Annotated in this window: 52 protein-coding genes and 1 tRNA gene (1 of these 53 running past the window's edge); 31 read left to right on the top strand and 22 right to left on the bottom strand. The window is 71.9% G+C overall.

The genetic code is table 11. The features are described 5' to 3' along the window. The 5 genes from AB0C02_RS01655 to AB0C02_RS01635 form a co-directional block, all read left to right on the top strand. Window positions 1-1751 carry the 3' portion of a sodium-translocating pyrophosphatase gene (locus tag AB0C02_RS01655; RefSeq protein WP_357540005.1) on the top strand. Its footprint begins 637 nt before the window's first position, so the window shows 1751 of its 2388 coding nt (coding positions 638-2388); the start codon falls outside the window, past its left edge; the stop codon is at window positions 1749-1751. Between the two features lie 100 nt (window positions 1752-1851). Further along, the gene (locus AB0C02_RS01650) at window positions 1852-2391 is read left to right on the top strand and encodes a hypothetical protein (RefSeq protein ID WP_357540003.1); all 540 of its coding nucleotides are present in this window, start codon (window positions 1852-1854) and stop codon (window positions 2389-2391) included. Beyond that, window positions 2382-2987 carry a hypothetical protein gene (locus AB0C02_RS01645; protein ID WP_357540001.1) on the top strand — a complete coding sequence of 202 codons (606 nt, stop codon included), beginning with the start codon at window positions 2382-2384 and terminating at the stop codon, window positions 2985-2987. The genes AB0C02_RS01650 and AB0C02_RS01645 overlap by 10 nt, the downstream gene beginning before the upstream one ends. 340 nt (window positions 2988-3327) lie before the next feature. Further along, on the top strand, window positions 3328-6087 hold the full coding sequence (gene topA, locus AB0C02_RS01640; RefSeq protein ID WP_357539999.1) for a type I DNA topoisomerase: 2760 nt from the start codon (window positions 3328-3330) through the stop codon (window positions 6085-6087). A gap of 254 nt (window positions 6088-6341) precedes the next feature. Then, window positions 6342-6539, top strand: coding sequence for a hypothetical protein (locus AB0C02_RS01635; RefSeq protein ID WP_357539997.1), 198 nt, complete (start codon window positions 6342-6344; stop codon window positions 6537-6539). 77 nt (window positions 6540-6616) lie between these two features. Here the strand turns inward: AB0C02_RS01635 and AB0C02_RS01630 are convergent, their stop codons facing one another. Then, on the bottom strand, window positions 6617-7921 hold the full coding sequence (locus tag AB0C02_RS01630) for a D-arabinono-1,4-lactone oxidase (RefSeq protein ID WP_357539996.1): 1305 nt from the start codon (window positions 7919-7921) through the stop codon (window positions 6617-6619). A 225-nt stretch (window positions 7922-8146) separates the two neighbouring features. Here AB0C02_RS01630 and AB0C02_RS01625 point away from each other — a divergent pair, with 225 nt between their 5' ends. Further along, window positions 8147-8719 (top strand): TetR family transcriptional regulator, encoded by a 573-nt coding sequence (locus tag AB0C02_RS01625; RefSeq protein ID WP_357540972.1) that lies wholly within the window; start codon window positions 8147-8149, stop codon window positions 8717-8719. Between the two features lie 72 nt (window positions 8720-8791). Here AB0C02_RS01625 and AB0C02_RS01620 read toward each other — a convergent pair whose 3' ends face one another. Beyond that, window positions 8792-9994 (bottom strand): amino acid deaminase/aldolase, encoded by a 1203-nt coding sequence (locus AB0C02_RS01620; RefSeq protein ID WP_357539994.1) that lies wholly within the window; start codon window positions 9992-9994, stop codon window positions 8792-8794. Between the two features lie 149 nt (window positions 9995-10143). Between AB0C02_RS01620 and tmk the strand changes: the two genes are divergently transcribed. Then, a complete protein-coding gene (tmk, locus tag AB0C02_RS01615; protein WP_357539992.1) occupies window positions 10144-12363 on the top strand; it encodes a dTMP kinase in 2220 nt (739 codons plus the stop codon). Beyond that, window positions 12363-13613, top strand: a complete 1251-nt coding sequence (locus tag AB0C02_RS01610; protein WP_357539990.1) for a DNA polymerase III subunit delta' — start codon at window positions 12363-12365, stop codon at window positions 13611-13613. The genes tmk and AB0C02_RS01610 overlap by 1 nt, the downstream gene beginning before the upstream one ends. Window positions 13614-13637: 24 nt before the next feature. Here AB0C02_RS01610 and AB0C02_RS01605 read toward each other — a convergent pair whose 3' ends face one another. After that, a complete protein-coding gene (locus tag AB0C02_RS01605) occupies window positions 13638-14240 on the bottom strand; it encodes a PadR family transcriptional regulator (RefSeq protein ID WP_357539988.1) in 603 nt (200 codons plus the stop codon). Between the two features lie 135 nt (window positions 14241-14375). On the opposite strand from AB0C02_RS01605, the gene AB0C02_RS01600 reads away from it, so the two are divergent. From AB0C02_RS01600 to ricT, 5 genes are all read left to right on the top strand, one after another. Further along, a complete protein-coding gene (locus tag AB0C02_RS01600; RefSeq protein ID WP_357539986.1) occupies window positions 14376-15251 on the top strand; it encodes an alpha/beta hydrolase in 876 nt (291 codons plus the stop codon). Between the two features lie 138 nt (window positions 15252-15389). Then, window positions 15390-15719 carry a YbaB/EbfC family nucleoid-associated protein gene (locus AB0C02_RS01595; RefSeq protein ID WP_357539984.1) on the top strand — a complete coding sequence of 110 codons (330 nt, stop codon included), beginning with the start codon at window positions 15390-15392 and terminating at the stop codon, window positions 15717-15719. Between the two features lies 1 nt (window position 15720). Further along, entirely contained in the window at window positions 15721-16026 is a 306-nt protein-coding gene (locus AB0C02_RS01590; protein ID WP_357539982.1) for a hypothetical protein, read from the top strand. Continuing rightward, window positions 16026-16688 carry a hypothetical protein gene (locus AB0C02_RS01585; protein ID WP_357539980.1) on the top strand — a complete coding sequence of 221 codons (663 nt, stop codon included), beginning with the start codon at window positions 16026-16028 and terminating at the stop codon, window positions 16686-16688. Before AB0C02_RS01590 ends, AB0C02_RS01585 begins: the two co-directional genes overlap by 1 nt. A 276-nt stretch (window positions 16689-16964) precedes the next feature. Further along, window positions 16965-17804: a regulatory iron-sulfur-containing complex subunit RicT gene (gene ricT, locus AB0C02_RS01580; protein WP_357539978.1), complete on the top strand. Its 840-nt coding sequence runs from the start codon at window positions 16965-16967 to the stop codon at window positions 17802-17804. 117 nt (window positions 17805-17921) lie between these two features. Here ricT and AB0C02_RS01575 read toward each other — a convergent pair whose 3' ends face one another. Beyond that, a complete protein-coding gene (locus AB0C02_RS01575) occupies window positions 17922-19625 on the bottom strand; it encodes a metallophosphoesterase (protein WP_357540970.1) in 1704 nt (567 codons plus the stop codon). 166 nt (window positions 19626-19791) lie between these two features. On the opposite strand from AB0C02_RS01575, the gene AB0C02_RS01570 reads away from it, so the two are divergent. Further along, window positions 19792-19865: transfer RNA gene (locus AB0C02_RS01570), tRNA-Thr, on the top strand. Window positions 19866-20083: 218 nt separating this feature from the next. On the opposite strand, the gene AB0C02_RS01565 is transcribed toward AB0C02_RS01570, so the two are convergent. Further along, on the bottom strand, window positions 20084-20296 hold the full coding sequence (locus tag AB0C02_RS01565) for a TM2 domain-containing protein (RefSeq protein ID WP_357539976.1): 213 nt from the start codon (window positions 20294-20296) through the stop codon (window positions 20084-20086). A 276-nt stretch (window positions 20297-20572) separates the two neighbouring features. Between AB0C02_RS01565 and AB0C02_RS01560 the strand changes: the two genes are divergently transcribed. After that, complete coding sequence (locus AB0C02_RS01560) at window positions 20573-24451, top strand: S8 family serine peptidase (protein ID WP_357539974.1); 3879 nt, start codon at window positions 20573-20575, stop codon at window positions 24449-24451. A 132-nt stretch (window positions 24452-24583) separates the two neighbouring features. Next, a complete protein-coding gene (locus tag AB0C02_RS01555; protein ID WP_357539972.1) occupies window positions 24584-24838 on the top strand; it encodes a hypothetical protein in 255 nt (84 codons plus the stop codon). Here the strand turns inward: AB0C02_RS01555 and AB0C02_RS01550 are convergent. Continuing rightward, window positions 24829-25446 (bottom strand): pyridoxamine 5'-phosphate oxidase family protein, encoded by a 618-nt coding sequence (locus tag AB0C02_RS01550; RefSeq protein WP_357539970.1) that lies wholly within the window; start codon window positions 25444-25446, stop codon window positions 24829-24831. The genes AB0C02_RS01555 and AB0C02_RS01550 overlap by 10 nt on opposite strands. Window positions 25447-25609: 163 nt before the next feature. Between AB0C02_RS01550 and AB0C02_RS01545 the strand changes: the two genes are divergently transcribed. Genes AB0C02_RS01545 through AB0C02_RS01535 form a run of 3 tightly spaced genes read left to right on the top strand, consistent with a single transcriptional unit; the run spans window position 25610 to window position 27759 of the window. Beyond that, the gene (locus tag AB0C02_RS01545; RefSeq protein ID WP_357539969.1) at window positions 25610-26116 is read left to right on the top strand and encodes a DUF2231 domain-containing protein; all 507 of its coding nucleotides are present in this window, start codon (window positions 25610-25612) and stop codon (window positions 26114-26116) included. Continuing rightward, window positions 26113-26649, top strand: a complete 537-nt coding sequence (locus tag AB0C02_RS01540; protein WP_357539967.1) for an Hsp20/alpha crystallin family protein — start codon at window positions 26113-26115, stop codon at window positions 26647-26649. Before AB0C02_RS01545 ends, AB0C02_RS01540 begins: the two co-directional genes overlap by 4 nt. A gap of 6 nt (window positions 26650-26655) precedes the next feature. Next, the gene (locus tag AB0C02_RS01535; protein ID WP_357539965.1) at window positions 26656-27759 is read left to right on the top strand and encodes a glycosyltransferase family 9 protein; all 1104 of its coding nucleotides are present in this window, start codon (window positions 26656-26658) and stop codon (window positions 27757-27759) included. On the opposite strand, the gene AB0C02_RS01530 is transcribed toward AB0C02_RS01535, so the two are convergent. Both AB0C02_RS01530 and rfaE2 read right to left on the bottom strand, forming a co-directional pair. Further along, the gene (locus tag AB0C02_RS01530) at window positions 27752-28606 is read right to left on the bottom strand and encodes a glycosyltransferase family A protein (protein ID WP_357539963.1); all 855 of its coding nucleotides are present in this window, start codon (window positions 28604-28606) and stop codon (window positions 27752-27754) included. The genes AB0C02_RS01535 and AB0C02_RS01530 overlap by 8 nt on opposite strands. Next, a complete protein-coding gene (rfaE2, locus tag AB0C02_RS01525; RefSeq protein ID WP_357539961.1) occupies window positions 28603-30408 on the bottom strand; it encodes a D-glycero-beta-D-manno-heptose 1-phosphate adenylyltransferase in 1806 nt (601 codons plus the stop codon). The genes AB0C02_RS01530 and rfaE2 overlap by 4 nt, the downstream gene beginning before the upstream one ends. 123 nt (window positions 30409-30531) lie before the next feature. Between rfaE2 and AB0C02_RS01520 the strand changes: the two genes are divergently transcribed. Then, window positions 30532-32181, top strand: a complete 1650-nt coding sequence (locus AB0C02_RS01520; protein ID WP_357539959.1) for an MDR family MFS transporter — start codon at window positions 30532-30534, stop codon at window positions 32179-32181. 6 nt (window positions 32182-32187) lie between these two features. Here AB0C02_RS01520 and AB0C02_RS01515 read toward each other — a convergent pair whose 3' ends face one another. The 7 genes from AB0C02_RS01515 to AB0C02_RS01485 form a co-directional block, all read right to left on the bottom strand. Then, window positions 32188-32679, bottom strand: a complete 492-nt coding sequence (locus tag AB0C02_RS01515) for an NUDIX domain-containing protein (RefSeq protein WP_357539957.1) — start codon at window positions 32677-32679, stop codon at window positions 32188-32190. 214 nt (window positions 32680-32893) lie between these two features. Beyond that, window positions 32894-33907: an NADPH:quinone reductase gene (locus tag AB0C02_RS01510; RefSeq protein ID WP_357539955.1), complete on the bottom strand. Its 1014-nt coding sequence runs from the start codon at window positions 33905-33907 to the stop codon at window positions 32894-32896. 197 nt (window positions 33908-34104) lie between these two features. Further along, on the bottom strand, window positions 34105-34854 hold the full coding sequence (locus AB0C02_RS01505; RefSeq protein ID WP_357539953.1) for a MerR family transcriptional regulator: 750 nt from the start codon (window positions 34852-34854) through the stop codon (window positions 34105-34107). Window positions 34855-34936: 82 nt separating this feature from the next. Further along, window positions 34937-35590, bottom strand: a complete 654-nt coding sequence (locus AB0C02_RS01500; RefSeq protein ID WP_357539951.1) for an HAD family phosphatase — start codon at window positions 35588-35590, stop codon at window positions 34937-34939. 44 nt (window positions 35591-35634) lie between these two features. After that, window positions 35635-36492, bottom strand: coding sequence for a hypothetical protein (locus AB0C02_RS01495; protein ID WP_357540968.1), 858 nt, complete (start codon window positions 36490-36492; stop codon window positions 35635-35637). Between the two features lie 137 nt (window positions 36493-36629). Next, entirely contained in the window at window positions 36630-37247 is a 618-nt protein-coding gene (locus tag AB0C02_RS01490; protein WP_357539949.1) for an FKBP-type peptidyl-prolyl cis-trans isomerase, read from the bottom strand. A gap of 191 nt (window positions 37248-37438) precedes the next feature. After that, window positions 37439-38473 (bottom strand): Ku protein, encoded by a 1035-nt coding sequence (locus AB0C02_RS01485; RefSeq protein ID WP_357539947.1) that lies wholly within the window; start codon window positions 38471-38473, stop codon window positions 37439-37441. A gap of 86 nt (window positions 38474-38559) precedes the next feature. On the opposite strand from AB0C02_RS01485, the gene ligD (AB0C02_RS01480) reads away from it, so the two are divergent. The 3 genes from ligD (AB0C02_RS01480) (at window position 38560) to AB0C02_RS01470 (ending at window position 41281) form a co-directional block, all read left to right on the top strand. Then, window positions 38560-39501 (top strand): non-homologous end-joining DNA ligase, encoded by a 942-nt coding sequence (gene ligD / locus AB0C02_RS01480; protein ID WP_357539944.1) that lies wholly within the window; start codon window positions 38560-38562, stop codon window positions 39499-39501. Beyond that, window positions 39491-40402 (top strand): non-homologous end-joining DNA ligase, encoded by a 912-nt coding sequence (gene ligD / locus AB0C02_RS01475; protein ID WP_357539942.1) that lies wholly within the window; start codon window positions 39491-39493, stop codon window positions 40400-40402. The genes ligD (AB0C02_RS01480) and ligD (AB0C02_RS01475) overlap by 11 nt, the downstream gene beginning before the upstream one ends. A 126-nt stretch (window positions 40403-40528) precedes the next feature. Then, window positions 40529-41281 (top strand): TIGR03089 family protein, encoded by a 753-nt coding sequence (locus AB0C02_RS01470; RefSeq protein WP_357539940.1) that lies wholly within the window; start codon window positions 40529-40531, stop codon window positions 41279-41281. Between the two features lie 20 nt (window positions 41282-41301). On the opposite strand, the gene AB0C02_RS01465 is transcribed toward AB0C02_RS01470, so the two are convergent. Further along, window positions 41302-41742: a DUF1801 domain-containing protein gene (locus AB0C02_RS01465; RefSeq protein ID WP_357539938.1), complete on the bottom strand. Its 441-nt coding sequence runs from the start codon at window positions 41740-41742 to the stop codon at window positions 41302-41304. 239 nt (window positions 41743-41981) lie between these two features. Here AB0C02_RS01465 and AB0C02_RS01460 point away from each other — a divergent pair, with 239 nt between their 5' ends. Then, a complete protein-coding gene (locus AB0C02_RS01460) occupies window positions 41982-42839 on the top strand; it encodes a GNAT family N-acetyltransferase (protein ID WP_357539936.1) in 858 nt (285 codons plus the stop codon). Window positions 42840-42932: 93 nt separating this feature from the next. Here AB0C02_RS01460 and AB0C02_RS01455 read toward each other — a convergent pair whose 3' ends face one another. After that, window positions 42933-44402 carry a M28 family peptidase gene (locus tag AB0C02_RS01455; protein WP_357539934.1) on the bottom strand — a complete coding sequence of 490 codons (1470 nt, stop codon included), beginning with the start codon at window positions 44400-44402 and terminating at the stop codon, window positions 42933-42935. Between the two features lie 15 nt (window positions 44403-44417). Further along, window positions 44418-45584 (bottom strand): cytochrome P450, encoded by a 1167-nt coding sequence (locus tag AB0C02_RS01450; RefSeq protein ID WP_357539932.1) that lies wholly within the window; start codon window positions 45582-45584, stop codon window positions 44418-44420. 665 nt (window positions 45585-46249) lie between these two features. On the opposite strand from AB0C02_RS01450, the gene AB0C02_RS01445 reads away from it, so the two are divergent. Both AB0C02_RS01445 and AB0C02_RS01440 read left to right on the top strand, forming a co-directional pair. After that, a complete protein-coding gene (locus tag AB0C02_RS01445; protein WP_357539930.1) occupies window positions 46250-46459 on the top strand; it encodes a winged helix-turn-helix domain-containing protein in 210 nt (69 codons plus the stop codon). Window positions 46460-46686: 227 nt separating this feature from the next. After that, entirely contained in the window at window positions 46687-47421 is a 735-nt protein-coding gene (locus AB0C02_RS01440) for a hypothetical protein (RefSeq protein ID WP_357539928.1), read from the top strand. A 235-nt stretch (window positions 47422-47656) separates the two neighbouring features. On the opposite strand, the gene AB0C02_RS01435 is transcribed toward AB0C02_RS01440, so the two are convergent. Continuing rightward, window positions 47657-48142, bottom strand: a complete 486-nt coding sequence (locus AB0C02_RS01435; protein ID WP_357539926.1) for a carboxymuconolactone decarboxylase family protein — start codon at window positions 48140-48142, stop codon at window positions 47657-47659. Window positions 48143-48324: 182 nt separating this feature from the next. On the opposite strand from AB0C02_RS01435, the gene AB0C02_RS01430 reads away from it, so the two are divergent. Together AB0C02_RS01430 and AB0C02_RS01425 are read left to right on the top strand one after the other, a co-directional pair. Beyond that, window positions 48325-49215, top strand: a complete 891-nt coding sequence (locus tag AB0C02_RS01430) for an RNA polymerase sigma-70 factor (protein ID WP_357539924.1) — start codon at window positions 48325-48327, stop codon at window positions 49213-49215. 23 nt (window positions 49216-49238) lie between these two features. Next, window positions 49239-49637, top strand: coding sequence for a pyridoxamine 5'-phosphate oxidase family protein (locus AB0C02_RS01425; RefSeq protein WP_357539922.1), 399 nt, complete (start codon window positions 49239-49241; stop codon window positions 49635-49637). A 27-nt stretch (window positions 49638-49664) separates the two neighbouring features. Here the strand turns inward: AB0C02_RS01425 and AB0C02_RS01420 are convergent, their stop codons facing one another. Continuing rightward, complete coding sequence (locus tag AB0C02_RS01420) at window positions 49665-51344, bottom strand: DNA repair helicase XPB (protein ID WP_357539920.1); 1680 nt, start codon at window positions 51342-51344, stop codon at window positions 49665-49667. A gap of 174 nt (window positions 51345-51518) precedes the next feature. Here AB0C02_RS01420 and AB0C02_RS01415 point away from each other — a divergent pair, with 174 nt between their 5' ends. After that, window positions 51519-52334 (top strand): L,D-transpeptidase family protein, encoded by an 816-nt coding sequence (locus AB0C02_RS01415; RefSeq protein ID WP_357539918.1) that lies wholly within the window; start codon window positions 51519-51521, stop codon window positions 52332-52334. Window positions 52335-52380: 46 nt separating this feature from the next. On the opposite strand, the gene AB0C02_RS01410 is transcribed toward AB0C02_RS01415, so the two are convergent. Continuing rightward, window positions 52381-54849 carry a helicase-associated domain-containing protein gene (locus AB0C02_RS01410; protein ID WP_357539917.1) on the bottom strand — a complete coding sequence of 823 codons (2469 nt, stop codon included), beginning with the start codon at window positions 54847-54849 and terminating at the stop codon, window positions 52381-52383. A gap of 77 nt (window positions 54850-54926) precedes the next feature. Here AB0C02_RS01410 and AB0C02_RS01405 point away from each other — a divergent pair, with 77 nt between their 5' ends. Together AB0C02_RS01405 and AB0C02_RS01400 are read left to right on the top strand one after the other, a co-directional pair. Further along, window positions 54927-55550, top strand: a complete 624-nt coding sequence (locus AB0C02_RS01405; protein ID WP_357539915.1) for an HAD hydrolase-like protein — start codon at window positions 54927-54929, stop codon at window positions 55548-55550. 27 nt (window positions 55551-55577) lie between these two features. Continuing rightward, window positions 55578-55964 carry a cold shock domain-containing protein gene (locus tag AB0C02_RS01400; protein ID WP_357539913.1) on the top strand — a complete coding sequence of 129 codons (387 nt, stop codon included), beginning with the start codon at window positions 55578-55580 and terminating at the stop codon, window positions 55962-55964. Here AB0C02_RS01400 and AB0C02_RS01395 read toward each other — a convergent pair. Next, window positions 55925-56755 (bottom strand): 1,4-dihydroxy-6-naphthoate synthase, encoded by an 831-nt coding sequence (locus tag AB0C02_RS01395; RefSeq protein ID WP_357539911.1) that lies wholly within the window; start codon window positions 56753-56755, stop codon window positions 55925-55927. The genes AB0C02_RS01400 and AB0C02_RS01395 overlap by 40 nt on opposite strands. Between the last annotated feature and the right edge of the window lie 220 nt (window positions 56756-56975).

Below are 56975 nucleotides of genomic sequence, written 5' to 3'. Positions count from 1 at the left end.
TCGGCGCCGACCTGGTCGGCAAGGTCGAGCAGGGCATCCCGGAGGACGATCCGCGCAACGCGGCCACCATCGCCGACAACGTGGGCGACAACGTGGGTGACTGCGCCGGTATGGCCGCCGACCTCTTCGAGTCGTACGCGGTCACCCTGGTCGCCGCGTTGATCCTCGGCCGCGCCGCGTTCGGCAACGACGGTCTGGTCCTGCCGCTGATCATCTCCACCATCGGTGTGCTGGTGGCGATCGTCGGCGTCTTCATCACCCGGCTGCGCGCGTCCGACCGCAACGGGCTGACCGCGATCAACCGGGCCTTCTACCTGTCCGCCCTGGTCTCCGCGGTGCTGGTGGCGATCGCCGCGTACATCTACCTGAAGCCGACCTGGGCGGACCTGCTCGGCGACAACTGGCGCGAGCGGCTCACCGTCACCGACGGCGAGCCGCCGTTCGGTCCCCGTGGACTGGCCATCGGCGCGGTGGTGATCGGTATTGTGCTGGCCGCCGCGATCCAGGCGCTCACCGGCTACTTCACCGAGACCGACCGGCGCCCGGTGCAGGACATCGGCAAGAGCTCGCAGACCGGCCCGGCCACCGTCATTCTCGCCGGCATCGGCGTCGGCCTGGAGTCGGCGGTCTACTCGGCGCTGCTGATCGGCGCCGGCGTCTTCGGCGCGTTCCTGCTCGGCGGCAGCTCCATCACCCTGTCGCTGTTCGCGGTCGCGCTGGCCGGCACCGGCCTGCTCACCACCGTCGGCGTGATCGTCGCGATGGACACCTTCGGCCCGATCTCCGACAACGCCCAGGGCGTGGCCGAGATGTCCGGCGACATCGACGAGCACGGCGCGCGGACGCTCACCGAGCTGGACGCGGTCGGCAACACCACCAAGGCGATCACCAAGGGCATCGCGATCGCCACCGCCGTCCTGGCCGCGACCGCGCTGTTCGGCTCGTACACCGACACGCTGAAGACCGCGTTCGGCGACGCGAAGGTGGACAACGTCGAGGCGGCGATCACCGACCTGCTCAACGTGTCCAACCCGCGCAACCTCGTCGGTCTGATCGTCGGCGCGGCGGTGGTCTTCCTCTTCTCCGGCCTGGCCATCAACGCGGTCTCCCGCTCGGCCGGCGCCGTGGTGATGGAGGTACGCCGGCAGTTCCGCGAGCTGCCCGGCATCATGGACCGCACCCAGCGCCCCGAGTACGGCAAGGTCGTCGACATCTGCACCCGGGACGCCCAGCGTGAGCTGATGACCCCCGGCCTGCTGGCCATCATGGCGCCGATCGCGGTCGGGTTCGGACTCGGCCCGGGCGCGCTGGCGTCGTACCTGGCCGGCGCGATTGGGGCGGGCACGCTGATGGCGGTCTTCCTGGCCAACTCCGGTGGTGCCTGGGACAACGCCAAGAAGCTGGTGGAGGACGGCGCGTACGGCGGCAAGGGCTCCGAGTCGCACTCCGCGACCGTCATCGGTGACACCGTCGGCGACCCGTTCAAGGACACCGCCGGTCCGGCGATCAACCCGCTGATCAAGGTGATGAACCTGGTCTCGCTGCTGATCGCGCCGGCCGTGGTGGCCTGGAGCGTGGGCGAGGACAAGAACAACGCCCTGCGGATCGTGGTCGCCGTGGTGGCCGCGCTGGTGATCGTGGCAGCCGTGGCGTTCAGCAAGCGCAAGGGCGTCGCCATGGGCGACTCCGACCGCGGCGACGACACCGGCGCCGGCAGGCCGGAGGAGCGGGTGGAGGCGGTCGGCGCCTGAGCTGAGCTGGGCGACGGTTCCCGGTCGGTGTCCCTGCCGACCGGGAACCGGGCCATCCGGTGGTCCCGGCCCGAAACCGGAAGGTCGTACGCTGCAACGCATGCGTACCCGCCGGGCGGCCATCGCCGGAAAGCTCACGGTGGTCCTGGCCACGCTCAGCCTCGTCGTCGCCGGGTGCGGCGGCCCCAGCCCCCGGGCCTGGGCCGCGTCGGTCTGCCAGGCGCTCACCCCGTGGCGCGCGGAGATCAACAAGCTGACCAGCAGCACCCAGCAGCAGATGACCGCGCAGACCACCCCGGCGCAGGCCAAGGAGAACCTGGTCCGGCTCTTCGCCGGGGCCGAGGAGGCCAGCGAGACCGCGCGGCGCGAGGTCGAGCAGGCCGGCGTGCCGGAGACCGACCACGGCGAGGAGATCTCCGCCGGGTTCCGCGCCTCGCTGAGCAAGATGCGGGACGCGTACGGCCGGGCCCGGGAGGCCATCGACCGGCTGGAAACCGCGCAGGCCGACCCCTTCTACGACGGGGTGCGGGCCGCGGTGGACATCCTCAACAAGGACTACGACGCGAGCGCGCTGGACACCAGCAAGCTCAACTCGCCAGAGCTCAAAGAGGCCTTCGACGAGGTCCCGGAGTGTCGCTGACGCCGCCATCTTCGTACCCGGTTCGCCAGCCCTCGCTGTTCTCCACCGAGGCGGCGGATCCGTCGCTGGCGGACCTGGCCGGCCTGCTCGCCGGGCCGGGGGAGGTGGTCCGGATGGGTGGTACGGCCCGGCTCGCCGTGGTGGTGGGGGCCGCCTGGCGGGTGCACGTGCTGGTGGCCGAGCTGGGCGCGCGGGGCGTGGCGGCGAGCTGGGAGCCGACCGGGGACGGCCGGCATCTGGTCCGCACCGCGTACGCGACCACGCTGGCGCCGCTCGCCACCGCCTGGCTGCGCGGCACGGCGAAGCAGGCCCCGGCCGGCTTCCACCTCGACGGGCGCCGGTTGCGGCTCTGGCTGGCCGCCGCCGGGGTGGTCGACCCGGCCGGCGTCCAGCTCGGCCTCGGCCCCGCCGACGAGGAGGGCAGATCGCGGGTACGTGCCGCGCTCGCCGCGGTGGGGCTGCCGGCGGCGTTCGTGGAGCCGGACGCGGGCGGCCCCGCGTACCGGGTCACCGGGCGGCGGGTGGCCCGGCTGGCCGAGCTGGTGGGTGACCGCCCCAAGGCCGCACCGACGGCCGAGTGGCCGGGGGCGGGATGACGGCAACCCCGGCGGGTGTCCGATCTTGGACAACTTACCGACGGTTTGCCCAGGAACGGAGCGCTGTCTGCCCGCCTGGGCGTGCGTGATCGTCACAGTGACCCGCCCGACGCCCTACCCACGGTGTACGGTGACGCCGTCCGGCGGGTGCCGCCGCCAGCCGGACGACGGTCCGCCGAACCGGACCGTTTGCCGCCCACGGAACCCGAAGCGTGGAAGGCGCGTTACGTTGGACATCCGGACCGCCGGTGGTCCGGCTGGTGCAACACTGCCCGAAACGGGCAGTAGGTTGAGTCGGCCCGGGCATGGGCCGGACGCAGGAGTGAGGTCGGAGAGAACCGTGCCGAGCAACGCTGGAACCACCCGTCTGGTCATCGTCGAGTCACCGGCGAAGGCCAAGACGATCTCGGGCTATCTGGGCCCGGGGTACGTCGTGGAAGCCAGCTTCGGCCACGTCCGGGACCTGCCTCGCAACGCGGCCGACGTGCCGGCCAAATACAAGGGCGAGCCGTGGGCGCGGCTCGGCGTCGACGTCGACAACGGCTTCCACGCGCTCTACGTGGTCTCGCCGGACCGCAAGGCGCAGATCAGCAAGCTGACCAAGCTGGCCAAGGAGGTCGACGAGATCCTCCTGGCGACGGACGAGGACCGCGAGGGCGAGGCGATCGCCTGGCACCTGGTGGAGACGCTCAAGCCCAAGGTGCCGGTCAAGCGGATGGTCTTCCACGAGATCACCAAGCCGGCCATCCAGGCCGCGGTGGCCAACCCGCGGGAGATCGACCGGGACCTGGTCGATGCCCAGGAGGCCCGGCGCATCCTCGACCGGCTCTACGGCTACGAGGTCTCCCCGGTGCTGTGGAAGAAGGTCATGCCGAAGCTCTCGGCGGGCCGGGTGCAGTCCGTGGCGACCCGGATCGTGGTCGAGCGCGAGCGGCAGCGGATGGCCTTCCGCACCGCCGAATACTGGGACATTCTGGCGACCCTCGCGGTGGTGAATCCCGGCGACGGGCCGCGCGGCTTCAACGCCACGCTGATCGCGTTGAACGGCGACCGGATCGCCACCGGCAAGGACTTCGAGCCGACCACGGGTCGGGTTCGCGCCGGCGCGGGCGTGGTCCACCTCGATGAGGGCGGGGCCCGAGGCCTGGCCGCCCGGCTGGAGGGCCGCCCGTTCACGGTCACCCGGGTCGAGGAGAAGCCCTACCGCCGCCGCCCGTACGCGCCGTTCATCACCTCCACGCTCCAGCAGGAGGCGGCCCGCAAGCTGCGGCTCTCGTCGCAGCAGACGATGCGTACCGCGCAGCGGCTGTACGAGAACGGCTACATCACCTATATGCGTACCGACTCGGTGAACCTGTCGGAGACCGCCATCGCGGCGGCCCGCCGGCAGATCGTCGAGCTGTACGGCGAGCGCAGCGTGCCGCCGGAGCCGCGCCGCTACACCGGCAAGGTGAAGAACGCTCAGGAGGCGCACGAGGCGATCCGCCCGGCGGGGGACAACTTCCGCACCCCGGGCGACGTGGCCAAGGAGCTGTCGGCCGAGGAGTACAAGCTCTACGAGCTGATCTGGCGGCGGACCATCGCCTCGCAGATGACCGACGCGGTCGGCTCCAGCGTCTCGGTGCGCATCCGGGCGCTCTCCACCGCCCAGGAGGAGGCCGACTTCGGGGCGACCGGCAAGACCATCACCGACCCGGGCTTCCTGCGCGCGTACGTCGAGTCCAGCGACGACGAGAACGCCGAGGCCGAGGACGCCGAGCGGCGGCTGCCCACCCTGGTCAAGGACCAGACGCTGACCGCCGACGAGCTGGCCGCGCAGGGCCACCACACCCAGCCGCCCGCCCGCTACACCGAGGCGTCGCTGGTCAAGGCGCTCGAAGAGCTGGGCATCGGCCGCCCGTCGACGTACGCGTCGATCATGCAGACCATCCAGGACCGTGGGTACGTCGTCAAGCGCGGCCAGGCGATGATCCCGTCGTTCCTGGCGTTCGCGGTGATCGGGTTGATGGAGCGGCACTACCCGCGCCTGATCGACTACGACTTCACCGCCAGCATGGAGAACGAGCTGGACGAGATCGCCGGCGGCGACCACGCGGCGGTCGACTTCCTGACCTCGTTCTACTTCGGCAGCGCCAACGGCACCGGCGACCAGGCGATCGCGCACGCCGGCGGCCTCAAGAAGCTGGTCACCGAGAACCTGAGCGACATCGACGCGCGCAGCGTCAACTCGATCCCGCTCTTCACCGACGACGAGGGGCGCGAGGTCGTCGTCCGGGTCGGCCGGTACGGGCCGTACCTCCAGCGGGCGCTGCCGGGCGAGCAGCCGGCTCCCGCCGCGGAGGGCGAGGAGGGCGGTGCCCAGGGCGACCGGGCGCCGATCCCGGAGGGGCTGGCACCGGACGAGCTGACCCCGGAGAAGGTGCACGAGCTGTTCCTCGGCGGCGGGGGCGAGCGCAAGCTCGGTGACGACCCGGCCACCGGCGAGCCGATCGTGCTCAAGTCCGGCCGGTTCGGCCCGTACGTGGCCAGCGGGGAGCGCAAGTCCTCGCTGCTGCGCTCGCAGTCCCCGGACTCGCTGACCTTCGAGGAAGCGCTGAAGCTGCTCAGCCTGCCCCGGCTGGTCGGGGTGGCGCCGGACGGGGTCGAGGTGTTCGCCAACAACGGCCGCTACGGCCCGTACGTCAAGCGCGGTGACGAGTTCCGCTCGCTGGACTCGGAAGAGAAGATGTTCAACGTCACCCTGGACGAGGCGCTCGCGCTGCTGGCCGCCCCGAAGACCCGCCAGCGCCGGGCCGCCGCGCCGCCGCTGCGGGAGATGGGCGCCGACCCGCAGACCGAGAAGCCGCTGGTCGTCAAGGACGGCCGGTTCGGGCCGTACGTCACCGACGGGGAGACCAACGCGTCGCTGCGGCGCGGGCAGACGCCGGAGGCGCTGACCCTGGAGGAAGCGTCCGAGATGCTCGCCGAAAAGCGGGCGAAGGGCCCCGCCCCGAAGAAGAAGGCCGCCGCCAAGAAGGCCACCCCCGCCAAAAAAACCACGGCAAAGAAGACCCCGGCGAAAAAGGCCGCCCCGAAGAAGGCATCCACCTCCAAGGAGTGACAGCTAGGGACAAAAGAGATCTTGGAAGGAAATGGCCCGGAGGGGCCGAAACCTTCCAAGATCTTGGATGCCGCGCCTCCGTCGGCGCAGGTTGATTTGGCCACCGTCACGGACGCGGCCGGCGGCGCGCATTCCCTCGGCGAGCTCGACTTCTCGACGTTGGTCCGCCGAGCAGGGTTGCCCGAGCCGACTCGACAGAAGGTTCGACAGGATTCCGCCGGCCGGCGCCGGTACCTCGACGCCTACTTCCACGAGTGGCGGGTGCACGTGGAGACGATGGCAGCCAGCACCTGGACCCGGCCCACGCCTGGGCGGACATGAAGCGCCAGAACGACCTCTGGGTCGAGGGCGATCGGGTCCTACGCTTCCCGACCTGGGCGCTGCGCGCCCACCCGGACGAGGTCGTCGCCCAACTCCGCGCCGCGCTCCGCGCAGCCGGCTGGCCTGGCTGAGCGGTGACGAGCCGAGATCTTGGAAGCCTTGTGCCCCTACAGGGGCCGTTTCCTTCCAAGACCCGCGCGGTCGGCGGTCAGTCGCCGAGGACCTGACTTAGGTAGGGGTTGGTGAAGACTCGCTCTGGGTCTAGGCGGTTGCGGACGGTTAGGAAGTCGCTGAACTTCGGGTACGCGGGGGCGAGCGACGCCGCGTCCCGGTAGTGCAGCTTGCCCCAGTGCGGTCGGCCGCCCAGCTCTGTGGCCACCTTCTCGAAGGCCCGGAAGTAGGGCTCGAAGGGCATGCCCACGTACTGGTGGATGGCGAGGTAGACCGAGTCCCGCCCGTATCCGTGGGAGAGCCAGATGTCGTCGGCGGCGCTGAACCGCACCTCGACCGGGAAGAGCACCTTGAACGGCAGCCCGTCCACGATCCGGCGGAGCGCGTCGAGCGCGGTGGGCAGGACGGCGCGGGGAAGGGCGTACTCCATCTCCACGAAGCGGACCCGGCGCGGGGTGCAGAAGACCCGGTCGGAGCGGCCGGTGTAGGTGCGTTCGGTGAGCGCCCGGGCGGAGACCGCACTGATCCCCGGTACGAGCGCCGGCGCGGCCCGGCCCAGCCGGCAGGCGCCGGCGAAGACGGTGTTGGCCAGGAACTCGTCGTCCAGCCAGCCACGCCAGCGGGGCAGCGGCCGGTCGTCGGCGGGTACCCGGTCGTTGGTCTTGACCTGCACCCGGGCGGTGTACGGGAACCAGTAGAACTCGACGTGGTCGTGCTGCTCGACGAGCCCGGGCAGGTCGGCGAGCACGTCGGAGAGGGACGCCGGCCGCTCGTGCGCGCGGAGCACGAAGGCGTCGACGCAGCGCAGGGTTACCTCGACCAGCACCCCGACCGCGCCGATCCCGACCCGGGCCGCGGCGAAGACGTCCCGGTGCGCGTCGGCGGAGCAGTGCAGCACGTCCCCGGTGCCGGTGACCAGGGTCAGCGCGGTCACGAAGGTGGACAGACAGCCGAGTCTCGCGCCGGTGCCGTGGGTGCCGGTGGAGAGCGCCCCGGCCACGGTCTGGGCGTCGATGTCACCAAGGTTGGGCAGGGCCAGCCGGTGGGTGGCGAGCAGTTCGTTGAGCGCGTGCAGGGTCATCCCGGCCGGCACGGTGACCAGCCGGCGGGCAGGGTCCACGGTGACGCCGGTGGCCAGGCCGGACAGGTCGAGCCGGTGCCCGTCGGTCAGGGCCGCCCCGGTGAACGAGTGCCCGCTGCCGACCGCCCGGATCGTCGCGCCGGCGTCGGCGGCGACCCGGACGGCCTCGACGACGCCGTCGACGGTTCGGGGGCGCGCCACGAGAATAGCGGTGCTGCGCTGGTTGCCGGCCCAGTTGGACCAGGCGGGCGTACCGGCCATCTACGCTCCTCAACATGAATACGAACTGAATTCATATCAGGAACGTTGTGCCTGGTAAATACCGCAATCGGGGCACGCTCGTTGTACCGGTAGTCACAGTCTGGTGACTTGGAGATATGTTCATCCGTCGAAGGGGGGTGGCGCCGAGTGTCCACACCAGCCGCCACGACCGGGCCGCTGCGCCGCGTACCGGTGCAGGGTCGAAGTGTCGCGCGGGTCCAGCGGATGCTGGACGCCTGCGCCGAGCTCGTCGACGAAGTGGGGTACGAGGGGCTGACCACGACTCTGCTCGCCGAGCGTGCCGAGGTGGCGATCGGGTCGGTCTACCAGTTCTTTCCGGACAAGCGGGCGATCGTGCAGGCGTTGACCCTGCGCACCATGGAGTCATACCTCCAGCGGCTCGACGAGCGGTTCGGCTCCGACGACCTGACCCACTGGTGGGACGGCGTCGACGCGGCGATCGACGAGTACATCACGATGCACCGCAACGTGCCGGGATTCCGTACCCTCCACTTCGGCGACGTGGTCGACCTGCACCTGCTCGACGAGCAACGCGACAACAACGGTGTGATCGCTGATCAGCTCGCCCGGGTGCTCACCGAACGGTTCGGCCTGGCCGACGTGCCCGACCTCCGGTTCCATCTGGAGATCGCGGTGGAGGCGGCCGACGCCCTGATCAAGCTGGCGTTCCGTCGCCGGCCCGAGGGCGACGAGCGGGTGCTGCTGGAGGCGAAGGCGCTGATCCGGGAGTACCTGCACCGGCAGGTCGACGCCCGGACCGAGGCCCAGTCGGCCTGACTCGGCGCAGGCCGGCCAGCGGCGGGTTCCCGAGGTACGCCGGGACCCGCCGTCATCCTTTCCGGCTCCCGCCTAGAGGAACGCCTGACCCTCGCCCCGGTAGGTGGGCACCGTGACGACCACCTCGTCGCCGTCGATCAGGTGCAGTTCGTTGACCCGTTCGCAGAGTTCGCCGGCCTTGGCGTGGCGGAACCAGACCCGGTCACCCACCCGGAGGGTCGTCGCGACCGCCCCCGCGACCGGGGTCTGCACCTCGCCGGCGCCCTCGGACCCGAGCAGCTTGAGGCCTGTCGGCAGCCACGGCCGCGGTAGCCGGCTCTCGCCGGCCGAGCCCGAGGCGATCCAACCGCCTCCGAGCACGGTGGCCAGCCCGGGCGCCGGCCGGCGGACCACCGCGCAGGCGAAGAACGCCGCCGGGGTGGGGCGCCAGGCCCGGTACGCGTCGAACAGCGTCGGCCCGTACAGCCCCGAACCCGCGGTGACCTCGGTGACCGTGGGATCGGCGCTGGTGGTGGCCACGCTGCCGGTGCCTCCGCCGTTGACGAACTCCAGGTCGGCATGCTCGCGTACGACGGCGACCGCCGCCGCCCGCCGATCCAGCAGTTCCCGGTACGACCCGCGCTGGGCGACCCGGATCGCCGCACCGCGTACCGCCTGCCCGGGCGGCGCGTCGCCGAGTCCGGCGATCTGCGCCTCGTACGACATCAGGCCGACCAGCCGGAAGCCCGGCCGGCCGGCGACGGCGGTGGCGAACGCGCCGGCCGCCCGGGCGCTGTGCACCGGGGAGCGGCGGACGCCCACGTGCACCCGGCCGCCCAGCGGTCGCCAGGAGGCGTCCAGGTCGAGGCAGAGCCGTAGTGGCGGCCGACGTCCGGGCGGGCACACCTCGTCGACCAGGTCGAGTTGGCCGGGGTCGTCGACCATCAGCGTCACCGCGGCGGCGAGCGCCGGGTCGGCGGCCAGTTCGGCGAGCGCCCCCCGGTCGGCGGTGGGATACGCGACCAGCACGTCGTCGCTGACGCCGGTGCGGGCCAGCCAGATGGCCTCGGGCAGGGTGAACGCCATCACGCCCCGCCAGCCGGGCCGGGCCAGCACCCGGCTGAGCAGGTCCCGGGCGCGGACCGACTTGCTGGCGACCCGGAGCGGCTTGTCGGCGGCGCGGCTGACCAGTGCGTCCGCGTTGGCGTCGAAGGCGCCGAGATCGACCACGGCGTACGGCGGGTCGAGGTGTGCGGTCGCACGATCGAGGCGATCGCGAAGTTTGTCACGGTCCACGTATGCACGCTAACTGTCTGGGCGTCGATGCGAAATACCCTCGCGTCTGTCCGGGCTGCGGTCGGTGGCACCGGCGGCCTAGGCTCGGCGAGCAGGCGAATGTCGCTCCGGGGACGGCTTCTCGCCGCGACTAGAGTGTTGCACCGGGGATGCCCAGCTCTGGGCCGGCACGTGGAGGTACGGCCATCGAAAGCCAGAACAACGGCGAGTCGCCCGGCGTGTCGTCGTCGGCGGCTCAGGCCGACCGGTCCGGAGCCACCGCCATCCGCTCGGTGCTGCGTATCCGGCCGTTCCGCCGGCTGTGGATCGTGCTCGGCGTCGCCTCCTTCGGCGACTGGCTCGGCCTGCTCGCCACCTCCGTCTTCGCCGCCGCCCAGGTTCAGGGCGACACCGCCAAGGGCGCTGCCTTCGGCACAGTGATCGCGATCCGGCTGCTCCCGGCGCTTGTGCTCGGCCCGGTGGCCGGCGTCTTCGCCGACCGCTTCGACCGGCGCTGGACGATGGTCATCTGTGACATCCTGCGCTTCGTCCTCTTCGCCTCCATCCCGCTGTACGCGCTCACCGGCGCCAGCGGCGGGTTGGTGGTTGCCTGGGCGGCGATCGCGACCTTCCTGATCGAGACGGTCACCCTGTTGTGGATCCCGGCCAAGGAGGCCGCGGTCCCCAACCTGATCCCGCGGGCCCGGCTCGAGAGCGCCAACCAGCTCACCCTCATCACCACGTACGGCATCACCCCGATCGCCGCCGCGATCGTCGCCGCGGTGCTCGACCGCGGCGTGCGCGGGCTGGTCGGGGGCAACCTGTCGTGGGCCGAGCCGGCGCAGCTCGCCCTCTGGCTCAACTCGTTCTCCCGGCTCGCCACCGCCCTGGTCGTCGTCTTCGGGATCAGGGAGATCAGCCAGGCCCGCACCGGCGACCGCGAGCCCACCGAGCAGAGCATGATGCGCCAGTTCGTCGAGGGCTGGCGGTTCATCGGCCAGACCCCACTGGTCCGAGGTCTGGTGCTCGGCATCTTCGGCGCGTTCGCCGGCGGCGGCATCGTGGTCGGCACGGCCAAGTTCTTCGCCGCCTCGCTCGGCGCCGGTGACGCCGCGTTCTTCCTGCTCTTCGGCGCGATCTTCATCGGTCTGGCGATCGGCATCGGGGCCGGCCCGATGATCGTGCGGGACATGTCCCGGCGGCGCTGGTTCGGCATGAGCATCGTGCTGGCCAGCGCCTCGGTGCTGGTGCTCGCCTTCGCGATCCACCTGTCCATGGCGATCTTCGGCGCGATCCTGGTCGGCGCGGGCGCCGGCATGGCCTTCCTGGCGGGCACCACCCTGCTCGGCGGCGAGGTCGCCGACGAGGTACGCGGCCGGGTCTTCGCGGTGGTGCAGATCGGCACCCGGCTGGTGCTGATCCTGGCCATCGCGCTGAGCAGCATCCTGGTCGGGGTCGGCGGCTCGCGCCAGCTGGCCATCGCCGACCTGGGCATCTCGGTCTCGTCGACCCGGCTGTTGCTGTTCGCCGCGGGCGTCGCCGGCATCTTCGCCGGGATCAGCGCGTTCCGCCAGATGGACGACAAGAAGGGCGTGCCGGTCCTCGCCGACCTGTGGGGCTCGATCCGGGGCCGCCCGCTGATGCCGGCCGAGCCCTTCGTCTCCAACGGCCTCTTCGTGGTCTTCGAGGGCGGCGAGGGCGCCGGCAAGTCCACCCAGCTCGCCGCGCTCGCCGACCGGCTGCGCGGCAAGGGGCGGGACGTCGTGGTCACCCGTGAGCCCGGCGCCACCGCCGTCGGCGAGCGGATCCGCGCGCTGGTGCTGGAGACCAAGGGCGCCGAGGCCCCGTCGCCGCGCGCCGAGGCGCTGCTCTACGCCGCCGACCGGGCGCACCACGTCGCCACCGTGGTCCGGCCGGCGCTGGTCCGGGGCGAGGTGGTGATCAGCGACCGGTACGTCGACTCGTCCCTGGCCTATCAGGGGGCCGGCCGTACGCTGCCGGCGGAGGAGGTCTCCTGGCTCTCCTCGTGGGCCACCGGCGGGCTCAAGCCGGACCTGGTGGTGCTCCTCGACGTCGACCCGCGCACCGGCCTGGCCCGGGTCGAGTCCCGCAGCCAGGGCGCCGACCGGCTGGAGGCCGAGTCGATCGCGTTCCACGAGCGGGTCCGGTACGCCTTCCTCGACCTGGCCGCCGCCGACCCCAATCGCTACCTGGTGCTCGACGCCTCCCGGCCGGCCGAGGAGATCGCCGCGGCGGTCGCCCGGCGGGTGGACGAGTTCCTGGTCAATCCGGCCGGCATCGTGCACCCGCGCCCGGCCCACGGCCCGGACACCACGGTCCAGCCCGAGTTATCCGCGGCGGAACTGGTAGCCATGGAGCGCTCCACCTGATGGCGGATGTCTTCGCCGACCTGGTCGGGCAGGACGAGGCGGTCGCGACGCTGCGTCGTGCCGCCGCCTCGGCCGCCGCGTTGCTGCGCGCCTCGGCCGGGCCCGAGACGCGCGTCGCCGATGGTCCCGCCGGGCCGGATGGCCCGGAGGAGGCGGGCGGCCCCGGGGCGGGGATGACCCACGCCTGGATCTTCACCGGGCCGCCGGGCTCCGGCCGGTCCGTGGCCGCGCGGGCCTTCGCCGCCGCGTTGCAGTGCGCGCACGGCACCGGCTGCGGCGCGTGCCCCGGCTGCCACACCACACTGGCCGGTACCCACGCCGACGTCCGGCTGGTGGTGCCCGAGGGGCTCTCCATCGGCGTCGGCGAGATGCGCGCGCTGGTGCTGCGGGCCGCCAGCACGCCGTCCGGCGGGCGCTGGCAGGTCGTCATCATCTCCGACGCCGACCGGCTCACCGAGGCGGCCGGCAATGCGCTGCTCAAGGCGATCGAGGAGCCGCCGCCGCGTACCGTCTTCCTGCTCTGCGCCCCGTCCACCCACCCGGACGACGTCTCGGTGACCATCCGGTCGCGTTGCCGGATCGTGCCGCTGCGGCAGCCGTCGGCCGACGCCGTAGCCGAGGTGCTCGTACGCCGGGACGGCATCGCGCCCGACACGGCCGACTGGGCTGCGGCGGCCGCCCAGGGGCACGTGGGGCGGGCCCGACGGCTGGCCCGCGACCCGGAGGCCCGGCAGCGCCGCGACGCGGTGCTCGCCGTGCCGCGCCGGCTGACCGGGGTGGGCGCGGCGTTCGACGCCGCCGCCGCGTTGATCGAGGCGGCCGAGGCGGAGGCCGCGGCGTCGGTCGCCGAGCTCGACGAGGCGGAGCGGGCCGCGTTGCAGACCGCGCTCGGCGCGGGCGGCACCGGCCGGGGCGCGACCGCGGCGATGCGCGGTTCCGCCGGCCAGCTCAAGGACCTGGAGAAGCGGCAGAAGTCGCGGGCCACCCGGGCCCAGCGCGACGCCCTCGACCGGGCGCTGGTCGACCTCGCCGGCTTCTATCGGGACGCGTTGGCCAGCGCGCTGCGGGCGCCGGTCGCCCCGGTGCACACCGACACCGCGGCCCTGGCCGAGGCCGGCGCGCAGCGGTGGGCCGCCGAGGGGGCGCTGCGCCGGCTGGAAGCCGTGCTGGAGTGCCGGGTGGCGATCGAGGCGAACGTCAAACCCCGGATCGCGGTGGAGGCGATGATGCTGGCCCTCTGGAAGGGCTAGGTCCGCGTCTCGCTCTGCTGGCGCTCACGCCAGCTGGGCCTCGAACGCCGCGAGCTCCTCGCGGCTCCAGCTCAGGGAGCCGTCGCTCAGGGCGGCGAGCACGGATTCGATCCACCGCAGCTCGGCATCGGTCACCGCCCGCAGGTATTCGGTCTCCAGCATGAGTACGCGCGGGAGCTGGAGGCCTTCGAGCTCGGTCACGAGTGCCGAGTTGTGCTCGGCCAGCAGCTGCACGAGTCGCTCGCGCCGCTCGCTGAGCAGCTCCTTCGTCAGCTCCGGGGTGAGCAGGGGCAGGAACGACACCGCGGCCGGAAACTCCGGGAACTCGTTGCGCGGTGTCGACAGGATCTCGCTCATCCACTGCCTGGACATGTTGCGCCCGGCGTCGGTCAGCTCGTACGTGGTCCGTTCCGGGTACTGATGGTCGCGCGTGGTCTCGCGCACCCGGATCAGATCGGCCTCGGCGAGCCTATTGATCACCTTGTACAGGCTGGCGCGCTGCCCGACGTTGACCACCTGGTCCTTGCCCCACTGGCGGATCAGTTGCTGCATTCCGTAGGGGTGCAGCGGGCGATCTTCCAGGAGCCCGAGGATGGCCAGCGCCAGCGGAGATCGGCGAAATGTCACAAGTCAACAGTACACTACTTGCCATGCCACTAGTGTCCATGCGACTATTCTGCCATGACGCCCCTTGAGAGAACCCGCGAACCTGGCCCGCATCCACACCGTGACCAAGCGCCTGGGGAAGTGGACGGCCGCCCGATGACCGCGACCAGGACCGGCTTCGCGGTATCGAGCGACGGCACGCGCATCCGATACCAGCAGTTGGGCACGGGCCCGGGCGTGGTGCTGCTGCACGGTGCCATGCAGACGTCCGCAAACCAGTCGCAGCTCGCCCAGGCCCTGGCCGACGCGTTCACGGTCACCGTTCCCGACCGGCGGGGGCGCGGCGAGAGCGGCCCGTACGGCGATGACTACCGCATCCAGCGCGAGGTCGAAGACGTGGCTGCGGTGCTGACCGAAACGGGTGCCCACAACATCTACGGCGTCAGCGCGGGCGGGCTGATCGCCCTGCAGGCCGCGCTCACCCTGCCCGCGATCACCAGCGTCGCGGTGTACGAGCCCGCACTGCTGATGGAAGGCTCGGCGCGTCAGACGACCTGGCTGAGTCGTTTCGACCGGGAGATGGCCGAGGGCAGGGTCGCCGCGGCGCTCATCACCAGCATGAAAGGGCTCCAGCTCGCGCCGCCGATCCTCAACGTCATCCCGCGCCGGTTGCTGGAGTCCCTCACGGCGGCGCTGATGAACAGCGAGGAGAAGAAGGCCAAGCCCGGTGACGCCACGATGCGGATGCTGGCCCCGACGCTGCATTACGAAGGGCTGCTGCTCGCCGAGATGATGGGCAAACTGAACACCTTCCGGGCCCTGCGGGCCAGGGTGTTGCTGCTCGGTGGGAGTAAGGGCCTGCCGTACCTGAAGCCGTCCCTGGACGCCTTGGAGCGGGTCTTGCCGCAGGTGGAGCGAGTCGAGTTCCCCGGGCTCGACCACGGCGGTTCCAGTGACGTCACCGAGGCCAACAAGGGCGGCAAGCCCGAGCTGGTCGCGGCGCGGCTGCGGCGATTCTTCGCCGCGCCATGAACGACTCTCCCCGGGCCCCCGCTTCCGGTGCTTGTCCACAGGGCATCGACACGCGCGATTGACGTGCGGTACGGTCCGGGGTGCCGCGGTGACGATGGCGGCACGCTCAGTGATGGTCAGCTCGGGAGGAGTTCGCCGATGCCGCGGGGGGAGATCGACGAGGCCTGGATCGAGGAGGCGGTGCGGCGCTACCGGCGCATCGAGACCCTGCAGGCCGAGTTCGACCAAGCGGTCGCGACGGTCGAGGTCACCGTTCGCTCGCCCGACGGGCTCGTCGAGGTGGTGGTGACCGCCGGCGGGCGGATCACCGACGTCCGCTTCCTCGCCCCGCTGCACCAGCGCAACCCCCGGGATGTCGCCGGTTCGGTGCAGGCCGCGGTCACCGCCGCCGCCGACGCCGCACAGTGGGCCCGGGAGAAGCTGCACAACGAGACCTTCGCGGCCTACCGGCCGCTGGCGGGAGCCTGACATGGAGACGCTGCGCGCCCTGGCCGCCCGCCTCGACGAGGCCAGCGCCACCCTCGCCACCCTGGCCCGCACGGTGACCGCCGGCGATCCGCCGCACCCCGCCTTCGGCGCGCACGCCGAGGGCCGCGCCGGTGAGATCGGCCGCGCCCTGCACCGGCAGTGGACCGCCGCCACCGGCGACCGGGCGCGGGAGGCCCACGCTGCCGCGACCCGGCTGGCCGCCGCCGCATCCGCCCTGCGCGACGCCGCCGACCGGTACGCGGCCACCGACGACTCCGTCCGTCGCCGGTTCGCCCGGGAGGCCTGATGGACGCCCTGGACCGCCTGGCCGAGCCCGGCCTCGACCTGCTCGCCCGGGTCGACACCCTGCTCGCCGCCGGCGCGCCCGAGGGGCATCGGCTCTGGCCGCTGCTGCGCCGCATGCAGGTGCTCCCCGGCGCGGCCGTGCGCGAGTTTCTCGACCTGCACCCGGCGCCGCTGGCCGATGCCGGCCACGCCGTGCGCCGGCTGATCCGGGGATATGACGACGCCTGCGCCATGCTCGCCGATCCGGTCGCCTGGTCCGGGCCGGCCGCGTCGGCGTACGACGAGGCCCGCACCGCCCTGCTCCGTCACCTCGACGAGGGGCCGGAGAGCCTGGTCGGGCGCCTGGAGTCGACCGCCGGTTACGCCGACGCCCTGGCCGACTGGGTGGAGGGGAGCCGGCTCGCCCTGGCCCGGGCGCTGGCCGACGTGCTGCGTTCGGCCGAGGCGGTCACCGTGCACTCCGCCACCGCTGCGGCCGGCGACGGGCGGGTCGGGGCGCTCGCGGCGGCGGAGATCGGCACCAGGGTGCTCAGCGTGCTCGGCGTGGCGTACGACGGCGCGGAGACGCTGCTGCGCCAGTGGGCGCCGAGCCTGGCGGAAACAGCGTGGCGGGAGAGGGCGACCGGCGTCCGGATCGCCAACTCGACCATGCGCATCGGCTAGGCGATCGTCGGCGCCTGCGCCACGGCGTCGCCGGCAACTGTTCAGCCGGCGACGCCGTGGTCATCCCCTGCACCCCCCGCAGGTCTGCCTCCACTCAACGCGGTATGGCGTCGTTTGTCGTCCGGCTGGCGCATGTTTCAGCCGTCCGGGCGAGGACCATTACACGAGGGGGTGGGGCGGTTCAGCCGAGTCGACAATCATGGATCGCTGCGCCGGGTGACCGAACGGCGACGGGCGGCCGGGCCGAAACCGCCCCGAGGTCGTAGTGTGGTGGGCATGGGCATGCTCTGTGCGGTCAGTTTCAACCGGTACGGGCGCCTCTACTATCTCGACCCGGGCGAGCTGCGCCCGCAGGTGGGCGACAAGGTGCTGGTGCCCACCGACGAAGGGCCCGAGGTGGCCGAGTGCGTCTGGGCCGCGCAGTGGGTGACGGAGGACACAGCCGGCTTTCCCCGGCTGGCCGGGCTGGCTCAGGAGGACGACCTACGCCGCGACGAGCAGCTACGTCGGCGTAAGGCCGACGCGAAAGTCGCCGCCAAGCGGCTCATCCGAGAGCACGGGCTGCCGATGAAGGTGGTGGCCGTCGATCACGTCTTCGGCACGTCCGAGTCCGGCAGCGACCGCGCCACGATCTATTTCACCGCGCCACACCGGGTCGACTTCCGCTCGCTCGTCCGGGATCTGGGTGCCACCCTGCACTGCCGGGTCGAGCTGCGGCAGCTTTCCGCCCGCGACTCGGCTCGGGTGCAGGGCGGGATCGGCTCCTGCGGCCGGGACCTGTGCTGCGCCACCTTCCTGACCGACTTCGAGCCGGTGACCATCCGGATGGCCAAGGACCAGGACCTGCCGCTCAACCCGCTGCGCATCTCCGGCGCGTGCGGCCGGCTGATGTGCTGCCTGAAGTTCGAGCACCCGCTGTACCAGCGGTTTCAGGAGTCCGCCCCGGCGATCGGCACCCGGGTCTCCACGCCGGAGGGGGAGGGCAAGGTCGTCGGCCACAGCGTCCCGAGGGACTCGGTCACGGTGCGCCTGGACGCCGATGGTTCCCGCTGCTCGTGCAGCCGCGCCTCCGTCTGCGCCCCTCGCCAAGCCCACGACCAGCATTACACCCCCTGACCCCACCCTGCCCCCTGCCCCCTGCCCCCGCCCCCGACTGGGTTGATCACGAGGTTGGCGGCAAAGTTGATCTCTTCGGCCGCCGCTAACGTCATGATCAACGCCGTTGGGGGTGGGTCAGCGGAGGACGATGGGGGGTTCGGCCAGGTGGGGGTGCAGGGGACGCTGGGGGGTTAGCCAGGAGGCGGTGGGGGACTCGTCGGGGTTGAGCTGCCAGGTGTGGGAGACCTTGTTCAGGGCGATTGGATAGATCGTCAGCGTGCCGTCCGGGTCGATCCGGAGGCGGAGGAACGATTTGGAGTCCTCGATCCCCTGGCCGGCGAAGAGTTCGTTGACGTTCACCCCGAACCTGCCGGCCACCAGCAGATAGAGCGCCACCAGCTGGCTGGAGACCAGGCCGATCACCGGCCCGTACACCACTGCGGCGGCGGCCACCGGCAACGGCCACGGCCAGTCGTAGAAGGGCAGCTTCAGCCAGAGCCAGGTGCCCGCGGCGGCCAGCGCGACGTGGGCCAGCCCGTGCGATACGCCGAGGGCCCAGTGCCGGACGTGCCGTTTCCCGCCGGCGGTCGGCGGATTCGCGAAGAACACCGCGCTCAGCATGGTCACCAGAAACATGATCACCAGTGGCACGCTCAGCAGCCGCTGCTCGGTGGTGCCCACCCGGTCCGCCGTCACCCCGGCCATGGCCAGCATCAGCAGCGTGTGCAGGGTGCCCAGCAGGGTGGTGAACCCCGGGTTGCGGAACGGCAGCCGGGCGAAGATCCCCCAGCCGTAGCGTCGCGAGCGGGCCTTCTCCGGAAAGCGGGCCGCCAGGTCGTACTCGCGGGTGCGGCTGGCCCGGCGGGACAGCGTGTCACGCGGAGGCACCTCCAGCCGCTCGGGGAGGGTGTGCGTGGGGTAGAGGTAGGCGCCGCCGCCCCCGCAGGTGATGAGCTGCCGCTCCGGGCCGGCGTAGCGGGCGTAGTGGTGCAGGTCGCCGGAGAGCAGCAGCCGCACCTGCGCGCCGGTCGGGGCGATGATCGTACGAATGAAGTAGTCGATCGAGTCGTACGCCGTCGGGTGGTCGGCGGCCTTGACCCAGGTCGGCTCCGGCGCCGCCAGGATCACCTTCGACCGTGGGGTGAGCTTCCGGGCGACCTCGTCGAAGTAGGCGAGCTGCGGGTCGTCCACGTACGATCCGGACTGGTCGTCGAGGGCGAGCAGCCACCAGCCGGCGGCCAGTTCCACCGCGAAGTACGACCGGGACTGGCCGGTGCTCCAGCCGGCGAAGTGCCGATCCCGGGACCGGACGAACAGCCGCAGGAAGGCGGTCAGACCGTCGTACCAGTCGTGGTTGCCGGGCACCGCGAAGATCGTCGGCCGCTCGGGCGGTGCCACCGGCAGCGCGGCCTGGTACGGCCCCTTGCACCGGTCCTCGTACGCCTCGAAGGCCGCCGACGGATAGACCTCGTCGCCCCCCATCACCAGGGTCTGCGCCCGGGGCAGCCGGTGCCCGTCGACCTCCAGCTCCGGCTGGGCGAGCAGATAGGCCACCGAGTACGTCGCGTCGAAGCCGTCACCCAGGTCGGCCACGTAGTCCAGCCAGAGCCCGCCGTCCGGCCCAACCTGCCGGAACGTCCCGTTGTCGAACGCGTTCTGCAGCTCCCGTTTGTCCAGGTACGCGCCGAACAGCATCGCCAGCAGGGTACGCAGGCCGGTGCTGATCAGCAGCAGCGGCGCCAGCCAGGGCACCGGCTTGCGCGGGGTGAAGCCCAGCTCCAGCGGGTCCAGGCTCCGTGGCCGGCGACCGGCCCGCTCGCCGGGGTGCGCCTCGGGGATCGGCTGCGGTGGCGGTGCGTGCTCGTCGCTCACCCGTCGCACGGTAGTCCCGCCCGAACGTGAACGCTGTCCGGCGAATGACTCATCCGGCCCGGATGTCCGGTTCCGTAAGGGTGGGGATCCCGTTCGGCTCCGGGCGGGGTGTGGCGTACACTTGGCGATCGTTGCCGCCTTAGCTCAGTCGGCTAGAGCGACGCACTCGTAATGCGTAGGTCGACGGTTCGATTCCGTCAGGCGGCTCGGTGAAGAAGCCCAGGTCAACGGCCTGGGCTTCGCCGTTTTCCGAGGTCGGCAACGCCGCCACCGGCGGGCCGAGTCCTTAGCTGGTCCGCATCCCGCGCCGCGACCGCCTCGTCCAGCCGGTTGGCCGACCCGGGGCCCCCAGGGGCCCCGGACCCGGTGTGGACAGACGCTTGGTCCCGTCGCTAAGGGGCGAGATTGACGCCGGGCTTGTCGCGTCAGGCGGCGGTCGCGGCGGCGTTGATCGCCCGCACCTGCCGAGGCAGCGTGAACAGGTCGATCCACAGGCCGATCGTCAGCCAGCCGAACGTCAGCAGCATCGACACGGCGCGGCCGGTCTTGCCCAGATAGAACTGGTGAACGCCGAGAGCGCCGAGGAAGAACCACAGCAGGTATGCGGTGCCGACGCTCTTGGCGGGTTGCTCAGACATCGTGGTGGAACCTCCGTTGGGGGTGGTCGGGGGCCCCGGGCCGGCTGGTCGGCGTCCGGGGTGGACTGTCGATGGTCTTTCAGGAGTCGCCGCCGCGCAGTACGCGTGATGGTCCGCGATGGTCAACAGCCGGCCACCGGGCGTGGCCAGGGGACTCGATGGGCTTCGGCCGTTCGGCGGTGGCGTTACCGGCCCTTCTCCGCCACAATTCGACCGCCCGCAATCTCGTCGTCCTGACTGCGGTGCTCCCATCGGCTCGACCCACGGGGAGATCTCGTGTCACTCCGCCGCTCGGCGGTGGCCGCGCTCGTACTGGCCGTCACCGGGGCGCTCGTCCCCAGTGTGCACCCGGCCCAGGCCGCCCAGCCGTCCGACCATGAGTTCAACGCCAAGCGGTTGCCGCGGCCAGAGCGTCCGCGTGACCTGAAGGAACGCGACTTCGACCCGGACGCCGTACTGGTCCGCTTCAAGCCCGACGCCTCGAAGTCGGCAAAGGACCGGGTCCTGTCCCGGAGTGGTGTTCGCACCGCCTCCGCCGTCAGCGGAACCAGTTGGGTCAGGGTGCACGCCGACGCCTCGGCCGGCGACCTGATGCGCAGCCTGCGCGACGATCCGGCGGTCGCCGGCGTCAGCCTCGACTACAAACGCACGGCCAGCGGCAAGCCGAACGACCCGGCGTACGCCTACGGAATCCAGCCCTATCTGGACACCGTCCGGCTGCCCCAGGCGTGGGACCGCACCAAGGGCTCCACCAGCCAGATCATCGCGGTGGTCGACACCGGTGTGGACGCGGCGCACCCTGACCTGGCCGGGCGGACCGTGGCCGGGTACAACGCGATCAAGCTGGGTGCCGCGCCGGCGGACGACAACGGCCACGGCACGATGGTGGCGGGCATCGCGGCGGCCAACACCAACAACGGCATCGGCGTGGCGGGCGCCGCGTGGACCGCTCGCGTCATGCCGGTCAAGGTGCTCGACGCCTGGGGCTCGGGATACGACTCGAACATCGCCAGGGGCGTCGTCTGGGCCGCCGACCACGGTGCCACGATCATCAACATGTCGCTCGGCGGTCCCGGCGACAGCACAGTGCTGCATGACGCGATCACCTACGCGACCCGCAAGGGCGCGGTGGTGGTGGCCGCCGCCGGCAACGAGGGCGACGGCCAGGCACAGTATCAGGCGGCGTACTCCGAGGTACTGGCGGTTGCCGCGACCGACGCCGCGGGCCGGCTCGCCGACTTCAGCTCGTACGGTGACTGGGTCGACATCGCCGCCCCCGGCACCGACATCGTCTCCACCGGGCCCGCCCCGGACTACTACTACACCGGCGACGGCACCTCCTTCGCTGCCCCGATCGTCTCCGGCACGGCGGCGTTGGTCCGGACCGCGTACCCGTCGCTGACCCCGGCGCAGGTCGTCTCCCGGATCCGGGAGAACGCCCGGGATGCCGGGCCGCGCGGCATCGACCCGTACTTCGGGTACGGGATTCTCGACGCGTACGCCTCGGTGGGTGGCACCTGGGGGGCGGAGTTCCCGGCCCCCTCGTTGGGCGCGAACGAGCCGAACGACGTGCCGGCCCGGGCCACCGCGTTCGGCACATCGATCACCGGCACCATCGATGTCGAGGGTGACGTCGACTGGTACAGGTTCAGCTCAGAGGGGCGCAAGGCGGTCGAGGTACGGGTGACGCCGGCCCGGTTCGACCCCAGTCGCTACCAGAACCTCGACCCGGTCCTCGCCGTCTACGACAGCGACCTGCGTCTGGTCGGCGAGTCCGACGTCGCCGGCCTGGGCTCGGCCGAAGAGATCACCGCCGAGATCAGCGCCGGCACCTACTACGTCTCGGTGCGCAACCACAACGGCTCCGCCGACACCCGCCCCTACACCGTGTCGGTTACCAGTACTCCGGCGCCGCTGTTCGCGCCGGCCCAGGCGAGAAGGGTCGGGTCGTGGCCGGAGGCAGTGGCCATCGGCGACGTGACGGGCGACGGTCGCAATGACGTGGTCATGACGACCGGCTTCTACTTCGACGCGGCCAACGACTACAAGCTCTTCGTCTTCCCGCAGAAGCCGGACGGCACTCTCGGCATGCCGGTCAAGTACGCCACCGGGCTCCAGTACTGGGACAACGACAGCCTGACCCTGCTCGACGTCAACGGCGACGGCAAGCTGGACGTCGCCCTGGCCACCACGGCGGGGGTGGAGATCTTCCGGCAGACCCAGTCGGGCACGCTGGAGTCCATGGGCCCGCTCCCGGGCACCGCCGGCAGTCAATTCGTCACCGCCGCTGACATGAACTCCGACGGCCGCAGCGACCTGGTGGTCTCGACCACTCAGGGGATCAAGCTGCTGACCCAGGAGGCGGACCACACCTTCACCGTCTCGTCGGTGACCAGCGACACCGGCACGCTCGCGGTCGGTGACGTCGACGGTGACGGCCGGCCCGACGTGGTGGGCTGGTCCGGCACGTCGGTCCGGGTCTGGCACCGCACCGACTCCGGCTGGCAGCGCACCGACCACCCGACCGGCTCCATCTGGGGCATCAGCGGCATCGAGGTCGCCGACGTCAACGGCGACGGCAGGGCCGACGTGATCGCCAGCATCAGCGGCAACCGGCCGAATTCCTACCTCGCCGTCTTCCGGCAGAACGCCGACGGTGAGCTGGATGCCCCGCGGCTCGTGCCCGTGGCCGACATCCCACAGCCGATCCGGGCCGCCGATGTCAACGGCGACGGCCGGACCGACCTGGTGACGGCACACGGCGGCTGGAACGCGCTCAGCGTGCTGCCGCAGCAGGCGGACGGCTCGCTCGGCGCGCCCCACGTCTCGTCGATCCCGTACGCCTCGCACTATCACCCGCAGGGACTCGCCCTGGGCGACATCAACGGCGACAACAAGGTGGACGCGGTCATCGCCGACTACAACTCCGGCCTGGTCGTGTTGTACGGCGGCGGCACGCAGCCGAGCCCGGTGGGCGAGCAGTACTGGGTGCGGGACGTGTCGCCGGCCGACTTCTCCACCGGCGTGCCGGTCGCGGCGAAGCCGACCGTGACCTTCGCCCGGAACGTGAACCCGGCCTCGGTGACCTCGTCGACCGTGCGCCTGATCAACGGCCGTACCGGGGTGGCCGTGGCCGCCACCGCCTCGGTCAGCGGCAACAAGGTGACTCTGACCCCGGCCGCGCCGCTGCAGGACAACACCCCGTACCGGATCACGGTGGGCGGGCTCAAGGACAGCTCGGGCGCCGCGCAGGCGGAGAAGTTCAGCTTCACCTTCCGTACGGAGGACCTCCCGCCGCCGGCGGTCGGCGACCTCAAGGCGGTGGGCGCGCTCCAGGGGGCCACGCTGAGCTGGACCCTGCCGAACATCACCGACCTGGATCAGGTCATCGTCCGGGCCGCCGCCGGCACCACCGCGCCGTCCTCGGCCAGCAGCGGAATCGCGGTGTACGCGGGCACCGGCAGCTCGGCCACGGCGACCGGCCTGGCGGCCGGCACCACCTACACCTTCGGGGCGTGGGTGCGGGACCGGTCCGGTAAATACAGCTCGGGCCCGGCGGTCCAGCTGCTCGGCACCGGCGCGACCATCACCAGCAACGCCACCGCGCTGACGTACGGCGGCGCGGTGACCGTGACCGGCAAGCTGACCCGCAAGGACACCGGGGCCGGCCTGGCCGGCCAGTCGGTCCAGCTGTACGGCAAGTACCAGGGCAGCTCGTCGTACACGTTGATCGCCACCGTGACCAGCGGCACCAGCGGAGCGCTCACCTACACCCACAAGCCCGCCAAGGGCGTCAGCTACGAGTGGCGGTACGGGGGCTCCCCCACCTACCTGGGCGGCGTCAGCAGCCTGCGGACGGTGACCGTGGCGACCCTGGTCACCGGGAAACTGTCGAAGACCAAGTTCCGCCTCGGCGGCACCGTGACCCTCTCCGGCTCGGTCTCACCCACGCACGCGGGGCAGACGGTCTACCTCCAGCGCCTGGTCAACGGTTCGTGGAAGAACATCACGAGTAAGAAGCTCTCGTCGTCGAGCACCTACTCGTTCGCCATCAAGCCGACCAGCAAGGGCACCTTCAAGTACCGGGTCTACAAGCCGGCCGACACCGACCACGCCGCCGGGTACAGCCCGAAGCGGAGCTTCAAGGTCACCTGACCTCGTCGGCACCCTCGATCGGTTCCCCCGTCGCGACCGCGCGGCGGGGGAACTGTCGTCTCCGGGGTCGTCGCGGCGGCGCGGCTACGATGGCCGCGTCATCCCCGTGCCCCTGCCGATCGGAAGCGCCACATGGCAGCGATACTTTCCAACGCGGTGCCGATCGTCGTCCTGGTCGTCGTGCTCGCCCTGGACGCGTGGGTCTACACGGACGCCAGGGAGCGGATGAGGCGCGGAAGTCCGGTCTCCGTCTCGATCGGGTCGCTCCGGATCGAGACGCCCCAGGCGTGGTTCCTGGGCTGCCTGGTCCTGTGGGTGGTGTTCTTTCCGCTCTATCTGGCAGCCTCGGGGTGGAACCCCTTCGCCCGTGGCCGGGGTCAGGAATAGATCGTCTTCACGTAGTCCGGGCCGTAGTGGCGTTCGAGGTCGGCGAGAGTCTCCGCCGGGGCCTCCACCTCCTTGATCAGCCGGGCTCGGGCCGGCAGGACGTCCGGCTGCCAGGTCTCCGGCTGCCACAGCTCGGAGCGGAGGAACGCCTTCGCACAGTGGTAGAAGATCTGCTCGATGGCCACCTCGACGGCCAGCACCGGCCGGTGCCCCTTGACCACCATGTCGGCGAAGTAGGGGGCGTCCCGGACCAGCTTGGCCCGGCCGTTGATGCGCAGTGTGTCGGTCCGGCCGGGGATCAGATAGATCAGCCCGACGTGCGGGTTGGCCAGGATGTTGCGGTAGCCGTCGGCCCGCCGGTTGCCCGGCCGTTCGGGGATGGCGATGGTCGCCTCGTCCAGCACCAGCGTGAAGCCGGGCGGATCACCCTTCGGGGAGACGTCGCAGCTGCCGTCCGCGCCGGCCGTGGCGACCAGGCAGAACGGCGAGGCGGCCAGCCATTCCCGGTCCCGCGCGTGCAGCACGGTGCGCTCCTTGTTCAGCACCCGCTGGATCGGCGTACCGAGCAGCTCGCGCAGTTCCTCCGCTGAGGTGATCTCCGTGGTCACGTGTTCCTCCCCCTTCCGTTGACGTTGCCGGGGATTCCGGCCCACGACCGGCCGGCTTCCGTCATCGTCAGCCTAGGCGAGCGGGCGGAACGTGAGGTTTACCCCCAAAGGCGGTGGGTACGGCTGACCCGCAGCGTGCGTGGACGCGAGCGATGGAGGCCGGATGGAGAGCCGACTGAAGGTGCTGGGTCACCCACTGCACCCGATGCTGGTGATGTTCCCGGTGGCGCTCCTGGTCACCGCGGTGATCTTCGACGTGGTCGACGCCGCGGGCGGGCCGAAGTACCTGGCCGAGGCCGCGTACTGGAACATCGCGGTCGGCCTGATCGGCGGCCTGCTGGCTGCGGCGGCCGGCTCGGTCGACCTGTTCGCCCTCCCGTCCGGCACCCGGGCCAAGCGGGTGGGGCTCACCCACGCGGCCGCCAACCTCGCGGTGATCCTGCTCTTCGCCGCGGTCTGGGTGGTCCGGCTGAACGCCCACTCCCGGGCCGCCGGGGGAGCCCTGATCGCCATCGAGGTGGTCGCCCTGGCGATCCTCGGGATCGGCGCCTGGCTCGGCGGCGAACTGGTGGACCGGCTGGGCGTGGGCGTCGACCCGGAGGCCGACCTGAACGCCTCGAGCTCACTGCGATCCCACTCGGCGACCCAGGGAAGCGGAGACATGCGATGACGGAGCAGAGCGGCGGCCGGGGCTGGCGTGGCCGGCACCCGGGCTGGGACCCGATGGGTGAGCTGCAGTCCCTGCGGTCCGAGCTGAGACGGTTGGTCGGGGGCCGGTCCGGCCCGCCGGAGGTCGAGGTGGGCGAGGCCGCCGACGGCTGGGAGGTGCTCGTTCGGCTGCCCGGCGTGGCGCCGGAGGAGGTGGCCGTCGAGCTGGACGACCAGGAGCTGTGCGTACGGGCCCGCTCGGAGGCCGAGGTGAACGCCGACCAGGGCATCCCGGGCGGCTTCGAGACGCGAGGTTTCGAGTATCGGGTGGACCTGCCGTCCCGGGTGGACCCGGACCGGATCGACGCGGTGATGGACCACGGCCTGCTGCGGGTGCGGCTGCCCCGGGCGGTCCGGCCCACGCCACGTACCATCACCGTCGGCCGCGCCGGCCCCCACGCCGCCACCGGGGGTACGCGGTCCCTGGCCGACCTGGCCGCCGACCGGGAGATGCACCACCCGGACATCACGGTCGACGAGATCGACCGGCCGTAGGGTCGCGTGGCCACCCCCTCGGTGCTGGGCCCGGTCGGCGAGCGGGTGCCCGACGTCGAGCGGATCGCCGTGCTGCGGGCGAATGCGCTCGGCGACTTCATCTTCATCCTGCCCGCGCTGGAGGCGCTGCGGGCCGCGTACCCGGGGGCGGAGATCGTGCTGTTCGGCGCGCCGTGGCACGCGGAGCTCTGGCGCGACCGCCCCGGCCCGGTGGACCGGGTGCTGGTGGTGCCGCCCGCGCCCGGCATCCGCGACGCCGGGCCGGACGAGCCGCCCGCCTCGATGGACGAATTCCTGGCCGAGGCCCGGCAGGAACGCATCGACCTGGCGCTGCAACTGCACGGCGGCGGGGCCAACTCCAACCCGGTGGTCGCCGGCCTGGGCGCCCGGGTCACCGCCGGCCTGCGGGCCGAGGACGCGCCGCCGCTGGACCGCTGGATCCGGTACGTCTACTACCAGCCCGAGGTGATCCGCTACCTGGAGGTGGTGGCCCTGGTCGGGGCGCCGGCCACCACGATCGTGCCGGCTCTCGAGGTGACCGAGGCCGATCGGGCCGAGGCCCGGGAGGTGCTGGGCGAGCCGGCGCGGCCCCGGGTGGCGCTGCACCCGGGGGCGACCGACACCCGCCGGCGCTGGCCCCCGGAGCGCTTCGGCGAGGTCGCCCGGGCACTGGCCGGTGACGGGTACGAGGTGCTGGTCACCGGCACCCCCGCCGAGCGGGAGACGGTCGACGCGGTGGTGGCGGCGGCCGGCGTCCCGGTACGCCCGCAGGTCGGCACGCTCAGCCTCGGCGGGCTGGCCGCCTGCTACGCCGGCTGCGCGCTCGTGGTGTCCAACGACAGCGGTCCGCTGCACCTGGCCGGCGCGGTCGGCGCCCGGACGGTGGGCGTCTACTGGATCGGCAACCTGATCAACGGGGCGACTCCGATGCGCGCCCGGCACCGCCCGATCGCCTCCTGGACCACCCACTGCCCGGTCTGCGGCGTCGACTGCACGCCCGGCATCTATCCGCACCGCCCCGGTGACGGCGACTGCCCGCACCGGGACTCGTTCGTGGCCGACGTGCCGGTCATCGAGGTCGTCGAGGCCGCCCGCGAACTCCTTACCTGAGGACGACCTCCCAGGCCTCCACCTCGCGCTCGGTGACGGTGGTGGGCGACTCCAGGTGGTAGGCGCCGCTGGGCAGCACCCCCGCGCCGCCGTACCGGGCCATCACCGTGAGCTGTGCGGCGACGTCCTCGCCCTGGTGCCGTTCCTGCAACCGGCGCCAGAACTCGAAGCCGCCGGAGTCGACCAGCTTGGCCCGGTCGTAGAGCACGCACCCGCCGATCCAGGAGACCTTGTACGCCCGCCAGGCGCCCACCGGCAACCGCAGTTTCTCGGTGACGTGCAGCAGGTTCGCCGCCGGGTGGATGGTGGCCCGGTCCCATTCGGGGGTGCCGGGGCGGATCCGCTCGGGTACGGGCCGGCCGTGCCACTCCTCGTAGTGGACGTGCGTCTCCGGACGGATGTCGTCGAGGTAGGAGAGGCCGTGCACCGCGTTGCCGACGAAGCCGCAGCCCAGCTCGCGCATCGCGGTGACCAGCCGGGCCAGGGCACCCGGTTCCAGCCAGACGTCGTCGTCGAGGCTGAGCACGTACCGGGCCGCCGACTGGTCCAGCAGGTACGCCCGATGCTCGGCCAGCCCGCGTCGGGGCAGCCGCCGGGTCAGCAGCACCGGGTGGCCCCGGTGACGCAGCGCCCGGACCATGGTGGCCGCCGCCGGGTGCGCGTACGCCGGCTCGCCGTCGGACTGGTCGCTGACCACCACCCCGAAATCGGGTACGCCCTCCTGCGCGGACAGCCCGGAGAGGGTGACCGCCAGTTCGGCGGGGCGGTTGCGGGTGGGGATTAGCACGTCGAGCTGCCGGGTACGGCGGAACCGCTCCGGCGTGTCGAGGTCGAGCGGCCGGTTCACGTCGGCCTGCCCGTCCCCTTGCCGATGGTGGGGGTGACCGACTGCGCCCGGATCCGGTCGATGATCGCCGAGGTGGAACGGTCCGGTACGTACCCGAGGGTGCGTACCTGCCCGCCGAGCCGGCGGACCAGCGGCGCCTCGGGAACCATCTCCGGCGGATAGTCGCCGCCCTTGACGTACACGTCGGGGCGCACCGCCTCGATCAGCTTCGCCGGGGAGTCCGCCTCGAAGACCACCACGTGGTCGACGCACGCCAGGGCGGCGAGCAGCGCGGTGCGGTCCTCGACCGGGTTGACCGGCCGGTCCGGCCCCTTGAGCCGGCGTACGCTGCCGTCCGAGTTGACCGCCACGATCAGCACGTCGCCGAGCGCGCGGGCCTGGGTCAGGTAGCGGACGTGCCCCGGGTGCAGCACGTCGAAGCAGCCGTTGGTGAAGACGATCGACCGGCCCGCCCGGCGGTGCTCGGCGACGAGCGCGGTCAGTTCCTCCGCGTCTACCAGCGTCGAGTGGCCGGTCTCCGCCGTCCCGGCGCCCAGCGCGTCGAGCAGGTCCTCCCGTCGGCACACGCAGGTGCCGGTGTCGGAGACGGTGATGGTGGCGGCGAGCTGGGCGAGCTGGGCGGCGGTCGGCAGGCTCGCCTCGGCCGCCAGCGCCAGGGTCATCGCCGCCAGGTAGGCGTCCCCCGCGCCGACCGCGTGGCTGGCCGGTACCGGGGTGCTGTGGCTGCGCCGGCGTTCGCCGTCGGGCCCGCCGACCACCGCGCCCTCGGTGTCCAGGGTCACCGCCACCACGTCCGCGCCGGTGTGCGCGTGCAGTTCGGCCAGGCGTGACTCGGCCAGCACCGCCCGGTCGACGCCCTCGCCCGCTCCCGCGTTCACGGTGACGCCGGCGCCGGTGACGCTGAGCCCGTCCCCGGTCAGCGCGACCCGGTCCTCGCCGGGCGTCGGCTCGCCGGACGGCCCGGTCACCGCGCCGAACCCGTCGGCGGAGCGTCCGCCGGCACCGCCGGGAGCCGCGCCGACGACCAGCTCGGAGGGGCCGTCGGTCGGCTCGGCCAGGGGGTCCAGGTGCACGTCACCGGCGGCTGCCGGGGTACGGCCGCTGCTGCCGAAGCCGGCCGCCGCGCGGGCCAGCAGCCGGGTCGCCTCGGCGAAGCTCGGGGTCACCACGGTCGGGTTGAGGCCGCGCCAGTCGGCCAGGTCGTGCGCGTCGAGGGCCACGGTGGCGTAGCGGTCCCGGTTGGCGACCAGCCAGGCGCGGAGCGCCCTCGGCAGCGCGCCCAGGCCGTAGTCGCAGACGACCAGGGTGAGTGGCTGCCCGTGGGAAGCGGCCCGCAGCTCCTCGGTCGCGCAGTGCAGCGCGGTGAGCAGCCGGGCCACCCCGTCGTCGTCGAGCGCCTCGTCCGGCTCGCCGGAGTCCTCGCGGAGCAGGATCTGGTTGCCGGCCAGCATCCGCCGCTTCACCGGGGTCGGCCGCCCGGTCTGATTGACCGTACGATCCCAGACGCCGGCCCGGTCGAGGCAGTCGTGCAGTTCGTCACCGGCCGCGTCGGCCCCGACGGGGGACACCAGCACGCCCCGTCCGCCGAGGGCGGACACGTTGACCGCGGTGTTCGCCGCACCCCCGGCCGCGGAGATGCGCCGGCGCAGGGTGAGGACCGGGGCGGGGGCCTCGCGGCAGAGCCGCTCGGACTCCGCGAACCGCCACTCGTCAAGCATGGCGTCGCCGACGACCAGCACGGGACGCCCCTGCCAGCTCTCCACGACGGTGGCGAGCCGGCGCTCCTCCGCTGCTGCTGCCATGTTCCTCCGGGTCCCCGGAGCCGGTCCGGCCAAACCTGCCCGCTTCTGGACGGGATTCGGGGGGCATGTTCTGCGGGAGGTGGGAAAGCGAGCGTGATGACTGCCCTGGCCCACGGTCGTCCCGTGCTGCACCCTCGTCAGATCCGCCTGCTCATGTTCGGTCTGATGACCGGGATGCTGCTGGCGGCGTTGGACCAGACGATCGTCGGTACGGCGCTGCCCACGATCGTCGGCCAGTTGGGCGGGATCAACCACTACTCGTGGGTGGTCACGGCGTACCTGCTCGCCTCCACCGCCTCGACGCCGCTGTACGGCAAGATGGCCGACCTGCGCGGGCGCCGTCCCGTCTTCCTCTTCTCGATCGGCACGTTCCTGGTCGGCTCGCTGCTGGCCGGCCTGTCGCAGAACATGACCCAGCTGATCCTCACCCGGGGCGTGCAGGGCTTGGGCGCCGGTGGCCTGATGACGTTGGCGTTCACCATCATCTCGGACGTGGTCAGCCCCCGGGAACGTGGCCGCTACCAGGGGCTCTTCGGCGCGGTGTTCGGCGTGTCCTCGGTCGCCGGCCCGCTGGTCGGCGGCTACTTCGCGCAGACCAACTGGCGTTGGATCTTCTACATCAACGTGCCGCTGGGGATCCTCGCCATCGTGGTCTGCTACCACGTCATGCGGTTGGTCCCGTTCCAGAAGCGGCAGCATGCCATCGACTGGCTGGGGGCGGCGCTGCTGGTCGCCGGGGTGAGCAGTCTGCTGCTGGCGCTGAGCTGGGGCGGCACCCAGTACGCCTGGAGTTCCGGCGTGATCATTGGGCTGTTCGTCGCCGGGGCGGTGCTGGGCGCGCTCTTCGTGCTCCAGGAGGCCCGGGTGAGTGAGCCGATCCTGCCGCTGCGGCTGTTCCGCAGCGGCACGTTCGCGCTGGCCAACTCGGCGGGCTTCGTGCTCGGTCTGGTGATGTTCGGGTCGATCATCTTCATCCCGCTCTACCTGCAGATCGTCAAGGGCGCCTCGCCGACCCGCAGCGGTCTGCTGATGCTGCCGATGATGGCCGGCATCATCGTCACCTCGGTGCTGACCGGCCGGGCGATGAGCCGGATCGGGCGCTACAAGTGGTTCCCGGTGGCCGGCTCGGCGGTGCTGGTCGCCGGCATGCTGCTCTTCCGACAGCTCCAGGTGGCCACCTCGATCTGGGCGGCCTTCGGCTACATGGTGGTGATCGGCGTCGGGCTGGGCCTGTGCATGCAGTCGCTGATCCTGGCCGTGCAGAATTCGGTGGACCCGAGCGACCTGGGGGCCGGCACCTCGTCGGCGACCTTCTTCCGCTCGTTGGGCGGCTCGTTCGGCGTGGCGATCCTCGGCGCGGTGTTGTCGACGCAGCTCACCAGCCAGCTCGCCAGCCGGCTGCCGGCCGCGATCGCGCAGCTTCCGCCAGCGGAGCAGGCGGCGGTGGCGGCCCGCGGCGGCACCAAGATCTCGATCAACGAACCGGCGACCATCCTCGCCCTGCCCACCCCGGTCCGGGCCGCGATCCAGGCCGCGTTCGTCGAGTCGCTGCACCTGGTCTTCCTGACCACCGGGCTGATCGCCATCCTGGCGGTGCTGGTCACCCTGGCCCTGCCGAACCACCAGCTGCGGGGCGCCGGTCCGCACGGCGCGACCGGCGGCGCGGACCCGCTCGGCGGGAAGGCCGCCGCTGCCGGTGGCAAGCCGCTGACGAAGGAGTCGAAGGAGGAGGCCGCCGCCGACATGGAGTCGAAGTCGCAGACGATGCTCTGACCGGGGCTACTTGAGGATGAGGCGGTTGGTCTGCTCGAAGACGTCCAGGTCGGCGAGGGTCTCGATGACGCTGGTGGAGAGCGGGGCGGGCAGTTTCTCCGGGTGGAAGAAGCCGGCGTCGGTCGTCTCGTCGGTCATCCGGAGCAGCTCTCCGTCCCACTCGTCGACCCGGAACGCGGTGGTGAAGATCTGGTAGGTGTGGCCGTACATGTTGGTGTTGGTGCGGTCGGGGCCGGTGTAGAGGGCGAACGCGCTGACCCGCAGGGCGCGCAGGCCGGTCTCCTCGCGTACCTCCCGCACGGCGCAGTCGGCGATCGACTCGCCCAGCTCCATGGCACCGGCCGGCATCGCCCACTGGCCGTTGTCGGAGCGCTGAATCAGCAGCACCCGGGCGGCGTTGTCCCGGACCACGGCGCGGGCTCCGACGAACATCAGGGTGCGGTCACCGGCCAGGGCGCGCAGCTGCCCCACGTACGAGTCGGCCCACGAAATGCTCATCCGGACAATCTACGCAGCTTCCCCGGTCGGGGTCGGCCATTCCGGCGCTCCCCGATGTGATCGGGGCCACTAGCGCGGATACTTGAACGACAGAGGGCGGCCCCGGCGTTCGCACCGCGCCGGGACCGCCCGTCCATGCGGGGCAACCCGCACCGTCATTCTCGCGAAAGTTATTCGCCTCTGTCCTGATGTCGGGAAAATCCGTTTCGCCGGGTCAGGTCTCACTCGTGGTGATCAACACCTTGCCGACCACCGCGTTCTCCACCGCCTCGTGCGCCGCCTGGGCCGCCGACATCGGGTGGTGGTGCAGCGGCAGCCCTGCCTCCTCACCCACCCGGATCGCGCCCTGGGCCACCGCCGCGGTCACGTCGGCCACCGCCTGCGCCTTGGCCGCCTTCGGCTCCGTGTAGACGAGTACGAACTGCCAGCGGGCGTTCGGCATCATCAGCGGCCGGATCGGCAGGGTGACCTCGCCGCCGCCGTCGTCGGCGTACACGCAGACCGCGCCGCCGTTGCGCAGGACCTGCACGTCGGCGGCGGCGTTGCGGGCCGCCGAGACCTCGACGATCGTGTGCACCCCGTCGGGCGCGATCTTGCGGACCTCCCGGACCACGTCCTGCTCACGGTAGTTGATCACAAAGCTGGCCCCGGCCGCCGCCGCGAGCTGCGCCTTCTCCGGGCTGCTGACCGTGGCGATCACGCAGGCGTCGGCCCAACGGGCGAGCTGGATCGCCGCGTTGCCCACCGCGCCCGCCCCGCCCTGCACCAGCACCACGTGGTCGCTCAGCGCGCCCGCGTGCAGCTTGTCCGGCATGAACTCGCCGGTCGTCAGGCAGCGGTGCGCGGTCAGGAACGGGATGCCCAGGCAGGCGCCGAGGTCGAAGGAGGCCGAGCCGAGGCGGACCGCGTGCCGGACCGGCACCACCGTGTACTCGGCGGCGGTGCCCCAGGGGCGCTGCCAGGCAGCCTCCCAGACCCACACCCGCGCGCCGATCAGGATCTGATCGACGCCCTCGCCGACCGCCTCGACCACCCCGGCGCCGTCCTGCCCGGGGATCTGCCAGCCGGCCGGGAGCGGCGACTGGCGGCGCGCCTTCCAGTCGGTCGGGTTCACACCCGAGACGGCCATCCGCACCAGCACCTCGCCCGGGCCCGGCTCCGGGATCGGGCGCTCGACCTGCTGGAGCACCGAGGCGTCCCCGTTGCGTTCGTACACGATCGCCTTCATCGCCGTCCCTTCACCGCCGACAGGTGCGCACCGCCTGCGCTACCCGGCCGTTCCCCGGTCATGCCGATCCGGCGCGCCCGGTAAAACGTACAACGAGGCGGTCTGGGGCAGGAGTGGTGTGATCAGGGACATGTCGGCGATCTGCCACGGGGACGGGTGGGCCGACCCGTTCCGGGATCGGCCCACCCCCGGGCAGATCAGCCCGCCGCGACCGACCGCTTCACGTAGTCGATCAGCTCTGGCGTCGGGCCGCCGTACTCATGGGCGATCTCCGCGCTGTTCTCCGCCTGCATCTGGTAGAGCGAGTCCCGCAGTCCCGGGTCGCCGCCGTGGAACGCCTCCAGCAGCTCCATCCAGCGCGTGGCCAGCGCCCGCACCCGCGGGTCCGCCGGGTCGGTCCCGGCCACCAGCTCCGCCTGGACCTGGGCGATCAGCCGGGGCCACTCGTCCTGTACGTCGCGGATCGCCGCCTCGCCGAGTTGCCCCCGCCGCTGTGCCAACGCCGCGAGCTGCTCCTCCGTGAAGTAGTTGCGGATCGTGTCGTCCACCCTGGTCACCTCCTCGATCAGGGCGAGCAGGTCGACAGGTGTGGCGCCCCCGGCCGCATGTACGGCGGGCACGAGTGCGGCCAGCCGGTCGCGCAGGGCGCCCAGCGCGGCGAGCTGCCGCTCCACGTGCACCAGGTGCTCGTCGAGCAGCTCGGCCAGCTCCGGGCCGCCGCCACCGTCGCCGTCCAGCAGCACACCGACGGTGTCCAGCGGCAGGCCCAGCTCGCGCAGCGCGACGATCCGGTACAGCCGGTCGACGTCGCTCTCGTCGTAGAGCCGATGGCCGGCGGATGTGCGCGCGGACGGCCGCAGCAGCCCCACGTGGTCCCAGTGGTGCAGGGTCCGCACGGTGAGCCCGGTACGCCGGCACAGCTCGCCGATCCGCCAGGTGGACGCCACGTCCCGCTCCCTCTCGCATCACCGCACCCTGCGGCGACAGAATCCGACGCTAGGACCTGACGCCGCGTCAGGATCAAGTCGTTCAGACGAGCTGCGCCACCAGCTCCGAGGTGAGGGCGTCGATCGTGGGCAGCAGCGCCGCCGCCAGTGCCTCGGCGTCCGGATCCAGCGGGTACGACCTGTGCGGCACCGCCACCACCCGCATCCCGGCGGCAGCCGCCGAGCGGACCCCGTTCGAGGAGTCCTCGATCGCCACGCACCGGGCCGGCTCCACGCCGAGCCGCGCCGCCACCGCCAGCCAGACGTCCGGCGCGGGCTTGCCCCGCGCCGTCTCCTCCGTCGACAGCGTCGCGCCGAAACAGTCGGCCAGGCCCGTCGCGTCCAGCGCCGCCGCGATCAGCCGGGTCGGGGAGGAACTGGCCAGCCCGAGCGGCCACCGCGTGGCCATCCGGCGCACCACCGTGTCCGCGTCGTCGATCAGCGGTACGCGCTGCGCGTACCGCCGGGTCATCTCGGCGACCACCTCGGTGGCGACCTGCTCGGCGCTCCGGTCGACGCCCAGCTCCCCGCTCAGGTACGCGGCCCACTCGCCGGTACTCATCCCCATCAGCCGGCGCTGGCTGTCCGGCTGCCAGGTGCCGCCGTGCGCGGCCACGTACGCCCGCCGGACCTCCTCCCAGACCGGCTCGGAGTCCACGATCACGCCATCCAGGTCGAAGAGCACCGCGTCCACCACGTACTCATCCTGCCCGACTGTCCGGGCGGACGTCGGCCGGCGAGTCAGCGGGCCGATGCCGGCGCGCCCTCGAAGGCGGCGCGCTGGGCGGGCAGACCCATCGGGGCCTGCGGCGGGATGATCGTGCGACACCGGTTGACGATCGGTTCGAGCAGCTCGCGCAGCCGCGTCGTACGCTCCGGGCCGAGCGCCCGCCACGGGCCGAGAGCGGCCCGATCGGTGGCCTCCTCGACTGCCCGGAACGTCGCCGTACCGTGCTCGGTCGGCGTCCGGTCGGCGGTCAGCCAGCCCTTCTCGACCAGCCGCCCCTCGGCGGCGGCCCACTCCTCGTCGGTCCAGCCGCGGGCCATCCGGTGGAACTCGCGGGACTGGTCGACCCGGCACCGCCAGGCCAGCACCTCGACCGGGTCCAGCCCGGTGGTGACCAGCGCCGCCACGTGCCCGTCACCCCGGTGCTCCCGCAGCGTGGTGGCGGCCTGCCAGAGCCGGGCCAGCGGGTATTCGCCCCGGGGCAGCGCGGCGTTGGCCGCGCCGAGCACCCGGCCGGCGGTCTCGACCCGCCCGGCCGCCTCCTCCAGCAGGTTGGCCGCCTCGACCAGGTGCGCCTCGGGCAGCTCGTAGGTGAACTCGGCGAGCGCCTGCACCGCCCCGGTGAGCCGGGCCCGCAGCGACTCCTCCGGGGTCGCCAGCCGCCACACCGAGGGCAGGGCCCGAGCCACCATGGTCGGCGCGAAGCCGAAGAATGCGGCGACCACGGCCGGCGCGTCGACCGGCCCGAGCGGGGCGGTCCGGCCGGCGAAGTAGCCCCGCCAGTAGCCGCGCAGCCCGATCGCCTCGTATGCGGACCAGGCCCGCGGATGAAAGTAGGTCACCGTGTGGACCGGCTCGAAGTGTCGCCACATCACCCGGGCCAGCCCGGAGTCGTCCAGCGCCACGTGCACCTCCGCGTCGTCGGGCAGGTCACCGCGGACGGCTGGACCGCCCGCGGTTGATCCCGAACCTACTGCCGGAGGGTGACCGGAAGGAAGCCTGCTGTGACCTACTGTGCGCCGAGCACGTCAACAACGAACCGCAGCGGCCCGGAGACGTCACCGGTGTCGCCGTACGCCAGGTTCGCCGGGATGTCGAGCTGCACCCGGCTGCCCACCGGCACGCCGACCAGGCCCTGGTCCCAGCCCTGGATGACCTGCCCGACGCCGATCGGGAAGGTGGCCGGCTCGCCCCGGTCCCAGGAGGAGTCGAACTGCTTGCCGTCCTTGAAGAGGACGCCCACGTAGTTGGTGGTGATCGCCTGGCCGGCCTTGACCTCCGGGCCGGTGCCCTTGATCAGCGTGGTCACGGTGAGCTCCTTCAGCTCGCCCTCACCCGCGCTGACCTCCGGCTTCGTCTTCAGCGCCGGGTCGAGCTGCGGCTCGTCAGCGGCGGTGGGGCTGGCGGGCGAGCTGGCGGTGGACGTCGTGTCATCGCCCTTGTTCAGCCAGACGATGCCACCGATCAGCGCGGCCACCGCCAGGACGCCGACGAACGCGCCCAGCATCGACTGCCGACGGCGTCTCGCCTCGGCGGCTTTCTTCGCCGCCAGCTGGGCGGCCAGCCGCCGCTCCGCCTTGGTGGCTGGGCCTTGGCCCGCCGACCGGTCCTGCACCTGCTCGCTCACGTCGACTCCCCTGTTGGGTGGGTGGGTGCGGCCCGGCGGCCGCTGTCGAGACCAGCGCACACGGTACCCGGCCGGACGTCTGAAGTGCTCCTACGGCCGGCTCCGATTCCGACAGCTGACCCCTCCGACGGCGTTGCTGGGGAGTCGGTGACGAACGGCGCAGCTCGGCTGCGGCCGAGGCACCCGGAGATTCAGGCGGTCTTGCGCGGGGCGGCCTTCTTCTCGGCGGCCTTCTTGGCGGGGGCCTTGGCCGCCTTCTTCTCCGTGGCCTTCGATGCCGCCTTCTTCGTGGCCTTCTTCGCCGGCTCAGCCTTCTTCGCGGGGGCCTTCTTCTCGGCGGCCTTCTTCGCCGGCGCCTTTGCCGTCTTCGTCGCCTTGGCCGCCTGCTGCGCCGACCGTGCCGAGGTGATCAGGGTCGGCTCGGCCGCCTCACCCGCGGGCGCCTCGCCCCGGGCGGCCCGGGCCCGCTCCACCGACGCCTTCAGCGCGGCCATCAGGTCCACCGCGGCGGCCGGCGCGGCCTCTTCCTCCTCCGGCTGGACCACCTCGCGCCCCTCGATCTTCGCGTCGATGACCTCCTGCAACGCCGCCCGGTAGTCGTCGGTGAAGGCGTCCGGCTCGAACTCGCCGGCCATCGAGTCGATCAGCGAGCTGGCCATGGCCAGCTCCGGGGGACGGACCTTCAGGTCCTCGTCCAGGAAACCGAAGTCCGGGGTACGGACCTCGTCCGGCCAGAGCATCGTGTTGAGCAGCAGGACGCCCTCGCGTACCCGCAGGGTGGCCAGCTGCTCCCGCTGGCGCAGGGCCACCTTGACGATCGCCACCCGCTCCGAGTCGGCCAGCGCGTCGCGCAGCAGCACGTACGGCTTGGTGGCCGTGCCTTCCGGCTCCAGGAAGTAGGCCTTGTTGTAGAGGATCGGGTCGACCTGCTCGGCGGGGACGAACTCCAGCACGTCGATCGCCTTCGAGGTGGTCAACGGCAGGTCGGCGAAGTCGTCGTCGGTGAGGATGACCATCTCGCCGCCGCCGATGTCGTACCCCTTGGCGATGTCGTCGTAGGTCACCTCCTCGCCGCAGACGGAGCAGGTGCGCTTGTAGCGGATGCGGCCGCCGTCGTCGCGGTGCACCTGGTGGAAGCGAATGTCCTTCTCCTCGGTGGCCGAGTAGACCTTCACCCCGATCGACACCAGGCCGAACGACACCGCTCCTTTCCAGATGGCCCGCATACCGCGCTCCTCTCGCCGGTTCTGAACAGAATCGCAAAATACCGAACGCGATGCACCCGCTTCCATGCGTAACTACAATGAGAAGCGTGCCCGGCGCGCCGTTGAAGCCGATGCTCGCGATGACCGGGCAGCTCCCGGCCGGTTCCGGCTGGGCGTACGAGTTCAAGTGGGACGGGGTTCGGGCGCTCGCCGACATCTCCCACGGCGACAAGCACCTGTACGCCCGCTCCGGCGCGGAGATCACCACCGCGTACCCCGAATTGATCACTCTGGCCGAACAGGTCGACGACGCGTTGCTCGACGGCGAGGTGGTCCTCTTCAACGAGGCCGGGCAGCCGTCGTTCACCGCCCTTGCCGAGCGGATGCACGTCCGGAACCCGACCAAGGCGGCCCGCCTGGCGGCCAGCATGCCCGTCACGTACATGATCTTCGACCTGCTCCGGTTGGGCGGCGAGGACCTGACCGGCCGCCCCTACCGGGAGCGGCGCGCGGCGCTGGAGTCGCTCGGGCTCGGTGCCGCCCGGTGGGCGGTGCCGCCCGCCTTCGCCGACGGCCCGGCCACTTACGAGGTGGCCGGCGAGCATGGCCTCGAGGGGGTGATGGCCAAGCGGATCGACTCGGCCTACCGGCCCGGCGTCCGCTCGCCAGACTGGGTGAAGGTCAAGCTGGAGGTGACCGGCGACTTCGTGGTCGGCGGCTGGCGGCCCGGCGCGCGCAAGATCGGCGGCCTGCTGGTCGGGGTGCCCCGGCCCGACGGGCGGCTCACCTTCCGGGGCCGGGTCGGCGGCGGGATCGGCGCGGCCCTCGAACGCGAGCTGCTGCGCGAGTTGGAGCCGCTGCGCACCGCCGCGTCACCGTTCGACGGGGACGTGCCGCGCGAGGATGCCCGCGGCGCGATCTGGGTGACCCCGCGGATCGTGGTGGAGATCAAGTACGGCCAGCGGACCCCCGACGGGCGGCTGCGCTTCCCCCGGATCCTGCGCCTGCGCCCCGACAAGCCGCCCGAGGAGGTCGAGGATGCCAGCTGACCGGTTACGGGTGGACGTCGAGGGACGCGCGCTGGAGCTGTCGAACCTGGACAAGATCCTCTACCCGAAGGCCGAGTTCACCAAGGGCGAGGTGATCGACTACTACACCCGGATCGCCCCGGTGCTGCTGCCGCACCTGCGGGATCGGGCGCTCACCCGGATCCGCTTCCCGAACGGCGTCGAGGCCGGCTCGTTCTTCGAGAAGAATGCCCCCGCCGCCACCCCCGACTGGGTACGCACCGAGACCCTGCCCGCCCCCGGGTCGACCAAGGGGCGGGAGACCATCGACTACGTGGTCGCCGACGACCTGCCCACCCTGGTCTGGCTGGCCAACCTCGCCGCCCTCGAACTGCACACGCCGCAGTGGAAGATCGGCGAACACCCCGACATGATGGTGGTCGACCTGGACCCGGGCACCCCGGCCGGATTGAAGCAGTGCTGCCAGGTGGCCCTGCTGATGCGCGACCGGCTGGCACTTGACGGGGTGGAGTCCTACCCGAAGACCTCCGGCAAGAAGGGCATGCAGCTCTGCTGCCCGGTCGCCGGCACCCAGTCTTCTGATGACGTGTCGGCATACGCCAAACGGATCGCCCAGGAGTTGGAGCAGGCGCACCCGAAGCTGATCGTGTCGAAGATGGCGAAGAACCTGCGCCCCGGCAAGGTCTTCATCGACTGGAGCCAGAACAACGCGGCCAAGACGACCGTGGCGCCGTACTCGCTGCGCGCCCAGGCGGTGCCGGCGGTGTCCACCCCGTTGAGCTGGGACGAGGTCTCCGCAGGCGCCGCCGGGAAGCGCCCGTCGACTAAGCCCTATACGGCGGGCGAGGTGCTCAAGCGGGTCGAGAAGCAGGGCGACCTGCTCGCCCCGCTCCTCAACGGCGGCCCGAAACTGCCGGCGTAACCCTCGGCGAATCTTGGAGACCTACCGTTCCCAGCGAACGGAAACTCTCCAAGATCTGCGGTGTGAGGGGCGTGAGGCTCAGCAGCGGCTCGATAGGGTGAGGCGATCCGGAGTGAGGAGAGCCTGATGGCCGGACTGCCCAGCGCCGTTGCGGCCGATGCCCGGAGCGAGGGCGGATCTCCACTGCTTACCTACTGCGACGAGGCGACCGGCGAGCGGGTCGAGCTGACCGCGCTGCAGCTCGGCGGCTGGGCGGCGCGCAGCGCGAGCCTGCTGCGGGACGGCTGCGGGCTCGGCCCGGGCAGCCGGGTCGCGGTGCTGCTGCCGGCGCACTGGCGTACCGCCGCGGTGCTGATCGGCGCCTGGTCGATCGGGATGGCGGTGTCGTTCCGGCCCCGGGCCACCGCCGGGCTGCCGGTCCTCGAACCGGACGGCGATCGGCCGTACGACGCGGTGTTCGTGACCCCGGAACGCCTCGACGACTGGCTGGAGGACGTGCCCGACGGGGTGCACCGCTACCTCGTCGGCACCGGGCCCGGTCCGCTGGCCGAGGTGCCCGTGGGCTGGCTCGACTGGTCCACCGAGGTGCTGCGGCATGGCGACACCCCGCCCGACTACACGGCCGTCCACCCGTGGGACCCGGCCAGCCCCGACGGCACCAGCTACGGCGCGTGGCGGCGGCTCGCGACGGAAATCGCCGAACAACTCGACCTGCGGCCCGGCGACCGGCTGCTGGTCGACGCCGCCGAGCACGAGCAGCCGCTCAAGTGGCTGCTCGCCCCGCTCGACGCCGGCGCGTCCGTGGTGATCTGCGCCAACCTCGACCCGGCCCGCCGGAACGCCCGCGTCGCCGCCGAGCAGCCCACCCGGGTCCTGTAAGACGTCCGCGCCCCCCCCGCTTACCGTCCGCTGGCCCGGTCGACACCCCGGTGCACCCGGACCGTGCGGTCGACGAGCTCGCGTAGCGCGCTCTCGTCGACGTCGTCGAGCCGCTTCAGATAGAGGCAGCCCTTTCCGGTCCTGTGCGGGCCGAGCCGGGCGAGCACTGACCCGTGCCGCTCCTCGAACCCACCCACCAGGTAGACCACGAGCTGCTGCTTGCGCGGCGAGAAGCCCACCAGCGGCCAGTCGCCCGTGCGCCCGCTCCCGTACGTGTAGCGGTAGCTGCCGAAGCCCACGATGCTCGGGCCCCACATCACCGGGGGCCCGCCGGTCACCTCGCGCAGCATCGCACAGAGTCGCTCCGCGTCGGCCCGGCGACGTTGGTCCGGGACCGCCGCCAGGAAATCATCGACGCTCGCGTCGGTCGGCACGGTCACCGGCTGCTTCGAGGTCGCCATGGGCTGATGCTCCCAGACGAGTACGACACGACAATCGCCACGACGGCCGACAGCGACCTGGACTGGACACGTCCGGACGGCTTCGCTGGCGGGTTGGCGGCGGCCCGCCGACACGAAACCCGTTGACACCGGCCCGGGCCGCACGGCCTACTGCCCACCGGGCGCCGTCGCGCGGGCCTGGCATCAGCCGCCACCGCCGGCCGCCGTGCAATCGGCAGCAGGCGAAAGGGCAGAGGACCATGGCAGGGGACGCGCTGACCTGGAAAGAGTTCGGCGAGGAGCACCTCGCGGCGCTGACGGAGTTGGCCGAGGCGTGCCTGGCCGTCGACGGCGGGTTGCCGCTGTTCGCCCGTACCCCGCTGCTGCGGGCGCGGCTGCTTCAGACCCGTACCCTCGGGGCCTGGCACGATGGCAGCCTGGTCGCGGCCGTCGGGGTCGGCACCGGGCGGGTGCCGGCCACCAGCACCGGCCTGGTGCATCCGGCCTGGCGGGGGCGGGGTCTCGGCGGCCGGCTGCTGAGCTGGGCGGGCGAGCAGGCCGGCGACGCGGACCTGCTGCTGACCACCGAGTCCTGGAACGCGGGCGCGGACGCCCTCTTCACGGCGCGCGGCTTCGAGCGGACCTTCACCGAGTGGGTGCTGCGGCACGACCTCACCGCCCTCCCGGACGTCGCCCACCCCGACGGCGTCCGCGCCGAGCCGGTCACGCTCGATGCCGAACTGTTCGACACCTACCGCGCGTCCTTCGCCGACCGACCCGGCTTCACCGCGCCCACCGCCGAGGAGTGGCTGGGCGAGTTGCAAGACGATGACGCGTACCGGCCGGACCTGTCGCTGCTCGCGCGCGGCCCCGACGGCGCGGCGGTCGGCTTCGTCAACGTCCTCGACAACTGGATCGACCAGGTGGGCGTCGTACCGGAGTGGCGGGGCCGGCGGGTCGGGGCGTACCTGGTGGCGAGCGCGCTACGGTCGCTGGCCGGGGATGGCGCGCGGGAGGCGTGGCTCTGCGTGAACGACAACAACCCGGCCGCCGACCTGTACCGGCGGCTCGGGTTCCACGACGCCGGCCGCCGCGCCCGCTACCTGCGCCCCCGATGACCGGTGCCGGCTCGTCGGTGCCGCGGCCCGGGCGGAAGCCGGTGCGAGGCGGCGACATCTCGCCCTGGTTGCCCGCCCGGGCCAGCATCCGGCTCAGCCGGCCGTGGTCGACGCGGCCCGCACGTCCCGCACGTCGCTGGCGAGCCGCCCGAGTACCCAGGCCAGGGCCGGGGCGTTGGCGCCGAGTGCCTTCCGGTTGATGTTGGTGAGGCTGTCGCAGGTCTGGTGGTAGCAGTGGTCGAACATCTGCCCGGCCGTGCCGCCGAAGAGGGCCTGCTGCGCCGGCGTCTTCACGCCGAGGTTGCCGCCGTCGAGCCCGCCAACCGGGATGCCGACGTCCTGGAACATCAGGTGGTCCGAGCCCACCGATTCGGGGCCGGTCCGCTGGTACGGCAGGCCTCGGCGGTCGAAGTATCCGCCGAAGAGGTCGGCGATCACGTGGCTGCCGCCGGTGCCCGGATCCCACACGAAGCGGGCGTCGTTCGGTGCGGCGATCAACTCGCCGTTGAGCACCGCCGCGATGCGCTGCCGCTCCTTCGCCGACAGGGTGGAGACGTAGTAGCCGGAACCGACGTCGATCATCTCCTCGGCGCCCCACCAGGCGAACCGCACCTTGTTCTGCACGGAGTGTTGCTGACCGGCCAGGGCCAGCGCCGCCTGCAGGACGGTGGCGGCCGTCGAGCCGTTGTCGTTGATGCCCGGCCCCTCGGGGACGCTGTCGAGGTGGGCGCCGAGCAACACGACGTTGTTCGGGTCGCCGCCGGCGGTCTCGGCCAGCACGTTCACCGTTGTCCGCGCCACCGACCGCCCGACCAGGGTCAGGTGTACGCGGACCGTTCCGACCCGGGACGCCCGTACCAGTTCCTCACCGTCGCGCTGCGATACCGAGGCCACCGGGATGGTGAAGTCCGCCGGGTTGAACGCGAAGAACCGGTAGCTGTTCTCCGGGGACGGGGTGTCGTAGTAGAGCAGCACCGCACGCGCCCCCAGACCCGCGGCGATCCGCTGCTGGAGGCTGTAGCCGCAGGCGGCTCGGGCGAGCACAACGACGGAGCCGGCGACGGGAAGTCCGGCGTAGTCGGACGCGTCGCAGCCGGTACGCCCGACGGCCGGCGACACCACCGGCGCGTCGATGCCGCCGGCGGGGGTCGACGGGGCGAAGCGGGTCATCAGCACCGGCGGGCTGTTGACGGCCGCGCCGGTGACGGTCAGGCGTTCGGTGCTGATCTCGAAGTTGGTGTAAGGGACGGTCTGCTTCACCACCCGGTAGCCGGCGGCCGTCAGCAGGCTGCTGACGTAGTCGGCGGAGCGGGTGAAGCCGACCCGGTCCCAGGCCCGGTTGCCGCCGCTGACGTCGGCGATGAGTTGGAGCGCCGCCAGGTGACGGTAGACGGCATCGCCGGTGACGGCGGCGGCCAACCGGTCGGCCAGGGCCTGGTTCCCGGGCGGGGCGATGCCGGGTGCGGCCTGGGCGGCGCTGCCGGGCGGCCCGACCAGACTGGCCGCCAGCAGCAGCAGACTCGCCAGCCCGGCGAGTCGTCGTGACGCTGTTGAGCTGTGCACGGAACCTCCGATCCTTCACTCCTGCCGTACGGTGACGGGCAGCTGGGCGACCCCGCGCAGGGTCGCAGTGGGTTCGTAGCTGGATGGCCCGGCCGGGGTGAACTGGATACGGCTCGCCTGCAGCGCGTTCACCACCTCTCGGAGTTGCATGGTCGCCAGCGCGGCGCCGAGGCAGGCGTGCGCGCCGCGCCCGAAGGCGAGGTGCATGCCGCGACGCCGGCTCAGGTCCACGGCGTCGGGCGCGGCGAAGACCGCCGGGTCGCGGTTGGCAGCCGCGATGAACAGCACCAGTACGTCACCCCGCCGGACCGTCTGCGTGCCGACGGCGCATTCCGTCACGCAGACCCGGGCGTCGGCCTGGACCGGCCCGTCGAGCCGGAGCAACTCGTCGACGAGGGAGTCCGTGTCGTGCGGCGTTGCGGCACCGGCCAGCAGCCCCGGGTCCGCGACGAGCCGGACGAGCACCGCCCCGAGGAGCCGGCTGACGGATTCGTAACCGGCGTGCAGCACCGCACGAAGCGAGTTGGCCAGCACCGCCGCCGGGACGTCCTGGCGACGCGCGGTGGCCCGCGCCACGCCGATGAAGCCTTCCTCGCCGGCATCCCGCAGCCACTCGCCGACCATCCGGCTCAGTTCGGCGCGGGCCTGGTTGCCGGGCTCCGCCCGGTCCGGTTCGAGGCCGGCGTCCATACTCCGCACGATCGCGTTGGACCACTGCTCGAAGGTGGGGCCGTCGGGTGGCGGCACGCCGAGAAAAGCGGAGATCGTACGGAGGGCGACCGGACGGGCAAAGTCGCTGACCAGGTCCACGGTCCCCGCCCGCCCGACCAGTTCGGACAGCCGGGCCGCCGCGATGTCGGCGACCTGCTGTCGCATGGCCGCCGGTGGCTGCTCGTGCAGTGCCGAGACGAGCAGGTGGCGAATGGCGGTGTGTTCCGGCGGGTCGAGCGACTGCACGCTCAACTGGGTCTCCGGAATTGGGATTCCCGCGCGCCGAAAGTCGGACCCGAAATGGGTGGTGTCCGCGAGTACCTGCCGGCATTCCTGATACCTGGTGACCACCCAGGAATCCAACACGGTGTGCCAGTAGACCGGATTGATCTCCCGGAGTCGCCGATAAAACGGATACGGATTGGCGATGACCTCGGGCGCCAACGGTTCGTAGACCGGGTCAACGGCCACCGTTGTCGCCTCTTTCGTCGCAGCTACTTCTCCCGCCAACGAAACGTCCTTCCCGGGCTGGTCGGGTTGTGCGGGCAGGCGTCGTTGCGGCCAACCGAGGTGGCCCGGCCGGCCGCAACGACACAGGGATCAGTGGATGTAACGCATGGCAGCCTCCTCTCAAACCAGTTCTCCGCTCGTCGTCGTCGCGAGCGGACGTCATGGCCGTAATGCGGGCAGGCGAATAGGCGAAATCCCCGTCGTGGCGCATCCCGTCGCGGGCGTGAAACTGCGTAGGAAAGTTTCACCCAATGGGACGATGTTGCCAATCGCCAACTTGCCACAAGATTACCGAGGCGTCAACCATTGATGCGCGCAACTTTATTAAAGCGCAGGTGGCAGGGTGGGCGATGTTTGCGATCACCATTCCTGATCATGCGATTCCGGCCGGGTGCGGCTTGCGCCCGGTGGTCCTCACCGACGGCCGAGCCACGGCGCGCGGCGCGCGCAGGGCGAGCTGTGGTCGACCGGCAGCGCACACCGCCCGCCGCGGTCAGGCAGCGACCGGTCGCAGAACACCCAATGGCGTACGCACTGCTGGTCCTCGGCCGAGACGGTCACCCCGCCCGGCTCGACTGGGCGGGCCAACCGACTGCAAGGGGCCTGACGTGCCTATTCCACCCACAATGGACGAACTGCTCGACGACCTGCTGGGGAAGATCAAGGACGGGACCTATCCGCCCGGCTCGCAGCTGCCCTCTGGCCGGGCGCTGGCAGACGCGTACGACGTCTCGCAGTCAACGATCAGCCGTGCGGTGGCGAGGCTGCGGGATCAGGGTGTGCTGGTCGGCCGTCCAGGCCGCGGCGTCTTCGTCGCCGAATCCACCCGACCGTGATGTCGAACATGCACGTGACGCGCACGGATCCTCCGGGTCACAGTGATCGACTCCGTGTGCGGCACATGGGGGTGTCGGGGCGGCTCGGAGACCACGACATGCCGCGAACGGAGTCGATCAACACGGCGTAGACAAGGCCAGGGCGTACCAGGTGCGGCAAGTGCTCGGGGTGGACCTGCGCCTCCGCCCACCGTGCGCATTGCTGACCGTCGTTAGGGTCGGAGGGCGTGGGGGCGGTCTGGCGGCGGTTGAGGACTCTCGCCAACGCGGCCGTTGGCATTTTGGCCAGCGTCATCATCTTCGGCGGGGCAGCGGTCGGCCTCTTCGTACTTGCCGAGTACCTACGCGACATCTGGCTTGTCCCTCGGATGTTGGCCTTGATCGGGGTTTACATCCTGGGCGGCGGTGTCCTGTTCATCACGCTGCTCGTCTTCATGGCCACGTTAGGGCCGAACCTGGCCGAGAAGCTGTTCTGCGTGCGCAACAAGGTGCTCACCGCCGGCATGGTGCGCGACCTGGGCGCCAAGAAGGATGCACCGGCCACGGTCCCGATCGCGTCAGGGCAAGGCGTCCTGCGGATCATTCCGCTCAAGCCCGAGTGGTGGCTCGATGACACCTATGCCGACGACGCCACGCCGGTCCTCGCCGTTGAGGGCGTTGAGCATCGGCTGCCTGGCTGGGATCCGTACGACATCGCGGTCCCGGCCGGGGCCGTCGAAGTCGTGGCCTGGATGCCGCGTCGCAGCGGGAATCCGGGGCGACGGGTCTACAACCCCATGCCCGTACCCGAGGGGCGTGTCGGTGCGGTGGTGTTCCGGCCGTCGTCGATACCGGAAGTTCCCGGCACGCTGGAGTCGTTGGACGACGAGTTGACCGGGAGGCTGTCGTTGTTCCGGCTCGCGTTGGGGGCTGCGCTGCTCATCGGGTTCGCCTACACGGTATGGCGGGTGGCCACCGGGTAGTCCGCGTTGAGGAGCGCCGACGGGTGAGTCGTTTACGACATCAAGTCTGTAGCGAGTACGAGGGACAGTCGCTCACCGCCCGGCCGCCCCGAGACGGGCGCAGCGATCGACTCCGTGTGCGGCACAAGGGGGTGTCGGGGTGGCCCGGAGACCACGATGTGCCGCAAACGGAGTCGATCAAGCCAGAAGCCAGTCGAACGAGGGCTGGGGCGGCCGGGGCGGCTGTGTCGGGGAGTCAGTCGAACGCGGCGGCGAACATGCCGGGCTGGTAGGAGCCTCCCTGCTGGTGCACGATCACGGCGAGCCGGTTGGCCGCGTTGATCAGGGCGACCAGGGAGACCAGCGCGGCGATCTGGTCGTCGTCGTAGTGCTTGCGCACCTGGGCCCACGTCTCGTCGGACACGCCTTGGTGGGCGTCGGCGAGCCGGGTGCCCTCCTCGGCGAGCGCCAGCGCGGCCCGCTCGGCATCGGTGTAGACGGTGGACTCGCGCCAGGCGGCGACCAGGTTGAGCCGGACGGAGGTTTCGCCGGCGGCCGCTGCCTCCTTGGTGTGCATGTCGATGCACCAACCGCAGCCGTTGATCTGGCTGGCCCGCAGCGACACCAACTCCTGGGTGGACTGCGGCAGTGGCGACTGGTAGATCACCATGCCGGCGTTGGCGAACCGCTTGAAGAACTTGACGGCGATCTCGTTGTCGAACATGTTGAACCGGGTGTCCATCGTTCCGTCCTCACTCGTGGTGTGGCGTTGACGAACACGAGATGCCTGCGATCAGCCCCCTGTGACAGCGCGGCGAGGTGACGCCCGCCACAACCGGCGGTCAGGGCGGCGTCTCGGTGTCACACAACGGCGGTGCCCGGCATCTGGTGGGTGACGCAGTCGAGAGGGAACAGGAGTCACCCATGTTGGGTACGCCGGACCAAGCCACCGAGACGTTCCTCGCCCACCGCAACCTGCTGTTCACCGTCGCCTACGAGATGCTCGGCTCGGCCGCCGATGCGGAGGACGTCCTGCAGGAGACCTGGTTGCGGTGGGCCGGCGTCGATCTCGGGGCGGTGCGGGATCAGCGTGCCTACCTGGTCCGGATCACCACCCGCCAGGCACTCGGCCGGCTGCGTACCCTCGGCCGACGCAAGGAGTCCTACGTCGGCCCCTGGCTGCCCGAGCCGCTGCTCACCGCGCCCGACGTGGCCGAGGATGTCGCGTTGGCCGACAGCGTATCGATGGCGATGCTGTTGGTGCTGGAGACGCTCATGCCGACCGAGCGGGCGGTGTTCGTGCTGCGCGAGGTGTTCGACCTCGGGTACGACGAGATCGCCGAAGCCGTCGACAAGAGCGAAGCCGCCGTACGCCAGATCGCGCACCGGGCACGGGCACACGTCGCGGCGCGCCGACCCCGGCAGGTCGTATCGGCGGCCGAGACCCGGGACGCGCTCGACGCGTTCCAGCGGGCGGTCGAGACCGGCGAGCTGCAGAGCCTGCTCGACATCCTCTCGCCGGATGTTGTCCTGCTCGGCGACGGTGGCGGAGTCAAGCAGGCCGTTCCGCGGCCCATCGTGGGGGCCGACAAGGTCGCACGCCTGCTGGCTGGCGGATGGGGCAGGGTCGCCGGCGTATCGTCGCTGCGGCCGGCGCAGGTCAACGGCTACCCGGCGCTGATCCTCCACCTCGACGGCGAGCTCGACAGCGTCCTGGCCTTGCGTATCGACGATGGCCTGATCACCGGGATCTACGCCGTACGCAATCCCGAGAAGCTGTCGCACATGGAGCGGGAAACCGTCCTGCGCCGCTGAGGGGCCGAAGAAAGGAGAGCGTGGTGCCGGAAGAACTCGACCAGGAGGTTCTCCAGCGGTTACGCCACGAGTGGCATGCGTGGCTCTGCACGTTACGGCCGGACGGCAGCCCGCATGTCACGCCGGTCTGGTTCGTGTTCCACGGGATGGCCTGGTGGGTGGGCAGTTCCGCCCGGAACAAGAAGGTACGCAACCTGGCGCGAGACCCTCGGGTGTCGCTTGCTCTGGAGGGTGGCGTCGCTCCGGTCGTGGCGGAGGGCTCGGCCACGATCCACCGTGCCGACTTCCCGGCCGACATCGTGGAGATGTTCAAGAGCAAGTACGACGGGTGGGACGTCACCGCACCGGTCGCGGCCGAGGGCACCCGCGTCCTGATCCAGGTCCCCGTCGCACGCTGGCTTCTCGCCGGGCGAGCACAGTAACGGCACGAGCCGCCCGACCGGAGTCGATCAGTCGAAGGAGGGCAGGGTCGGGCCGAGGACGTCGTCGGCGTCGACGATGGTGTACGCGTAGCCCTGCTCGGCCAAAAAGCGCTGCCGGTGGGCGGCGTATTCGGTGTCGATGGTGTCCCGGGAGACGACGGTGTAGAAGTGCGCCTGTCGGCCGTCGGACTTCGGGCGGAGCACCCGGCCGAGGCGCTGGGCCTCCTCCTGGCGGGAGCCGAACGTGCCGGAGACCTGGATGGCCACCGCCGCCTCGGGCAGGTCGATGGAGAAGTTGCCGACCTTCGAGATCACCAGGGTACGCAGCTCGCCGGACCGGAACGCGTCGAAGAGGCGCTCGCGTTCGCGGTTCGTGGTCGAGCCCTGCACGATCGGCGCGTCGAGATATTCGCCGAGCTGGTGGAGCTGGTCGATGTAGCCGCCGATGACCAGCACCTGCTCGTTCGGGTGGCGCTGCACGAGCGCACGGACCACCGGCAGCTTCGTGCGGGCGGTCGCCGCCATTCGATAGCGTTCCTCTGCCTCCGCCGTCGCGTACGCCATTCGCTCGGCGTCGGTGAGGGTGACCCGGACCTCGGTGCACTCGGCCGGGGCGATCCAGCCCTGCGACTCGATGTCCTTCCAGGGTGCGTCGTACCGCTTGGGGCCGATCAGGCTGAACACGTCGCCCTCGCGGCCGTCCTCGCGTACCAGGGTCGCGGTCAACCCTAGCCGGCGACGGGCCTGGAGGTCCGCGGTGAACCGGAAGATCGGCGCGGGCAGCAGGTGCACCTCGTCGTAGACGACCAGGCCCCAGTCGCGGGCGTTGAACAGGTCCAGGTGGGTGAACGCGCCACCGCGCCGCGAGGTGAGCACCTGGTACGTGGCGATGGTGACCGGCCGGATCTCCTTGCGCTCGCCCGAATACTCGCCGATCTCCTCCTCGGTCAGCGAGGTGCGGGCGATCAGCTCCCGCTTCCACTGCCGGCCGGCGACGGTGTTGGTCACCAGGATCAGCGTGGTCGCCTTCGCCTCGGCCATCGCCGCCGCGCCCACGAGGGTCTTGCCGGCGCCGCAGGGCAGCACCACCACGCCCGACCCGCCGGCCCAGAACGCCTCCACGGCCTCCCGCTGGTACGACCGGAGCGTCCACGGCTTGACGCCGTCCTTGCCGGCCTCGGCCAGCTCGATCGGGTGTGCCTCGCCGTCGACGTAGCCGGCCAGGTCCTCGGCGGGCCAGCCGAGCTTGAGCAGTGCCTGCTTGAGCCGGCCCCGCTCGGACGGGTGCACCGCGATGGTGTCGTCGTCGAGTTTCGCGCCGAGCATTCCGGCCAGTTTTTTGCTCTTGGCGACCTCGATCAGCACCACCCGGTCCAACGCGCGCAGCACCAGGCCGTGCGCCGGGTCGTTGGCGAGCTGGAGGCGGCCGTACCGGTCCATGGTCTCGGCCACGTCCACCAGCAGCGCGTGCGGCACCGGGTAGCGCGAGTATTTGATCAGCGAGTCCACCACGCCCTCGGCGTCGTGGCCGGCGGCCCGGGCGTTCCACAGCCCTAGCGGGGTGAGCCGGTAGGTGTGCACGTGCTCGGGGGAGCGCTCCAGCTCGGCGAAGGGCGCGATGGCCATCCGGCACGCCTGCGCGTCGGGGTGGTCGATCTCCAGCAGCAGGGTTTTGTCCGACTGCACGATCAGTGGTCCGCCGCCCATGCCAGCGCCCTCTCCCTTGCCGGATTCTCCTCGCCCGCATGCCGGCTGACCTGCCGAAGGCGGACCATCCAGTCTTGCACGCGGGAAGGTGTCGGAAAAATGTCACGCCGAACAGGCAACGGGACATCCGTCTCGAACGTCTAGCAAAGGAACGACTGTCCAGGGGGAGGGTCCATGAAGCATGTCCGGATCGCGGCTCGGGTCGTCGCCCTGGCGGCGGTCGTGCTGGTCGGCGTGGGTGCGTGTGCGCTCGATCCGCAGGGCGACAGTGCCGGGGCGGCGGCCCCGATGCCCGTCGCCATGACGGAGACAACATCGGGGGCGAACGCGTACGCACCCACACCGAATCAGTCGACCCAGTCCACGACGACCGCCGCCGTGTCGAAGTCAAGCGCCACCGGCTGCCCGCTGGGCGAGCACCAGCGGGCCGTGGAGAAGTATCTGAACAAGCTGGGCGGGTTCGGCAAGCTGACCGAGGACGGCAAGCAGTCCGCCGCCGACTGCGTCGCGATCAAGAAGTTCCAGCGCCGGTACGGGATCAGCCCCGCCTCCGGCCGCGCCGGCCCCACCACGTACGACGTGGCCAAGCGGCTGGCCACCACCGACGTACGCCGCTGCAAGGCCGGCTCCGGGCTGACCTTCTGCATCGACCTGACCCGGCAGACGGTCTGGGCGATGCGGAGCGGCAAGGTCGTCATGCGCCCGACGGTCACCCGCACCGGCATGGCCGGATACGCCACCCCGACCGGCGCCTACCGGGTCGGCTGGCGGAGCAAGAAGGCCTGGTCCACCCCGTACAAGGTGTGGCTGCCGTACTGGCAGCAGTTCAACGGCGGGATCGGTTTCCACGAGACCACCACCTACCTGCACAACAAGTCGATCGGCTCGCACGGCTGCATCAACCTGCTGCACAAGGACGCGGTCCAGCTCTGGAAGCTGGGCAAGGTCGGCACCCGGGTGGTCGTCTTCGGCCACCGCGCCGGCACCTGAGCCGGCCCGGAAGCTGAGCGACCCGGGCCGTCCCGGCCCGGGTCGCTCAGTCCTCCAACACCGCCGCGGTGATCCGGTGCAGCGCGAAGGTGTGCAGCATCTCCGTCCGCTCGTCCTCGGCGCGCAGGTAGCCCGCCCCGATCGACACGGGGCGGACCAGTCGGGACGCGGTCGCCCCGTGCGCGTCGACGTAGCCCACCCAGACCAGCGCCTTGTCGCGGATCGCCTGCTGGAGCACGGCGAGCGCGTCGCTGTGCGTGTGTGCGGGCACCGGACCGGTGCGCGCCGCGCCACCGCGGACCACCGCCGGTGCGCGCCGGGCCGCGCGCGCCGCCGCGTCGCCGCGACGGATCTGCTCCACCACCCCGAGCAGCCGGGGCATGGGCAGCCTCGGCGAGGCGAGCGGGTCCAGGCCGCGGGAGGTGACCGGCACCCGGGCCGGGGCCCGTCGGGTCTTCGGCCGGGACAGCACCGTCGAGCCGCTGGCATCCTCCGGCACCGGCGCGTACCCGGCGTCGCGCAGCGCGGACAGCATCCGCCCCACCTGGTACGGGGTGACCAGCACCGTCGGGGCGAGCCGACGGAACGCCATCGACTCCAGCCGCTTGTCGGCCAGCACCTCGCTGAGCAGCGCCTCGTCGTCGCTGCGCACGTACCCGCCGGCCCCGCCGACCCGGAGCCCGCCGTGCTTGCGGGCCACGTCGTCCACCAGGTACGTCAACCCCTGCGGGACCGGCGTACGTGACCGGCGGCGGAACAGCGCGTGCAGGTCGTCGGCCGAGTAGCCGGTGTCCAGGGCACGCCGGACGCTGGCCGTGGTGACCCGGTGCACGCTCGCCCCGCCCGCCGACTCGTGCTCGGCCACCACGTCCAGCTCGCCGGCGAGCGCCGGGTCGGGCGGGCCGGGCACCACCACGGTCAGGTCGGCCTGCAGCAGGAAATGGTCGACCGGGGCGGGGAGCAGCGCGTCCAGGGCGCGTACGGCGGTCGACGGCTCGCCCGACTCGGCGTCGGAGAGCAGCCCGAGCGGGTCGTCGGCCCGCTCGTCGGCCTCGGCCACGTCGACCAGCAACAGCCGCCCGTACGAGGTGAGCGCGCCGAGCCCGGTCACCCCGAGTTGGGCCGCCTCGGCCAGCACCTCGCGGTGCGCGGCCTCCCGGCCCCGGGCCCGTCGGGGTGCCCGCCAGTCCAGCAGTTCCTGCACCTCGTCCGGGGTCGGGGCGGTCGCCGAGGCCAGGTCGGTCAGGACGGCGAGCACCGCGCGTCGGGCGGCCGGGGCGCCGGCCCGTTCCGCCTCGGCGGCGAGCACCGAGATCGGTCGGTCCCGGTCGTCGCGCTGGCCGACCAGGCCCACCTGGCGGGTCATGGTCAGCCAGGCCCGGGCCAGCTGCTCCCAGCGCTGGGCGAGTGAGCTGGCCCGCCACACCTCGTACCCGCCGGTGGGCAGGATCTGCTGGTCGCCGCCGTACCGGGTGGTGACCGCACCGGTCAGCTCCAGCTCGCCGAGCAGCCCGGCCGCGTACGCCACCTCGAACAGCAGCGCGGTGGTCGAATCGTCCAGCCCGAGCCCGCGGGCCAGCCGGCGCAGGTCGCGGACACCGACGCCGCCGGACCGCAACACCGGTGCCGGCTCGGCGGCGAGGCTCTCGAGCAGCGCCTCGGTGTGGCGTACCACCTCCATGGTCTGCCCGGCCCCGGCGGAGTCGACGGCCTTCGGCTCCCGGGGCGGGCTCGTCACGACGGGCGGGTCGGTCCGCAGCGGGCCGAGCGGGCCGCTGTCCCGGCGTAGCAGCAGCGCCACCTCGCGGGGCAGTTCGACGGCGCCGCCCCGGCCGCTCGAGATCGGCACGAGCAGCCGGTGATCCACCAGCCAGCGGATCGGCGAGCCGGTCGGCGCGCCGCCGTTGGTCGGGTCCGCGGGGAACTCGTCCTCCGCACCGGTGGCGGGGGCGTCGAGCGCGCCCGGGGGCACCGTGCCGACGGGGGGCCCGGCGGCGAGCCGGTCCAGGATCGCCCGGGCCGAGGGGGGTGCGGCCAGCAGCGTCCGCCGCAGCTTCGCCGGGTCCGCGCAGAGCGCCGCCGTCCGTGGGTCCAGCTCCGCCGCCGGTCGGCCCAGCCCCGCCGGGTACGGGGAGACCTCGTCGACCCCGCCCACCACGTGCAGTTCGTGCTCGGGGCCGTAGAGCAGGAAGAGCGCGCGGAGCTTGTCCACCGCGCCCCGGACGGCGGTCGGGGCGGGTGGGTGCGGGCCGGTGGTGGCCAGCGCCAGGATCGCCTCGGTGGCGGTGCCGCCGCCCTCCGGGCCCCGGGTGAGCCGGGCGGCGTCCAGGATCTGCAGGGTGAACTGGTCCAGCCCGTCGAGCGCCCGGGCCACGGAGACCCGCGACTGGGCCCGGATGGCCAGGGCGGAGACGTCGGCCGGCACTGGCACGACGAGGTCCGGCCGCAGCCGCAGGAGGGCGGCCAGGGACTCGTCGGGAAGGGTCCGCAGGTGATCGGCGAGTGAGGTGGTCATCGTCGTACCACGCTAGCCCGGCCAGGGGTGGTCCCGCCCCTCGGACGTCCGGCTCGGTTGTGGGTACGTTTCTGGGCATGCCCTCGCTGATGGTCGGCTTCGACCTCGACATGACCCTGGTCGACTCGCGCCCCGGCATCGCCGCCGCGTTCCGGGCGCTGACCGCGCTGACCGGCGTGCCCGTCGACGCGGACGCGGCGGTGTCGCGGCTCGGCCCGCCGCTGCGCACGGAAATCGCCCGCTGGTTCCCGCCCGAGCGGGTGGAGGAGACGGTGGTCGCCTACCGCGAGCTCTATCCGGCGTACGCGATCACCCCGACCCTGCCGTTGCCCGGCGCGGAGGCCGCGATCGAGGCGGTACACGCGCGTGGCGGCCGGGTCATGGTGGTGACCTCGAAGCTCGGCCGGCTGGCGAAGCTGCACCTGGACCATCTCGGGCTGGCCGTCGACGAGCTGGCCGGGGACCTCTTCGCCGAGCAGAAGGCGACGGCGTTGCGGGAGCACGGTGCCACCCTCTATGTGGGGGATCACATCGCGGACATGGTGGCCGCGAAAGCGGCGGGAATCCCGGGCGTGGGAGTGGCGACCGGGCCCTGTACGCCGGACGAACTGCGGGATGCCGGGGCGCACACGGTGTTGGATGATCTCACCCGATTCCCGGCGGCGCTGGACCGGATCATCCGGCTAGCCTTGAGGGGGTAGCGGTATCGAGCGAAGCAGGGGTTTCAAGTGCCGACGGGTCGAGTGAAGTGGTATGACGCGGCCAAGGGATACGGGTTCGTCACCAGCGATGAGGGTGGCGACGTGTTCCTGCCCAAGGGCGCGCTGCCGGCGGGTGTCACCGACCTGAAGGGCGGCCAGCGGGTCGATTTCAGCGTGGTCGACAGCCGGCGCGGCGCCCAGGCGATGGGCGTGAAGCTGCTGGAGGCGCCGCCGTCCGTGGCGGAGCTGCGCCGCCGGCCGGCCGAGGAGCTGCACGGCCTGGTCGAAGACATGATCAAGGTGTTGGAGGCGAAGGTCCAGCCGGCCCTGCGCGGGGGCCGCTTCCCCGACCGCAAGACCGCGCAGAAGATCGCTCAGCTGGTCCACGCGGTGGCGCGCGAGCTGGAGGTCTGAGGGACGAGCCCGGCGTCGGCGGCCCGGCCCAGCAGCGCCTCGACGGCGGCGAAGCCGGCCTCACTCAGGTCGGCCGTGAAATCGTTGACGTAGAGGGCGATGTGCCGGTCCACCACGTCGGGCTCCATCTCCTGCGCGTGGGTCAGGACGTACTCCCGGCTGGCCTCCGGGTCGGCCCAGGCCTGGCGGACCGACTCGCGGATCCAGGCGGCGGCCTCGACCGGGTCGACGGAGCCCTTGCGGGCCAGGATCGCGCCGAGCGGGATCGGCAGGCCCGTGTCGCCCTCCCACCACTCACCCAGGTCGACCAGCGCGGTCAGCCCGTGCCGGGGGTACGTGAACCGCGCCTCGTGGATCACCAGCCCGGCGTCGTACCGCCCGGCGGCGACGCCCGGCATGATCTCGTGGAACGGCACCACCTCGATCCGCCCCGGCGGTCGCTCCGCCGACCACAGCCGGAAGAGCAGGTACGCCGTGGTCCGCTCACCGGGCACCGCCACGGTCGCGCCGGACAGGTCGGCCCGGTCGCCGCGGGTGAGCACCAGCGGCCCGCAGCCCCGGCCCAGCGCGCCGCCGCAGGGCAGCAGGTGGTAGTCGTCGAGCAGCCAGGGCAGCGCCGCGTAACTCACCTTCACCAGGTCGAACGCCCCGCGCTCGGCAGCCGTGTTGGTGACGTCCACGTCGGCGTAGGTCACCTCGACCGGCGGCGCGCCCGGCACCCGGCCGTGCACCAGGGCGTCGAAGACGAAGGTGTCGTTGGGGCAGGGGGAGATCGCCAGGGAGAGCGCCACGTCTCCCACCGTAACCCCGGGTCGCGGACCCTCCGACACCCCGGTCCCGCCGCTGCGCTGGCGTGGGCTCGTGCGGCGTGGACTCGTGCGGCGCGGGCTCGGTGCGGCGCGGGCTCGCGCCGCCGGGGGGACAAGACTCGCGGTTGCCTTTGGAGCTGATATCGCAGACGACTCGCCGGGGCCGGGGCGGCGTCGCGGCGCTGGGCGGGCCGGGGCGCGT

It is taken from the genome of Micromonospora sp. NPDC048999 (assembly GCF_040649295.1).
Lineage (GTDB): Bacteria > Actinomycetota > Actinomycetes > Mycobacteriales > Micromonosporaceae > Micromonospora.
This window is presented reverse-complemented; position numbering and strand designations above follow the sequence as displayed.

Coding starts and splice junctions, on each gene's coding strand:
- AB0C02_RS01650 (WP_357540003.1), top strand. CDS start 1,852: ATGCGTACCCGCCGGGCGGCCATCGCCGGAAAGCTCACGGTGGTCCTG.
- AB0C02_RS01630 (WP_357539996.1), bottom strand. CDS start 7,921: ATGGCCGGTACGCCCGCCTGGTCCAACTGGGCCGGCAACCAGCGCAGC.
- AB0C02_RS01625 (WP_357540972.1), top strand. CDS start 8,147: ATGCTGGACGCCTGCGCCGAGCTCGTCGACGAAGTGGGGTACGAGGGG.
- tmk (WP_357539992.1), top strand. CDS start 10,144: ATGCCCAGCTCTGGGCCGGCACGTGGAGGTACGGCCATCGAAAGCCAG.
- AB0C02_RS01610 (WP_357539990.1), top strand. CDS start 12,363: ATGGCGGATGTCTTCGCCGACCTGGTCGGGCAGGACGAGGCGGTCGCG.
- AB0C02_RS01600 (WP_357539986.1), top strand. CDS start 14,376: ATGACCGCGACCAGGACCGGCTTCGCGGTATCGAGCGACGGCACGCGC.
- AB0C02_RS01595 (WP_357539984.1), top strand. CDS start 15,390: ATGCCGCGGGGGGAGATCGACGAGGCCTGGATCGAGGAGGCGGTGCGG.
- AB0C02_RS01590 (WP_357539982.1), top strand. CDS start 15,721: ATGGAGACGCTGCGCGCCCTGGCCGCCCGCCTCGACGAGGCCAGCGCC.
- AB0C02_RS01585 (WP_357539980.1), top strand. CDS start 16,026: ATGGACGCCCTGGACCGCCTGGCCGAGCCCGGCCTCGACCTGCTCGCC.
- ricT (WP_357539978.1), top strand. CDS start 16,965: ATGGGCATGCTCTGTGCGGTCAGTTTCAACCGGTACGGGCGCCTCTAC.
- AB0C02_RS01565 (WP_357539976.1), bottom strand. CDS start 20,296: ATGTCTGAGCAACCCGCCAAGAGCGTCGGCACCGCATACCTGCTGTGG.
- AB0C02_RS01555 (WP_357539972.1), top strand. CDS start 24,584: ATGGCAGCGATACTTTCCAACGCGGTGCCGATCGTCGTCCTGGTCGTC.
- AB0C02_RS01545 (WP_357539969.1), top strand. CDS start 25,610: ATGGAGAGCCGACTGAAGGTGCTGGGTCACCCACTGCACCCGATGCTG.
- AB0C02_RS01540 (WP_357539967.1), top strand. CDS start 26,113: ATGACGGAGCAGAGCGGCGGCCGGGGCTGGCGTGGCCGGCACCCGGGC.
- rfaE2 (WP_357539961.1), bottom strand. CDS start 30,408: ATGGCAGCAGCAGCGGAGGAGCGCCGGCTCGCCACCGTCGTGGAGAGC.
- AB0C02_RS01515 (WP_357539957.1), bottom strand. CDS start 32,679: ATGAGCATTTCGTGGGCCGACTCGTACGTGGGGCAGCTGCGCGCCCTG.
- AB0C02_RS01510 (WP_357539955.1), bottom strand. CDS start 33,907: ATGAAGGCGATCGTGTACGAACGCAACGGGGACGCCTCGGTGCTCCAG.
- AB0C02_RS01495 (WP_357540968.1), bottom strand. CDS start 36,492: ATGTGGCGACACTTCGAGCCGGTCCACACGGTGACCTACTTTCATCCG.
- AB0C02_RS01485 (WP_357539947.1), bottom strand. CDS start 38,473: ATGCGGGCCATCTGGAAAGGAGCGGTGTCGTTCGGCCTGGTGTCGATC.
- ligD (WP_357539942.1), top strand. CDS start 39,491: ATGCCAGCTGACCGGTTACGGGTGGACGTCGAGGGACGCGCGCTGGAG.
- AB0C02_RS01470 (WP_357539940.1), top strand. CDS start 40,529: ATGGCCGGACTGCCCAGCGCCGTTGCGGCCGATGCCCGGAGCGAGGGC.
- AB0C02_RS01465 (WP_357539938.1), bottom strand. CDS start 41,742: ATGGCGACCTCGAAGCAGCCGGTGACCGTGCCGACCGACGCGAGCGTC.
- AB0C02_RS01460 (WP_357539936.1), top strand. CDS start 41,982: ATGGCAGGGGACGCGCTGACCTGGAAAGAGTTCGGCGAGGAGCACCTC.
- AB0C02_RS01445 (WP_357539930.1), top strand. CDS start 46,250: ATGGACGAACTGCTCGACGACCTGCTGGGGAAGATCAAGGACGGGACC.
- AB0C02_RS01435 (WP_357539926.1), bottom strand. CDS start 48,142: ATGGACACCCGGTTCAACATGTTCGACAACGAGATCGCCGTCAAGTTC.
- AB0C02_RS01430 (WP_357539924.1), top strand. CDS start 48,325: ATGTTGGGTACGCCGGACCAAGCCACCGAGACGTTCCTCGCCCACCGC.
- AB0C02_RS01420 (WP_357539920.1), bottom strand. CDS start 51,344: ATGGGCGGCGGACCACTGATCGTGCAGTCGGACAAAACCCTGCTGCTG.
- AB0C02_RS01415 (WP_357539918.1), top strand. CDS start 51,519: ATGAAGCATGTCCGGATCGCGGCTCGGGTCGTCGCCCTGGCGGCGGTC.
- AB0C02_RS01410 (WP_357539917.1), bottom strand. CDS start 54,849: ATGACCACCTCACTCGCCGATCACCTGCGGACCCTTCCCGACGAGTCC.
- AB0C02_RS01405 (WP_357539915.1), top strand. CDS start 54,927: ATGCCCTCGCTGATGGTCGGCTTCGACCTCGACATGACCCTGGTCGAC.